At 43.9% G+C, this 52,788-nt stretch carries 36 protein-coding genes, 2 tRNA genes and 1 pseudogene (1 of these 39 cut by a window edge); 20 read left to right on the top strand and 19 right to left on the bottom strand.

What is annotated here, in order from left to right; translation table 11 throughout:
* Positions 1–1,541, bottom strand: a pseudogene (locus C7391_RS08060) (hypothetical protein); the annotation flags it as partial.
* Between the two features lie 627 nt (positions 1,542–2,168).
* On the opposite strand from C7391_RS08060, the gene C7391_RS08055 reads away from it, so the two are divergent.
* On the top strand, positions 2,169–2,609 hold the full coding sequence (locus tag C7391_RS08055; RefSeq protein WP_133518044.1) for a hypothetical protein: 441 nt from the start codon (positions 2,169–2,171) through the stop codon (positions 2,607–2,609).
* Between the two features lie 86 nt (positions 2,610–2,695).
* Here C7391_RS08055 and C7391_RS08050 read toward each other — a convergent pair whose 3' ends face one another.
* Positions 2,696–3,346: a diacylglycerol/polyprenol kinase family protein gene (locus C7391_RS08050; protein WP_133518043.1), complete on the bottom strand. Its 651-nt coding sequence runs from the start codon at positions 3,344–3,346 to the stop codon at positions 2,696–2,698.
* A 353-nt stretch (positions 3,347–3,699) separates the two neighbouring features.
* Here C7391_RS08050 and C7391_RS08045 point away from each other — a divergent pair, with 353 nt between their 5' ends.
* Positions 3,700–5,637: a sodium:solute symporter family protein gene (locus tag C7391_RS08045; protein WP_133518042.1), complete on the top strand. Its 1,938-nt coding sequence runs from the start codon at positions 3,700–3,702 to the stop codon at positions 5,635–5,637.
* Positions 5,638–5,729: 92 nt separating this feature from the next.
* Here the strand turns inward: C7391_RS08045 and C7391_RS08040 are convergent, their stop codons facing one another.
* Together C7391_RS08040 and C7391_RS08035 are read right to left on the bottom strand one after the other, a co-directional pair.
* Entirely contained in the window at positions 5,730–6,209 is a 480-nt protein-coding gene (locus C7391_RS08040; RefSeq protein WP_133518041.1) for a DUF6773 family protein, read from the bottom strand.
* Between the two features lies 1 nt (position 6,210).
* Positions 6,211–6,408 (bottom strand): helix-turn-helix transcriptional regulator, encoded by a 198-nt coding sequence (locus C7391_RS08035; protein ID WP_133518040.1) that lies wholly within the window; start codon positions 6,406–6,408, stop codon positions 6,211–6,213.
* Between the two features lie 192 nt (positions 6,409–6,600).
* On the opposite strand from C7391_RS08035, the gene thiC reads away from it, so the two are divergent.
* The 3 genes from thiC to C7391_RS08020 all read left to right on the top strand — a co-directional run bounded on the left by thiC (position 6,601) and on the right by C7391_RS08020 (position 8,920).
* Positions 6,601–7,902, top strand: coding sequence for a phosphomethylpyrimidine synthase ThiC (gene thiC / locus C7391_RS08030; protein ID WP_133518039.1), 1,302 nt, complete (start codon positions 6,601–6,603; stop codon positions 7,900–7,902).
* A gap of 126 nt (positions 7,903–8,028) precedes the next feature.
* Entirely contained in the window at positions 8,029–8,676 is a 648-nt protein-coding gene (locus tag C7391_RS08025) for an ADP-ribosyltransferase (RefSeq protein WP_166627463.1), read from the top strand.
* Positions 8,677–8,680: 4 nt separating this feature from the next.
* Positions 8,681–8,920, top strand: coding sequence for a hypothetical protein (locus tag C7391_RS08020; protein WP_133518037.1), 240 nt, complete (start codon positions 8,681–8,683; stop codon positions 8,918–8,920).
* A gap of 76 nt (positions 8,921–8,996) precedes the next feature.
* Here the strand turns inward: C7391_RS08020 and C7391_RS08015 are convergent, their stop codons facing one another.
* The gene (locus C7391_RS08015) at positions 8,997–10,634 is read right to left on the bottom strand and encodes a tetratricopeptide repeat protein (RefSeq protein ID WP_133518036.1); all 1,638 of its coding nucleotides are present in this window, start codon (positions 10,632–10,634) and stop codon (positions 8,997–8,999) included.
* 197 nt (positions 10,635–10,831) lie between these two features.
* On the opposite strand from C7391_RS08015, the gene purH reads away from it, so the two are divergent.
* The 3 genes from purH to gpmI all read left to right on the top strand — a co-directional run bounded on the left by purH (position 10,832) and on the right by gpmI (position 15,728).
* Positions 10,832–12,457 carry a bifunctional phosphoribosylaminoimidazolecarboxamide formyltransferase/IMP cyclohydrolase gene (gene purH, locus C7391_RS08010; protein ID WP_133518035.1) on the top strand — a complete coding sequence of 542 codons (1,626 nt, stop codon included), beginning with the start codon at positions 10,832–10,834 and terminating at the stop codon, positions 12,455–12,457.
* Positions 12,458–12,649: 192 nt separating this feature from the next.
* On the top strand, positions 12,650–14,026 hold the full coding sequence (locus tag C7391_RS08005) for an MATE family efflux transporter (protein ID WP_133518034.1): 1,377 nt from the start codon (positions 12,650–12,652) through the stop codon (positions 14,024–14,026).
* A gap of 115 nt (positions 14,027–14,141) precedes the next feature.
* Positions 14,142–15,728, top strand: coding sequence for a 2,3-bisphosphoglycerate-independent phosphoglycerate mutase (gene gpmI, locus C7391_RS08000; RefSeq protein ID WP_208107086.1), 1,587 nt, complete (start codon positions 14,142–14,144; stop codon positions 15,726–15,728).
* Positions 15,729–15,732: 4 nt separating this feature from the next.
* Here the strand turns inward: gpmI and C7391_RS07995 are convergent, their stop codons facing one another.
* The 3 genes from C7391_RS07995 to C7391_RS07985 all read right to left on the bottom strand — a co-directional run bounded on the left by C7391_RS07995 (position 15,733) and on the right by C7391_RS07985 (position 18,171).
* Positions 15,733–16,182, bottom strand: a complete 450-nt coding sequence (locus C7391_RS07995; RefSeq protein ID WP_133518032.1) for a DUF5817 domain-containing protein — start codon at positions 16,180–16,182, stop codon at positions 15,733–15,735.
* A gap of 15 nt (positions 16,183–16,197) precedes the next feature.
* Complete coding sequence (locus C7391_RS07990; protein WP_133518031.1) at positions 16,198–16,878, bottom strand: undecaprenyl diphosphate synthase family protein; 681 nt, start codon at positions 16,876–16,878, stop codon at positions 16,198–16,200.
* Between the two features lie 111 nt (positions 16,879–16,989).
* A complete protein-coding gene (locus tag C7391_RS07985; protein WP_133518030.1) occupies positions 16,990–18,171 on the bottom strand; it encodes a redox-regulated ATPase YchF in 1,182 nt (393 codons plus the stop codon).
* 195 nt (positions 18,172–18,366) lie between these two features.
* Here C7391_RS07985 and C7391_RS07980 point away from each other — a divergent pair, with 195 nt between their 5' ends.
* From C7391_RS07980 to C7391_RS07935, 10 genes are all read left to right on the top strand, one after another.
* Positions 18,367–19,584: an AI-2E family transporter gene (locus C7391_RS07980; protein ID WP_133518029.1), complete on the top strand. Its 1,218-nt coding sequence runs from the start codon at positions 18,367–18,369 to the stop codon at positions 19,582–19,584.
* A 108-nt stretch (positions 19,585–19,692) separates the two neighbouring features.
* Positions 19,693–19,764, top strand: a tRNA-Arg gene (locus C7391_RS07975).
* Between the two features lie 95 nt (positions 19,765–19,859).
* Positions 19,860–19,931: transfer RNA gene (locus C7391_RS07970), tRNA-Arg, on the top strand.
* A 117-nt stretch (positions 19,932–20,048) separates the two neighbouring features.
* Positions 20,049–20,357 carry a hypothetical protein gene (locus C7391_RS07965; protein ID WP_133518028.1) on the top strand — a complete coding sequence of 103 codons (309 nt, stop codon included), beginning with the start codon at positions 20,049–20,051 and terminating at the stop codon, positions 20,355–20,357.
* A gap of 242 nt (positions 20,358–20,599) precedes the next feature.
* Complete coding sequence (gene prf1, locus C7391_RS07960; protein WP_133518027.1) at positions 20,600–21,847, top strand: peptide chain release factor aRF-1; 1,248 nt, start codon at positions 20,600–20,602, stop codon at positions 21,845–21,847.
* A 48-nt stretch (positions 21,848–21,895) separates the two neighbouring features.
* Complete coding sequence (locus C7391_RS07955) at positions 21,896–22,531, top strand: L-threonylcarbamoyladenylate synthase (RefSeq protein WP_166627461.1); 636 nt, start codon at positions 21,896–21,898, stop codon at positions 22,529–22,531.
* Entirely contained in the window at positions 22,532–22,780 is a 249-nt protein-coding gene (locus tag C7391_RS07950; protein ID WP_133518025.1) for a hypothetical protein, read from the top strand.
* A gap of 59 nt (positions 22,781–22,839) precedes the next feature.
* Entirely contained in the window at positions 22,840–26,397 is a 3,558-nt protein-coding gene (locus C7391_RS07945) for a DNA polymerase II large subunit (RefSeq protein ID WP_133518024.1), read from the top strand.
* 88 nt (positions 26,398–26,485) lie between these two features.
* Complete coding sequence (locus tag C7391_RS07940; RefSeq protein ID WP_133518023.1) at positions 26,486–26,671, top strand: hypothetical protein; 186 nt, start codon at positions 26,486–26,488, stop codon at positions 26,669–26,671.
* Between the two features lie 626 nt (positions 26,672–27,297).
* Complete coding sequence (locus C7391_RS07935) at positions 27,298–28,893, top strand: GLUG motif-containing protein (protein ID WP_133518022.1); 1,596 nt, start codon at positions 27,298–27,300, stop codon at positions 28,891–28,893.
* A 149-nt stretch (positions 28,894–29,042) separates the two neighbouring features.
* Here the strand turns inward: C7391_RS07935 and C7391_RS07925 are convergent, their stop codons facing one another.
* The 11 genes from C7391_RS07925 to C7391_RS07875 form a co-directional block, all read right to left on the bottom strand.
* Entirely contained in the window at positions 29,043–30,959 is a 1,917-nt protein-coding gene (locus tag C7391_RS07925) for a methyltransferase cognate corrinoid protein (protein WP_133518020.1), read from the bottom strand.
* A 376-nt stretch (positions 30,960–31,335) separates the two neighbouring features.
* Positions 31,336–33,558, bottom strand: a complete 2,223-nt coding sequence (locus tag C7391_RS08675; protein ID WP_449288501.1) for an InlB B-repeat-containing protein — start codon at positions 33,556–33,558, stop codon at positions 31,336–31,338.
* A gap of 3,128 nt (positions 33,559–36,686) precedes the next feature.
* On the bottom strand, positions 36,687–38,300 hold the full coding sequence (locus C7391_RS07915) for a TCP-1/cpn60 chaperonin family protein (protein ID WP_166627460.1): 1,614 nt from the start codon (positions 38,298–38,300) through the stop codon (positions 36,687–36,689).
* 56 nt (positions 38,301–38,356) lie between these two features.
* Entirely contained in the window at positions 38,357–40,360 is a 2,004-nt protein-coding gene (locus C7391_RS07910; protein WP_133518017.1) for a hydantoinase/oxoprolinase family protein, read from the bottom strand.
* Positions 40,361–40,788: 428 nt separating this feature from the next.
* Positions 40,789–42,705, bottom strand: a complete 1,917-nt coding sequence (locus C7391_RS07905; protein ID WP_133518016.1) for a uroporphyrinogen decarboxylase family protein — start codon at positions 42,703–42,705, stop codon at positions 40,789–40,791.
* Between the two features lie 316 nt (positions 42,706–43,021).
* Positions 43,022–43,810 (bottom strand): helix-turn-helix transcriptional regulator, encoded by a 789-nt coding sequence (locus C7391_RS07900; protein WP_133518015.1) that lies wholly within the window; start codon positions 43,808–43,810, stop codon positions 43,022–43,024.
* Positions 43,807–45,507 (bottom strand): sensor histidine kinase, encoded by a 1,701-nt coding sequence (locus C7391_RS07895; protein ID WP_133518014.1) that lies wholly within the window; start codon positions 45,505–45,507, stop codon positions 43,807–43,809. The genes C7391_RS07900 and C7391_RS07895 overlap by 4 nt, the downstream gene beginning before the upstream one ends.
* 257 nt (positions 45,508–45,764) lie before the next feature.
* Positions 45,765–47,288 (bottom strand): GLUG motif-containing protein, encoded by a 1,524-nt coding sequence (locus tag C7391_RS07890; protein WP_133518013.1) that lies wholly within the window; start codon positions 47,286–47,288, stop codon positions 45,765–45,767.
* 303 nt (positions 47,289–47,591) lie between these two features.
* Positions 47,592–48,218 carry an indolepyruvate oxidoreductase subunit beta gene (locus C7391_RS07885; RefSeq protein ID WP_133518012.1) on the bottom strand — a complete coding sequence of 209 codons (627 nt, stop codon included), beginning with the start codon at positions 48,216–48,218 and terminating at the stop codon, positions 47,592–47,594.
* Positions 48,215–50,050: an indolepyruvate ferredoxin oxidoreductase subunit alpha gene (gene iorA / locus C7391_RS07880; RefSeq protein WP_133518011.1), complete on the bottom strand. Its 1,836-nt coding sequence runs from the start codon at positions 50,048–50,050 to the stop codon at positions 48,215–48,217. Before iorA ends, C7391_RS07885 begins: the two co-directional genes overlap by 4 nt.
* 126 nt (positions 50,051–50,176) lie before the next feature.
* A complete protein-coding gene (locus C7391_RS07875; protein WP_133518010.1) occupies positions 50,177–50,584 on the bottom strand; it encodes a hypothetical protein in 408 nt (135 codons plus the stop codon).
* Between the two features lie 62 nt (positions 50,585–50,646).
* On the opposite strand from C7391_RS07875, the gene C7391_RS07870 reads away from it, so the two are divergent.
* Positions 50,647–52,050: an aspartate kinase gene (locus C7391_RS07870; RefSeq protein WP_133518009.1), complete on the top strand. Its 1,404-nt coding sequence runs from the start codon at positions 50,647–50,649 to the stop codon at positions 52,048–52,050.
* Between the two features lie 40 nt (positions 52,051–52,090).
* A protein-coding gene (gene purM, locus C7391_RS07865) for a phosphoribosylformylglycinamidine cyclo-ligase (protein ID WP_133518008.1) crosses the window boundary here: on the top strand, positions 52,091–52,788 show its 5' portion. The gene runs 304 nt beyond the window's last position; the window shows 698 of its 1,002 coding nt (coding positions 1–698); the start codon lies at positions 52,091–52,093; its stop codon lies beyond the right edge, outside the window.

Raw genomic sequence — 52,788 nt, 5'->3', positions numbered from 1 at the left:
CCGTTATAAACGGGAGTTGTGCCGTAAAGCACAGTATCGACTTTGAGTTCGGTCAGGTCGAAGTTCTGCCAAGTAACTTCGTAAGACCTGCGAATTTCATCATATTGAGCCGTGTAAATCACGTCGCCGGCCACAGCATCAATGGAAGGAGACCAGCCGCGGAAAACATAATTGAATTCGGCATCGGAAGATTTGACAGGGGTTTCGCCGCTATAAGTCGGGAAAGCACCGTAAGCAACAATGTCAGTTTTGAGGACAACGCCGTTGTCATTCTTCCAGGTAACTGTGTATTCAGAAAGTGCAGGAGTCCAAACCGCATAATAGACGACCTTTGAAAGTCCCGTATCATTCGGCAAAATTGAACTGTCTGAAGCAGATTCAGCCCAGCCCGACAAAGTATAACCCGGTTTTGCCACCGAAGGCATTTGTGATGTTGCATCTGACAATGAAGGAGAAGAATCGAGATTAAAACTCCAAAAGAGATTATCATCTGTAAACATACCGCCGTTTGCATTAAAAACAGCGCAATCTCCGGAAATAATATTATTTGTGTTAATAGTACCGTCGACAATTACAGTAACAGTGCCTTGAGTATCACCGTCGTCACCGTTACATCCTGCCGATATCACACCGGTCAGATTAGAAGGATCAACATCAGCAGGAATGAAAAGGACTGCATTTCCGCCAATATTAATAGACCCGCCGCCGCCGGTGCCTTGTGTTTCGCCAAACTTGCCATTGGAGGAGTCGCCGCCATCGCCGCCACCGATTAAATTCCCATATTCGGAACCTATAGTGATTATACCGCCGGAAATGTTAATGTCACCCGAACCACCGTTACCGCCGCCGGCACCGGTCGTTTTGTCACCACCGTGGCCGCCGCCGATGCCATATTTAGTGGCATTTATAATTCCGCCTGAAATTGTAATCGAGTTAACAGAACCGCCATAACCACCGCCATCGCTTTTGCTGTTTTTACGACCCCCGCTGCCACCACCAATATCACGACCGGGCCCAACAGAATCTTTAATAGAACCGGACTCGATATGAGAAACCGTAGAATCGCCACCGATTGCTGTAATATCACCGTTAAAGATAGAAATGTTGCCGACGGGCGCGCCTTCTTTTGTATATTCATTTTCAGGATAACCGCCGCGACCGCCAATACCGGCACCGCTTCCGGAAAAGATATCACCGCCCAGATCGTGACTGCCAATACCGCCTTTGGCAGTTAATTTACCCGTTCCTTGAACATTAACAAAAGAATAAACACCCTCATCCAAAACAATTGAGTCGATAATAAGAGATGAATTTTCGTGAACGGATATGCCTGCTTTTCCTGCTCCCAAAAGTGTATCAGCGTCGTTGCCGAAACCGTTGGAGCCGGTAATATCATTTTCAGACCCGTCGGCCAGATAAATAGTAACGGTGTATCCGTCATCAATAATAAAAGCCCCTGACAAGCTATTGTTTGTTTGATTAATTATTACGTCATTCAAAATAATATTCATGTTGTCAGAAATAGTAACGGTTCCGTTCATTTCTCCTGTCAGCTCTAAATAGTTAGCCCCATCAAGAGTAGCTGTCGAAAAAATATGATCTCCATCTACGAGTGAAATTTGTTTAACAGAGAGATCGGTAGCAAAAGCCAATCCACTCAACATTAGCAAAACAATAATTGTCGCCGTAAGCAACATAAATAAACGATTTTTGTATTTAATAAGAATCACCCTTTGCGGTATTGCGGTTTCTGCCTATATTTCAGGGGATCGGCAATAGTTATCAATCAAATGTTTTTGGTATGACTTTAAAGCGTCAAATCATACCATATTTGGAATATTAAATTATACATTAAATAAAATTTTATTAATAAATAAACATTGTGGTGATTATATAACAATAACACAACAAGAGAGGATTCATTACTAATTAGAAAAGTTTAGAATTTGATGAAGTTATTTAGAAGCCGGACGAGTTGCATCTTCTTTTTCGGTCATAGATTATAATTTGAACACCTGAATTAGTTAGCCCATTTTTATAACCTGTTTTTGGTGTTGCCGAGTAGATTGATGCTGCCTGTCAGATTTGATGCTGCCGATCAGGTTTGCATTACTGCCGGTCAGGTTTGCATTGCTGCCGGTCAGGTTTGATGTTACCGGTCAGGTTTGATGTTACCGGTCAGGTTTGCATTGCTGTCGACAGGATTTGTATTGCAGCCGGTCAGGTTTGCATTGCTGCCGGTCAGGTTTGCATTGCTGCCGGTCAGGTTTGCATTGCTGCCGGTCAGGTTTGCATTGCTGCCGGTCAGGTTTGCATTGCTGCGTGCATCTGCTCTTTTTTATCACATCCGTTCGCTTGCGCGAACGTGGCACTGCTACCTAACCGTTTCCGATTACCACTGCTACCTAACCGTTTCCGATTACCACTGCTACCTAACCGTTTCCGATTACCACTGCTACCTAACCGTTTCCGATTACCACTGCTACCTTGCCGTTTCCGTTTACCACTGCTACCTAACCGTTTCCGTTTGCTGCGGTTACCTTGCCGGTTCCGTTCGCCGCCATCACTGTCGACCCCACTATTTTTCAATAATCACCCCCCGGTTTTAAATTTTCAAAAAAAGATGACAGGTTTTGAAAAATACCAAAATATTGTAGCACTCGCGCGACCATGCTGATTTTCAAAGAGATAAAAATCAAAACAATCCGGTTTTTTCAAAAATGAACATGAGAAGGACCATTAAAAAACCGAAAACGATCGGGATGGTGAGATTGTCGTCAATTTTGATTTGTTTACTGTAAATTTCAACGACGGCGACAATCGGAATGGCGATTGCTGCTGAGAGAAGGAAAACAGAGTCAAGTTTTAAAAGGATGGCAAATGCTGCCAAAAACAGATAGGAGACGACGATAAATCCGAGCGTTCCTTCCAAGGATTTTCCGTTTTTAAATTTGTGTTTTCCGAATTTCATGCCGACGAGTGCAGCGAAAGCGTCGCCGAATATAAGAATGGTAATTGCAAGCATCGCGACGAACTGCGGGAACAGCAAAACCGAGAGGAAACAGCCGAGAAGGAACCAGTTGGAACTGATATAACCATATTTTTCATCGTCTCGCAACAGGAAAGAGAAATATTTGACTTTGAAATCATTGATGATTTTGAAGCGGGTTGAAAGAATGATCGTGTTGCCGATAAAAAGCAGCAGCAAAAGCACCCCGATGACAATGCAGGCGGTTGTTTTGTCAACGAAATAAATGAAAATCACGATTAAGAAAGAGCACATATGCAGAAACTTACGCGCGATTTCATTGCGGTATTTTTTTTGAGAATTGGTTTCTGCCGGCATTTTAAATTCCTTTTTTATTTCAATTGAACTTGTTTTGACTTTCACTGTATCTTTGAATTTAATAGAACATAGGAAAATGAGAATAAAAACTCTCTGACTGAAACGAATTTAATTCAGCTTCAATTTAATTGCAAAAACTCTTTTTTAAAAAAGGCAACACTGAACCGAATAAATCAATTAAAGTTGAATTTAACTCAACTAAAATGAACGAAACATTAAAATGAATATATTCACATTTTCAATTTTATTCACATTCAAAAATGAGGAATTGTGAAATCGGTTGTTTTCTGAGCGGAAATCAAAAAACAGCCAATAAAGGGTTTTAATTTTGATTAATAATACAGGTGATTTTTATGAACATGTTAGCAATGTTTGGTATCTGCCTGGCAATTTACATTTTTGTATTGCTTGCCATCGGTTGGTACTACAGCAAGAAACAAAAGTCGGTTGTTGACTTTTGGCTTGCCGGAAGAAAAATCGGTTACATCCCGATCGGTTTCTCCGCAGCGGCCTCCTGGATTACAGGCGGCGGTATTTTAGCGGTAACAGCATCTTATTTACTTGGCGGCTTGGGTTCAATTTGGACATTCGCGGCACCCAATGTGATTGCACTTTTCGTGATCGGCCTTTTGGTTTCCAAAATCAAAAGCTTGCCGGCGATCACACAGCCCGAACTTTTAGAACAGAGATATGCCGGTTCCATCCGCCTCCCGGTGGCAATTATTGTTGCAATTGTTATGATGTTTTTCGCAGCAGCTGATGTTTCCGGTTTGATGCTTATTTTCAACGTTTTCTTCGGTCTTGATCCGATTTACGCTGCCATTTTAATCGCGGTCGCGGTTTCGGCATACGTTTTGCTCGGCGGATTGTCCGCTGTCGTTTGGACCGACGTGATTCAGTACATCCTTTTGGCAACTGTCACGATCTTCTTGACCATTGCCGTTTTGTTCACGGCATCCGATGTCAGCGCGCTTTCAATCGGTGACTTCGTTTCAACGTCCCAATCAGGCACAGGCTGGTGGAATCCGTTCTCAATCGGTCTTCCGTTGGTCATCATTTTCTGTGTCGCAATCATTCCCGGATGGATTTCCGAACACGATCAATGGCAGAAAGTTTGGGCCGCAAAAGATGAAAAGAACGCCAGAAATGGTTTCTTCCTCGGCTCACTCTTGATTTTCTTGATTTTTGGCGTTGCTTGCTGCCTTTTGGGTCTCGGCCTTCGCTATCTTTTCCCGGAAATTTCAAACATGGGAGAAGCTGAAATTGCGCTTTTGAGCTACACTTTAAACAATTTCTCAACTGTCGGCGTTATCGCAATCGCACTCGGTTTGACCGCTGCCGCAATGTCTTGTATGGACACATTCGCGACATCCGGCGGTTCCACAATCTCCCGTGACATTTACCAGAGATACATCAAACCCGACGCGACAATGAAAGAATTGAAAATTGTCAACAGGGTCGCCGTTTTGATTATTATCATCGGCGCGACTTTGATTGCGTTTACAAACATCAACATCATTGAATACATCCACATCGCAACCTACATTGCCAGTGCGGCATACTTCTTCCCGCTCATGGTCGGTTTGTACTGGAAGCGTGCCACGAAAGAAGGTGCCATCGCCTCGTTGGTTGTCGGCGCAGTCGCGCAGATCGGCATGGTTTTAATTGACCTCATGATGGGAACAAATGCAGACGGCGTTTACTACTTAGAAGCGCTCAGCATGGACCTCACCGGATACGCCATTTTGACCTGCCACGGTGTCATTATCAGTATGGCGCTCAGTGCACTCGCATTGATTGTGGTTTCTTTGAGGACCAAGAGATCTTCCGTCTACAACTTGGCGCCGTTCTTTGAAGACGAAGCCAAAACACTTGAAAGAGACGAAGTTTCCGGCGTTAACAAAGCTTCAACTGACTACAGCGGCTACCGCGACGTTCTCCAGGCAGAAGTCAACGGCGAGCGCGAACACTTGCAGTTGGATTTGAAAGCATCTACGCCTTTGAACTGGGACCGCTTTATCACAGACCTCAGAGCCAAGAATGAAGCTTGGTTTACGTCTTCCGGCAACAACTCGGTTTACCGTCTCACCCACGCTGACCTGCTCTCCTGCCCGATGATTTCACGCGGCAACAATGAACAGGAAATTTGGATTGCAGCAGAACCGCGCGTTGAAAGCACGGAAGTGGCCCAAGTTGAAATCTATTTGGCTTACAAAGAAATCATGGAAACACTTCAGTCCATGGGCATTTTGACCGACTTCATCAAGCCGGAAGAAAAGAAAGCCATTTAATTTCAAAATTAAAAATAATTTAAAAAAAGTTTACAGAACGGATTTTCCGTTCTGTTTTTTTTGATTTGTCTTCTCGTGTTTGTCTTTTTTGATTATTCGTCCGGTTCTTCATCTTCTTCGTTTTTGCTCATGATTTTCTTAACGGCATATGTAATAACGAGTGCTAAAAACGGAAGTGCCAAGAAAAATTGGAACAGATTTTCAGAAAGTATACCATTTTCAATAACAGTGCCGCCGTTTATAATAGAAATAATGAATGCGGCAAGGTTTAAAAGACCGACAAATGTAAAACTGACAATTGTCCAAGTATACGATTTCTGTTGAATTGAGAAATATGCGCCTTTCCAAACAGCCCGAACCGCAAAATAAGTTGTCGGAAGTGAAAGCAGAACCATCATTTCAGTATTATCTGCCGCCCACGGGCCGTAAAAAACTTTAAACATACCGCTGATGAAAATTAAAATAAGCGTCAGCCACATGGTTTCAAAAGAAATTCTGTATCTGCTAATCAATTGTCTTTCATCGTAATGTTTAGAGTAATATGAATCTAATTTTGATTTTGTTTCAGCCATTTTATTCCTCCCAGAATAATTCGTCTAATGTTTTTCCCAAGACTTTGCAGATGGAAATGCACAGATTGAGCGTCGGGTTGTAATCACCCATCTCAATTGCGTTCATTGTTTGCCTCGTCACGCCGACTGCTTCCGCCAAATCTTTTTGTGTCATGTCTTTGGCAGCGCGCGCGGCTTTGATTTTTAAATTTTTTGTCATGTTTTCACATTCCTTCAAAATAGCTTACTGAAAGTTGTGTCACATATATGACAAATTATGTCAAATATATAAGACTTTTTGTTTAATTTAAGCGTCGTTTTGTCAGAGGAATAAAACCGGAATGATAATTAACCAATCGCCCGGCGGCTGTTTCAAATAGTATTTATAAGTCAATGATGTAAGTGAAAGCCTATGACACAGACAACACTCATGAAAGACTGCCGAAACGGCAAAATCGGCGAAACAATAAAAGCCGTTGCGAAAGCCGAAAATATTGATTCTGAAAAACTTTGTTCTTTGGTTGCAAAAGGTTTGGTCACCATCCCGAAAAACGTAAACCGCAATACAAAGCCTGTCGGAATCGGCAAATTCATGAGCACAAAAATCAACGCTAACGTCGGCACTTCCCGCGATTACAAAAATATGGAAGATGAAGTCAACAAAGCCAAAATTGCCGTCAAATACGGCGCCGGCGCAATTATGGATTTATCAACCGGCGGTGATTTGGATAAAATTCGCGAACGGATTTTAGCGGAAGTTGACGTTCCCGTCGGAACGGTTCCGCTCTATGATGCCGCCGCAACCGCGCTGATGGTTGTTGAAATGACAAGCGATGACATGTTTAACGCCGTTCGCCGCCATGCCGAGCAAGGCGTTGATTTCGTAACGGTTCATGCCGGAATTAACAAAAACACCGTTGACAAGCTGATGAAAGCCGGCAGAATCACAGATGTCGTCAGCCGCGGCGGCTCGTTTACAGTCGCTTGGATGAGTCATAACGATGCCGAAAATCCGTTTTACGCTGAATTTGATTATCTGCTTGAAATCGCTCAAGAATTTGACGTGACGCTCAGCCTCGGTGACGGCATGCGCCCCGGCTGTATTCATGATGCTGCCGACGGTCCGATGTTTGAAGAAATTCTCGTCCTTGGCGAACTTGTCAAAAGATCACGCGCCGCCGACGTTCAAACATTTGTCGAAGGCCCGGGGCACGTTCCGCTCGATAAAATTGAAATGAGCGTCAAATTCATGAAAGAAACGTGCTATGACGCGCCTCTTTATTTACTCGGCCCGATTGTCACGGACATCGCCCCCGGATTTGACCACATCACATCAGCGATTGGCGGCTCCATCGCCGGCATGGCAGGAACAGATTTCTTGTGCATGGTCAGCCCGTCCGAGCACCTGGCACTACCGACCGCAGAAGACATCAAAACCGGAATGCAGGTCGCGCAAATTGCAGCGCACGCAACGGATCTTGTCAAAGAAGGCGTTCGGGACAGAGCAAAAGAGCGTGACGATGCGATGGGCTTGGCGCGCAAAAATCTGAACTGGGAGAAACAGTACAGCTTGGCAATTGATCCCGACCACGCCCGCGCCGTTAGAGAAGCGCGCAGTTCCGGATCGGAAGCGTGTTCCATGTGCGGCGATTTATGCGCCATGAAAATCGTTGAGCGAGAACTGGAAAAAGGGAGAAATAAAAACAATATTTAATTTTTTGCATTTTGAAAAAAACGATTTGCTTATGTTCATTTTCATTAAACGGATGGTATGAAGAAAATTTTCATTCCATCTGAAAACGCTGCCGAGTTATTTTCGAACAGAATCGGAAATATTGTTTTGGAAAAACGACCCGAATACGGCAGCAATAACTCTTTTTTGTGTCCGTTTTTAGAACGAGAAGATTTACTCCCGAAAGAGAAAACATCAATCGGGAACTATCAAGATATTCATTTTTGGAACAATCAAAAACAGGATTGGAGTTTTGAAATTCCCGAAAATTGGGTCAATAAATCATGGTGTTTTATGATAAATTCATACTGTCGAGATTTGGAATTTAGAAACAAAATAACAGTAGAAGAAAGAAAAGAAATTGAATTCAATATACAAAATATTGAGAGCGCGATTTCAAAAAGCATAACCGATAAAGAATATACATTGTTTAAAGGTTTAGGCAATACAGACTGGCTTAATGGAATAGAAACAGATAGAACATATATTGAAAAAGCATTCGGAAGTTACAGTTTAGATATAAACCGCGCTTTAAAGTATATAAATACGGAGGACCCGATTCTTTTTCAATTAATATTAAAAGAGAAAAGTCAGGCATTGTATATTGATGATAGTGAAGAAGAAATCCTTCTGCCTCGAAATATAAACTGGAAAATAAAAGAAATGAGAAAACCTGTTTTGCCGATTTCATCAAATATAAATAAAACAACTGATAAAGAAATAACCGTATTTGAAATTGAGATTTTAAAGAAGTGATGTCATGAACTACGAAACTTTCGATGAAGTGTATACATATGTTGGAAAGGCACCAAAAAAAACTCCTGAAGAAATTGAAGAATCAAAAAGGGCATCAAAAAGAATGGATGAAGAGATGAGATTGCAAATTTGGAGAGGACAAAACGGACTGAATTGGGACGGAACAAAACAAAAAACGGAAAAAGAGAAAGAAGAATATGAAAAACGGCTTTATGAAGCTTATTTAAGAATTCCGAGAGAATAAAAAATAAAATTTTATAAAAAACAAAAATTCATAAAAATAAAAATTCATAAAATAACTCTTAGAAATTCATTTTTGATTATAATTTCACTTCATTTTTCAAACAGAAAACGATTTCGCTGACGCTTTCATCTTCGGGCGTCATTGCCTGAAGCTGTTCAAAAACGGCAAGCGCTTCTTCTGACCGATTCAAATTTTGAAGCGCGGTTCCGTAGAAATTTAAAACTTTGGCGTAAGAAATGCCGTTTTCTTCGGCATTCGTTTCATGAACTTGAGAAAGCTCTGCTGCCGCTTCTTCGAAACGTTCTTCTTTCATGAAAATCAGCGCTTTGTTGTAATGCGCTTTCGGGCAGGCCGGATCCAGCATTTCGGCATGTTTTAAACATTTCAGAGCGAATTCGTTATCGCCTTTTTTGGAATAAATAACGCCTGTTAAATTCATAACTTCGTAATTGAACGGATCCTTGATTTGAGCATCAGACAAATAAGAAAGCGCGGTTTCGTAATCACCGCTGTTGAACTTCATTTTTGCCAAATATTCATAAACGGGAACAAAGCCCGGATCAAGACGAAGAACATCTTCAAACGCTTTTTCCGCCTTTTCGATGTCGCCGAGTTTTAAATAGATTCGGCCGGCTTCATAAAGAACGCTTAAATTTTCAGATTCTGTTTTTAAAACGTCTTCCAAAACGGAAAGTGATTTTTGGAACAACTCATCGGCACGCGCAGAGATGCTGCCTGCGTTTCGGGTTTCGGCTTCCGCGGCTTTTGCATAAACCAATCCCAAATTGATGCGGGCTGCTGTAAAATCAGGCTCGGATTCAAGGGAGAGTTCATAAGAAGAAGCCGCTTGTTCATATTTGTCAAGCGCATTTTGAACCAAGCCGAGATAATAATAAACGCGGGATTTTTCGTAATCAAATTCAAGCTCCTTGAGCAAAATTTCTTCCGCCTGGCGGAAAGCCCCGAGCTTCATGTATGAAAAGGAGAGATAGCTGTAAAGATGCCAAATATCTTCTTTTTGAATCACTTCAGATTCCTTGCCGAAGAGTTCGCCGCCGTGATCGACATCTACGGACGGAGCCTGACCGGTAAAATCTTTGAAGCGGTCAATGTAGTCGCTGCAGGAAAAAATCAATTCATCGTAAATGCCGAGCGTCATCAGACATAAGCATTTGTAATCAGCCGCCGCAAAGAAAAACGGATCGATATGAAGCGCTTTATCAAACCAGCCGATGGCGTCATTCAAGCGTTTCTTTCTGTAAAGAACAAAACCTTTGGAATACAAGTATTCCGCGTTCTCCGGTTCGTATTTGAGAGCCTTTTCGATTGATTCAAGCGCGGCGTCAAGCTGCCCGGTTTTTTCTTCCAAAACGGATTTTTGGTAAAGCGCAAAAGCGTCTTTGGGGTAACGAATCAAAACTTCTTCATAACAGCGGACGGCATCTTCGGGACGGCCCGAATTGAGATAAGCAAAAGACAATTTCTCCCATGCCTTTTTGAATTTCGGCATATCCTGTGTCAATGATTCTAAAACCGTAATTGCTTCATCATTTCTGCCTTCGGAAAGAAGGGCTTTTCCTTGTTCATACCGCTTATCTGTGTGATTCATTTTTGCAGACCTTACCGTTGAAACGAATAGATTCACTGCGCGGAAAATATCAGAAAAACGCAAATCTGCGCAGCAAAGAGAATATTCTGATTTAATCAGAGTCATGCAAGATTGATAAGTTTTTTTGTCGATGTCCGTTTTTCCGTCAACCGAATGTTTTTGCTCAAAAAGTATTTATTTTTCGAGCGGATTTTTAACGGGGTTTAATCCAAAAAATAAATTATAAAATAATTCAAATATAAAATACATTTTCAACCCGCTTCGATTCATCTCGAACCGGCTCGAAATTTTAAGGTGATTTTTTGACCAAAAGAGCACTGATCAGTGTTTCAGATAAAACAGGCGTTTCAGAATTTGCAAAAGCACTCATTCAAAACGGCTTTGAAATTATTTCAACAGGCGGAACCTCCGCTTTGCTTAAAAAAGAAGGTATCGAAGTTAAAGACGTTTCAGACATCACGGGTTTCCCCGAAATGATGGATGGACGCGTGAAAACGCTTCACCCGAAAGTTCACGGCGGTTTGCTTTATCTTCGCGATAATCCCGACCACATGAAACAAGCCGAAGCAAACGGCATTACGGCAATTGATATTGTCGCCGTCAACCTTTATCCGTTCAGAGAAACCGTAGCAAAGTCCGACGTGACGCTGGAAGATGCCATTGAGAATATTGACATCGGCGGCCCGACGCTGCTCCGGTCCGCTGCAAAGAATTTCGCATCAGTGACCGTAATTTGTGACCCGGCTGATTACGCCGCGGTTGCCGACGAACTCACCAAAACCGGCGATATTTCTTACGATTTGAAAAAGAAGCTGGCAGTAAAAGCATTCCGTCACACGGCAGACTATGACAGCGCGGTTGACACTTACCTCAGCAAAGCGATTTTGGGCGAAAAGGTCAAGCGTCTTTCCTATACCGGCGGCGAAAAACTCCGCTACGGCGAAAACTGGCATCAAGAAGCAACTTATTACAAAGAATTGACGGGAACGGGACCGAATCTCTCAAACGCCAAGCAGCTCCACGGCAAAGAATTGTCTTACAATAATTATATTGACATGGACAATGCGCTTCTGACGCTGAAAGATTTAAACAGCAAAGACCCGGCCGTCGTTATTGTCAAACACAACAATCCGTGCGGTTTGGCAACCGGAAAAACGCTTAAAGAAGCATTCCTCGCCGCGTGGGACGGAGATCCGATTTCCGCGTTCGGCAGTATTGTTTGTGTGAACCGTCCGTTCGACGTTGAAACCGCCAAACTGTTGGATAAAAAATTCATTGAAATTATCATTGCGCCGGCTTTTGAGCCCGAAGCGCTTGAAATGCTTAAAAACAAAAGCGAAACGCTTCGCCTTTTGGAACTTGTCGGATTTGACAAGCCGTTTGACAATGAATATGTTTACAAACATGTCACCGGCGGCCTTTTGGAACAAACCCGTGACATCGGTCTTTTCGAAAAATGGGATGTTGTAACGAAAGCGCAATTCCCGGATTCCAAGAAAGGTCTCTCTGAATTCGCGATGAGTGCCTGCAAATGCATCAAATCCAATTCCATTTCAATCGCTTACGAATATGAACCGGGCTGTTACATGCTGCTCGGCATGGGCGCGGGCCAGCCCAACCGTGTCGACTCTATCGGCAAATTGGCAGCGCCTAAAGCGAGAAACAATTTAAAAGAAATGTATGACAGAAACGAAGAACTTCAAAAAGCGATGACATACGAAGACTATGTCAAACAAGTCTTTTCCGAGTGCGTTATGGCATCCGATGCGTTCTTCCCGTTCGATGACAGTGTTATTTACGCAAACGAATTCGGCCTTCGCTACATTTTATCACCGGGCGGCTCCATCCGTGACGCGGAAGTCATTGCGACGGCTGACCGGTTGGGCGTTTCTCTTGTTTTCACAGGCATGAGACATTTCCTGCACTGAGCCGTAAATTGAAAAATAAATTTATTGTGAAAGCGGAGAAAAATTCCGCTTTCATATCATGTTCTTTTTGAACAATGCCGCCGGGCAGCCACAGGCAAATCAGGCATCAGTAATAACAAAAATTAAAATCCGTACGGTTCATAACGGTATATTCTTTGAATATTCCGGAACAGGGGACAGTGAATATATTTTATGGTTGACAAACATGTCTTGATGGGCAGCGGCAGTATCAATAAAGCTTTGGCTTGGCTGGCCGCGCCTGCAATTATCGGTCTTGTGATTCAAACACTTTACGGCTTAGTCGATTCTGTTTTTGTCGGGCGCGGACTCGGCGAAGAAGGCGTCTTGGGACTCGCAGCGCTTGCTGTCGCGTTTCCGGTCGCGCATTTGCTGCTCTCAGCCGCAGCCGGCGTCGGTGTCGGCGGCTCGTCATACATATCCCGCGGATTCGGCGCATCCGACTCCGGGCGCGTTAAAAAAGGCGTCGGGAACATGATTATCATGGCTTTTGTCGTTGGTATTATTTGTACGATTATCGGCCTGGTCTTTTTAAAACCGATTTTATTCGTCTTCGGCGCTACCGAAACAACGCTTCCTTTTGCTTATAATTACATGTTTTGGATTATTTTGGGATGTACTTTCCAAATTTTAACGGTCACAATCAACGCGATTGTCATGGCGGAAGGAAATTCCCTATATTCAATGAGCATGTACGCGGTTTCAAGCGTGACGAATATCATTTTAGATTACATTTTCATCTTTGAATTCGGCTGGGGCATTCAAGGCGCCGCGATTGCAACAATCATGTCGCAGATGCTCAGCGTTCTTCTTCTCATCTTTTATCTTTACAAAATCAGCAAATTGAAATTCAGTCTGAAATGGCTGAAATTTGATAAAACGGCCTTTTGGGGCATCGGAAAAGTCGGTTTCTCCGAATTCCTTCGGGAAGGCTCGCTTGCGATTATGTTCATTATCGTCATTTGGAATGTTAATATGTACGGCGATGACTCATCCGTTGCGATTTACGGCTTAATCAACCGCATTTTCGGTTTTGTGATCATTCCCGCAATGGGCGTTGTTCAAGGAATGATTCCGTTAACCGGTTTCAATTACGGCGCGAAAAAATACGACCGCGTACGAAAAATATTAAAGACGGCATCCCTTTGGGCGATTTTGATTTCATTCGTTCTCGGCGCGATGACTTATATTTTCACGGCGGAGCTGTTTTCTTTATTCATCACGGATACGGCTCTGATTGATGAAGCCGTGATTGCGTATTGGATTGCCGACCTCAGCATCCCGATTGTCGCGTTCCAGATTGTCGGCTCCGCTTTCATGCAGGCACTCGGTCAAGCCCGCGCTTCTTTGATTTTGGCACTCATTAGGCAGTTTTCAATCATTCCGGTTTTAGCTGTCATCCCCTATTTCCTGGGATTAATGGGCGTTTGGGTCGCGTTTCCGATAGCTGATTTGCTTGCAACGGCGATTACGCTTTGGTTCGTATTAAGGCAACTGAAATCACTGAAAAAGGAAGAAAAACTTCACACGATGTATGAAATGTCGGCTTAATGCCGACTTTCATTTTAAAGCCATTTTCGTATTTAGGAGTCGTTACCGTTTTTCAAACCCGCTCTCATATTTCAGAGTCGGAATGATTATATTCTTTATTTTCTTTTTTTGAATCATGACTAAACCTCTTCTTTTAATGATTTTAGACGGTTGGGGATACAATCCCGATGAGAAAGGCAATGCCGTCGCCGCCGCCGCCACGCCGAACCTGGACAAACTGGAAGAAAAATATCCGACCGCGCTTGGCATCACTTCAGGCACGGACGTCGGCCTCCCCGACGGTCAGATGGGCAATTCCGAAGTCGGTCACTTGAATATGGGCGCAGGTCGAATTGTTTACCAGGATTTGACTTTAATCAACAAAGAAATTGAAGAGGGCGTTTTTAATCAAAATCCGATTCTTCTCAAAGCGATTCATGAAGCAAAGGAAAAAGAAAAAGCCCTTCATTTGATGGGATTAGTCTCTTACGGCGGCGTTCACAGCCACATTGATCATTTAAAAGCACTTTTGAAATTGGCGAAAAAAGAAGGGCTGAGCCGTGTTTACATTCACGCTTTTTTAGACGGGCGCGATGTTTTACCGAAATCAGCCATGAAAGATTTGGAAGAGCTTCAAAAATTCACAAAAGACGAACAAATCGGACAGATTTCAACCGTCATCGGCCGCTATTATGCGATGGATCGCGACAAACGCTGGGACCGAACAGAAATTGCGTATGATGCGCTGACATTGGAAACGCCGGCGGATGAGGACATTATTTTGACAGCCGATTGGAAAGACGCGCTTCAAAAATCTTTTGAAAACGGCGAAACCGATGAATTTGTCAAACCGATTGTTGTAACGAATGACTCCGGCAAAAGAATTGCAGCGGTTGAAGACGGCGATTCCATCATTTTCTTTAACTTCCGCCCGGACCGCGCCCGCCAGCTGACATACGCTTTCACCGAACCGGACGCAAAAATCGGATTCATGAGAAAAGTTTTCCCGAAAACATATTTCATCGGCATGACGCAATACGACGAAGAACTAACAATTCCGATTGCGTATCCCCCGAAAGATTTGAAAAATACGCTCGGCGAATACTTAGCGGCAAAAGGAAAGACTCAGCTTCGAATTGCTGAGACCGAAAAATACGCGCATGTGACATTCTTTTTCAACGGCGGCGTTGAAGAGCCGAACAAAAACGAAGACCGTGTTTTGATTCCGTCCCCGAAAGTTGCAACTTATGATTTGAAACCTGAAATGAGCGCGTTTGAAGTGACTGATGCGCTGATTGAAAAAATAGATGAAGACAAATACGATTTTATCGTTCTTAATTTCGCCAACATGGACATGGTCGGCCATACCGGCAAGATGGACGCGGCAAAAGCAGCTGTCGAAGCGGTAGATACTTGTGTCGGGAAATTGACAGAAAAAATACTTGAGAAAGGCGGCGCAGTGTTTATTACCGCCGATCACGGCAACGCCGAATGCATGGAAGAGATAACCGGTGATTCATGCACGGCACACACGACAAATCCGGTTAAAATGATTTATGCGGATGATAAAAACATTGATCCGATGACAAAAAAGCCGAAAATGATTTTAAGAGACGGCGGCAGGCTTTGCGATATTGCGCCGACATTGCTTGAAATTATGGAAATGGAAATTCCGAAAGAAATGACAGGTGAAACATTGCTTGTCAAAAACAATCAAAAATGAATGATTAAGGAACGAGCGCAATCAATCCCTTATCCGGCCGGTAAACTTCGCCGGCCTCAATTAATTTTGTCAGAATTTTTTGAAAAGTTTCGTTGTCAACGCCGCGTTCAAAACAATAATATTCACAATCGCCGACAATCATTGTTCCTTTTTCTTTCAAAACATCAAGAATAATCTGCTGCGGTTTTTTGGCTTTGGGAGGCTTCATTTGAACTTCTTTTTCGGCAGGAACGGAGAGTCCCTGTTGCGAAAACGAGCCGGGCAGTTGGCTGAGTTCGGCCTGAACCGCTGACCGCTTTTCAACCGCTTCGGCATGTGTTTCAAACGGCCCGAAAACACGAAGGCTGTTTGTTTGAATTTTTGCGTTGCAGCTTTGGCAGCCGACTGTTTTGGCACCGGGCTGCCACAATTGCGCATGCTTCTGACACGACGGGCAAACAAAAACGTAATACATATTAATCACCTGAAATCAAGCGCCGTAACGCCGATCTCTTTTATAAAAACTGTCAAAGGCTTTTCTGAAATCCGAATCGGTGACTTTTCCGACATCTTTTTCAAAGAAATAATATTCGGAATAAACCGTTTGCCAAATCATAAAATCCGTCAGCGTGTGTTTGGCGTGAGAAATGATTAAATCCGGCTCAAACGGCAGTTTTAATGAGTCTGAAATATAATCCGATGTCATCTCCGATGTTTGCGTTTGAAAATCTTCATTTCGACAGCGAGTAATAAAGTCCGATAAAATTTGTTTCAATTCATCTCGGCCGCCGAGACCGAAAACAAAGCAAACCGACATCCCGGGCGATTTGGTTTGAACCGCTTCCGGAAGAGCAACCGTTGACGGAATGACCGTTGACGGAGTGACCGTTGACGGAGTTTCATAATCTTCAATAATATCAACAGAAAAAGAAGGAAATTCAAGAGCAAACCCATGAATCCGTTCTTTGAAAATATGAACAAGAGCTTTTTTGCTTTCGGCATTAATTGTTTTTAAGAAATCAACATAAACAATCAAATTCTCGACACCTTCTTTTTCAACACCGGGAAAACAGGAAAACAAATTTTTGATATTCGCCTCATCCAGCAAATCGCTTTCATTTAAGATGAGTAAAAGCGTTTTTAATTTGTTCTCTTCGTTTTCCAAAGTCATAGTCCGCCGCCGAAAATATTGAAGCTCTGATTTTTAATTTTGTCTTATTTTTACTTTATTTTGATTTAACTTTATTTTGATTTATTTTACCCTGTTTTGCTTTATTTAATCTTATTTTGCCGTTGAAACAATTTTAATGACATCGCCGTTTTGAAGCTCATGTTTTTCGGCAAGGCGCATTTTGGTTCGGGCATCCACCGCATACAAGAAGTGATCACCGATATCTGTGTGAATTCTGTAAGCCATATCTTTGCAGGTTGATCCGCGTTTCATTAAGTAAGCGTCGGGAAGCATGTCGCCGGTTTTGTTTGTCCATTTTCCTTCATCTTCGACCGGATAAACGACAATCATGTCCAAAAGCTCAAAAACCGCGCGGTTAATGCATTCTTGAACACCGGTACTGCCATGCGTTTCAAGCAAATGCTGAACGGCATTTAATCCTTTTTCCTGCGCCGGATTCAATTCGGTAGCAACTTCAAAACTGCCGGCACCGGGCGTGTAGCGGATAATGCCTGTTTTTGCGGCGGATTTTAAAGCCAATTCAGCGGCGGCGCTTGTCGGGATGATGGTTTTTTCATCGGATTGGACAAGCGAAATTCCCAATCCGTCAAGCACATCAAATTTGTTGGCGGCAATTATCATCGGTTTGCTTTCCTTTCGAATACTTCGGCAAAGTTTAATCATATCATCTTCAGACCATTTCGTCGGCTCAACCGAATACAAATCGGAATCGTGGAGCGCATAATTGGCATGCTCGATTGTCACGCCTGCACCGCTGAGCTGGTCGGCAACCGCTTCTTCGATTTTAATGCCTTCCGCTTTAATTTTGCGGGAAAGTTTTGACCAATTGCGATTGAGGATTTCAAACATCCACATTTCAAGCTCGTAATCCAAGAACTCGATGTCGGCGGCAGGATTTCCGGACCCGGGATCAATCGGATTTCCTTCGGCGTCTGTTGAAGCTGACGCGTCGACGACGTGAATGATGGCTTGCGCTTGCCTCAGATCATCTAAAAAGGCATTCCCAAGACCCTTTCCTTTGTGCGCGTCCGGAACGAGACCGGCAACGTCAATAATATCGATTGGCACATAACGGATACCGTCTTTGCATTTGCCGCAGCGGTTATCTCTTTCCATGCACGAGCAGGGTGTTTGAATGTAAGCGACACCGTGATTGGCGTGAATCGTTGTAAAAGGATAATTTGCAATCTCAACATCCGCCATTGTAACGGATTTAAAAAAAGTGGATTTACCGGCGTTCGGTTTTCCCGCAAGCCCTAAAGTCATTGACATAAGAGATGAATAGGGTCTGCAATGATTTAAAGTTTTTACGGGAATTAATAACAATATAATTATAACAACAATTAAAATTTAAATGATTCCGGAAATTTGTATCATATGAAAACTATAAAAGGCAAAACAACCTAATCAATTTGAAAACTTTTAAAAAAACATAAAACGGAATAACAGTCAGGTTTGAGATACAAAATGGGATTGTCAATTAACAAAAAAGTATGGCAGTACATATTGATTGTAGCTGCGCTTCTATTCGTTGTGATCGCATTTCTTTTTTACATCAAACCGGTGTTTATTGCCCTTGTGTTGGGTGTTTTGGCAACAGTTTTGCTGAACAAAATCATTGAAATATTCAATAAAGCGACCGAAAGCTGTTCGTCAATGAAACGAAAAGCCATTGCGCTTGTCAGTTCTGTTTCGGTTGTTCTTGTGATATCGATTTTGGTTTTTGCAGGTGCCATGAACTTAATGGCGAATTTCAATACGGTTCTGGATTCATTGAACGATTTCACGGACCAGTATAATGAAACTGCCGAAAATATGGCAGAAGACATTACAAATATAACAATTGAAGAACGCCAGATTGTGATTCCCGGCGAGGTTCCGGAGGCAGATTCTGAAAACGGGTCATATAAGATGACGTCAGACCCGCCGCCCGCTTCAAATACACCACTCGGCATACATTTGTTAAGTTACGAATTAAGCACAACAAATGTCATCAAATCAGTTTTAACATCCGGCGGCGGAATTATGTCGTCGACGACTGAAACGATTTCGTTCATCGGAACAACCGTGTTTGCTTCTTGTTTGATAATTCCGATTATGGCCGGCTATTATTTTAAAGAAAAAGGAAATGTGCGCAACGGCTTCATTTCTATGATTCCGGACAAATATAAGGACGCTGTCATCACAACCATTCGGGATATTACCAATGACATGGGCGCTTACACACTCATGAAAATATTGGAAGCGTTTGTCATTATGTTCCTTTATTGCGCAGGATTTTATGTTGTCGGAATTCCGCATTGGCTTTTTGCCGGAATTTTGATGGGGTTATTCAACATCGCCCCTTACATTGGTTTTATTCTGCCGGCAATCCCCGTCACCGTTTACGCGTACACGCTCGGAACGGAAGTGATGCTTGCCGTCGTCGGAATTGTTGTTGTCATCCAACTCTTTGACTTCTTCTTCATTTTGCCGGACATGGTGATGAAAACAGTCAAGGTCAGCTCTTTTACCGCCGTGATTCTCACGCTTGCCGGTCTTAAGATTGCCGGTGTTTTCGGATTGGTATTTGCGGTGCCTCTATACATATTCTGTAAAATTATATTGCATGCCTGCTACAAGATGCTGGTTTCAATGTATCCGGACCCGACAGATCCGAATGAAGTTTATTTGGATGAAGGTTAATATTGAAAATTTGCGAGATTGTTTCAGAAAACGCTTTCATGTCATCTCGCCTCATCATTCCGATAATAAGGTTTATATTCTATATCAGCTATTCATGATTCTCGGCGTGTCCTGGTAGGGTAGTGGATATCCTGGAAGCCTGCGGAGCTTTCGACTTGAGTTCGAGTCTCAGCCGGGACGCTTAAATAAATAAAATCAGGCGGTCGTTTTAATAAAAAATGACCGCCTTTTTTGTTTTATTCATCATTCCATTCATCATTTCATTTTAACTGACAGCCCCGATAGGGTAGCGGATATCCTGAGAGCCTCCGGAGCTTTCGACCTGAGTTCGAATCTCAGTCGGGGCGTTTTTTTCAATATTTGAGTTAATTCTCAAACACCGTTTTTGACAAATCATGTGAACTTCGGGTACGACCGCTAATTCCGAATTTCGACCTGAGCAAAGCGAAGAGCGAAATCGGAATTTGCGGCTGCTCAAAGAAGAAGATGCAAACAAAAAACGCATCTTGTCGATGCTTGCATTGTCACTTGCGTTTGCTTTGCTGTGTACATCTGCTCATTTTTATCACACCCGTTCGCTTGCGCGAACGGTAGCGGTGTTACCTTATGGTTTGCGTTACTACTGTTACCTTACGGTTAGCGTTACTGCTGCTACCTTGTCGTTTGCGTTGCCGCTGCTACCTTACCGCTCCCGCTTCCCGGCGCGCGCGAACGGCTCGGGTTTTAAACAAATGAAAAAGGATCCCATATTTTTAATAAAGAAACCAAAATGAAAAATGAACCCAAAAAAAGAAACAAAACGCTGTTCTCTCAGATTAGTTTATAATTTATGAGTTCTTTTAAGTCTCAAATTCAAATCAACAAATTGATCTTATTATGACATATATGACATACAAAATTTACAGAAACGGTTGACAGATTCAAGGCGGCTGAAAGGAAAAAGCTGCCATAGGAAACTGAATCGAATTGAAGCTGTTTATGACTATTATTTAATGATTATCGGAGTGCATTTATTATGGCAGAAACGTCAGCACATGACAAATATGAATTCAAAAAAACGCTTGAGATCCTCCGCGACAAAAAAGGAAGAAGCACGGAATTGGTCTCACTCTATATCCCCGGAGATAAACAAATATCAGACGTGACCGCGGATTTGCGTGAAGAACACAGCCAAGCGTCAAACATCAAATCCAAATTGACGAAAACGAATGTTCAGGGCGCAATTGATTCGCTTTTGGCAAGACTCAGATATTTGGATAAAGTGCCCGAAAACGGCATCGTATATTTTACCGGCGCGGTGGACATCGGCGCGAACAAAACAAGCATGGAAAGTTACGTCATCAATCCGCCGGAACCGATTGTGACTTACAAATATCACTGCAACTCTGAATTTTTCCTTGAGCCGCTGGAATATATGCTCAAAGAAAAAGGAACGTTCGGCCTCCTTGTGATGGACAGAAGAGAAGCTACCATCGGAACGCTTGTCGGCAAAAAAATTGAAGCGCACCGCCGACTGACATCGACTGTCCCCGGAAAGCAGCGCAAAGGCGGTCAGAGTGCCCAGCGTTTCCAGAGTTTAAGATTGATTGCAATTCATGATTTCTACAAGAGAATCGGTGACGCGGCCAGTGAAATTTTCCTGACGGTCGAGCCCAAAGAATTCAAAGGCATTCTCATCGGCGGCCCGTCCCCGACAAAAGAAGAGTTTCAAGATGGCGAATTTTTCCATCACGAACTTTTGAAAAAAGTCATCGGTCTCTTCGACATTGCTTATACCGATGAATCCGGTCTTCATGAACTTGTGAACGCTGCGGCTGACAAGCTCACGGATTTAGAGCTAATGGAGCAGAAAAACATCATGAAGCAGTTCTTCAAAGAATTGATTGCCGAATCCGGACGCGCTTCTTACGGTGAAAAAAGCGTCCGCTCCAATTTGGAAATCAACGCCGTTGAAATGCTGATTCTCTCCGAAGATTTAAGAGCGGAAAGAATGACGGCAACCTGTCAAAGCTGCGGTGAGCTGAACCAGAAAACACGCACCTGGCGTCCGGGAGAACATATTCCCGACATCGGCAACTGTTCCAAATGCGGCGCGGAATTATCAGATATTGAAATCAGAGACGTTGTTGACGAGCTTTCGGAATTGGCTGATAAATCCAATTCAATCGTTCACTTTATTTCAACAGACTTTGATGAAGGCAACCAGCTGATGTCCGCTTTCGGCGGCATTGTCGCTGTTTTAAGATACAACACCGGCCAGTAATCAGGCCGGCTTAATCCCTTTTGATAAAACCTAAGCGGGATGATTGAAATGCCGAAAACAGAAATTTATGCGTTGGAGGATTTTGAAACCGCTGTTCAGGCAGCAGCTGATGCTCTCATTACTGGAAAAATCGCGGCATTCCCGACGGAAACGGTTTACGGACTCGGCGCGTGCATTTCAAATGAAAACGCTGTTTTAAAAATTTATCAAGCCAAAGGGCGGATTCCCGAAAAACCGCTCAGCGTTTTAATATCGTCTGCGGAAGACATGAAATTAATTGCAGAAGAAATCCCAAAAGAAGCGCAAAAACTCGCGGAAGCCTTTTGGCCGGGACCGATGACGATTATATTAAAGAAAAAAGCGAATATTTCGGACAAAATCACGGCGGGAAGAGAAACAGTCGGTCTTCGTGTGCCGGCGCATCCTGCCGCGATTGAGATTGTGCGCCGTGCCGGTCCGCTTGCGTGTCCGAGCGCAAACAAATCCGACGGCAAAGAGCCGAAATCCGCAGCGGATGTTTTAGCGGATTTGGACGGGAAAATTGATTTACTCATTGACGGCGGAGAAACTGAAATTCAAAAACCGTCGACAATTATTGACTTAACGGTAACGCCGCCGAAAATTTTAAGAAAAGGCGGGCTGGATATACCGGAAATTGTAAAATGTATCGGGGAGGTCTTATGAGTGAACGCAGAAAAGAAAGCAAAAATCAGAAGCAAATCGCAGGGAAAACAAATCACTGAAACCGTCAAAACCATCAATATCATCAACTTGGTGATTATTGTCGGCGGTTTTTTCTTAATGATTTTAAACCTCAGCCCGCTGATGACAAGAATCGGCCAGGGATTGATTTTTGCCGGCGCATTTATTATCGTGCTGACAATTATTTTCCAGCTGATGATGGCAAACAAAATAAGAAGCGGAAAACTTTAATTCCGTTTCGGCTCTTTTTAGATTATTGCTTTTTTTAACACATTTTGACAGGCAAAACTATGGAGAAAAAACCGGCGCAAAGCGAAGCCATGCAGAAATATTTCGATTCGTTGGAAGCGAAATTATTCACAGAGATGGAAATAGCGAACGCCGCCCGCTCCAAAGGAGAAGATCCGCATCCTTATGTTGAAATTCCGCTGGCAAAAGACCTCGCCGACCGTGTTGAAAATTTAATCGGCGTCAAAGGTGTCGCGAAACGTCTTCGTGAAATCGAAGAAGAAGGGAAAAACCGTGAAGAATCAGCCCTCTTAATCGCAAAGGAAATTGCGGAAGGAAAAGTCGGCGGATTTACGACAAGAGAACAGTCGGTTGACGCTGCAATTCGCGTGTCGATGGCGGTCATCACAGAAGGCGTCGTCGCCGCGCCGATTGAAGGCATTGCCGAAGTCAAGATTGATAAAAACAGTGACGGCACTGAATTTTTAAGAATTTATTATTCCGGCCCGATTCGCAGTGCCGGCGGAACTGCGCAAGCGCTTTCTGTTTTGGTCGGCGATTATGTGCGCCGCAGTCTCGGTCTGGACCGTTTTAAACCGCGCAAAGAATTGGTGGAACGCTACGCCGAGGAAATTCGAATTTACAAAAGAACGGCGTCGCTTCAATATTCCCCGACAGATGATGAGATTCGCCTCATTGTTGAAAATTGTCCGGTTTGCGTTGACGGCGACGCAACGGAAGAAGCGGAAGTTGAAGGCTATCGAAATATGCCCGAAATCCCCGGAAACCGTCTTCGCGGCGGCATGGCACTTGTGATTGCCGAAGGCATGATTTTAAAAGCGCCGAAAGTGAAGAAGCACGTCGATAATTTGAGCATGGATGGCTGGGAATTTTTAGATAAACTCATCGCCGGAACGAAAACGGAAGATAAAAAAGGCGACGATACGCCTGCAGCATCCGGCAAACCCGGAGCCGTCACGCTGAAAATCAAGCCCAAAACAAAGTATATTCAGGATTTAATCGCCGGCCGCCCTCTTTTTTCGCATCCGTCCCGTGAAGGCGGTTTTCGTTTAAGATACGGTCGCTCCAGAAATACATCGTTTGCCGCGGCCGGAATCAGCCCCGCCGGCATGTTCATTTTAGATGATTTTATTACAAACGGAACGCAGCTGAAAGTGGAGCGTCCCGGAAAAGCGGCCGGAATGGCAGCCGTTGACTCGATTGAAGGCCCGACGGTTCGTCTGAAAAACGGCGACGTTGTTCGCGCCGATGACGGAAAAACGGCTCTTCAAATCAAGCCTGATATTGAATTCATTATTGACATCGGCGAGATTTTATTCAATTACGGGGACTTTTTAGAGAATAATCATCAGCTGATGCCGTCGCCGTATTGTTTTGAGTGGTGGCTTTACGATTATGAAAACGGATATAACCGTTTAAAAGAGGAAAAAAAGGTCGACATTTCCCGTTTCCCGAATCCCGACGATGTTGAAAAATTAAAACACGTTTCGGAAGAAGAAGCTCTTTTATTTGCCGATGCCGGGATTCCGCTTCACCCTGATTATAACTATTTATGGCATGATTTGTACTTGGAAGAATTGGAAAAAATAGCGGATTTCATTGCCGAAAACGGTAAATTGGAGGATTATGAATACGAAACGGAAAGTGTTTCGTGTTTGTCACTCCCCTACGAAAAATCAGTCGATGACGGCATCAAACCGCTTTTGGAAAACATTTTAATTTTACATAAAGTCAGAGAAATCGACGGTGAAAAACGGATTTTGATTGCACCGCCGACACACGTTTTAAGATGTCTCAGCGTGACGGTTGAAAAAGATAAATCGTTTAAAAAAGCATGGACAAGTGAAGAAATCAAATCAGCCGGCATTGAACTAACCATTGACGCCGTCAGCAAAATTTCAAATATGACGGTCAAAGCCCGTGCCCCATCCAGAATCGGCGCGCGTATGGGACGACCGGAAAAATCGGCGCTTCGTAAGATGTCACCGGCAGCGCAGGTTCTTTTCCCGATCGGCGAACACGGCGGGAAAACAAGAAACCTCGTCAACGCTTCCGAATACCGCGAAGATATGAACGCGACGACCGGTAAATTTGAAATTAAGATCGGGATGCGTGTCTGTCCGCGCTGCGGTCGGGAAACACACAAATGGCGATGCGGCTGCGGTGAATTTACAATCGAGCGACTGTTTTGTCCGCGCTGCGGGATTGAAACATCGGATTCGAAATGCCCGAAATGCGAAAAGCCGACAATGGGCGGTCGCAAAAAAGCAATTGAATTCCGCCCGATATATAAAGAAGCCATCGAGCGTCTCGGTGTTCGCGATAATTTTGATTTAATCAAAGGTGTCAAGGAATTAATGAGCCGGGCAAAAACCCCGGAACCGCTTGAAAAAGGAATTTTGCGCGCGCTTCATGATGTTTATATTTTCAAAGACGGAACCGCCCGTTATGATATGTCCGACATTCCGTTAACGCACATTCGCGCCGACGAGCTCGGCATTACCGCTGAAGATTTGAAAAAACTCGGATATGAAAAGGACATTTACGGCAAGGATTTGGAATTAGATGACCAAGTTGTCTGCCTTTTTGTTCAGGATTTGATTATTTCCGTTGATTGTGCCGAATATTTATTGAAAACAACGCAGTACATTGATGATTTGCTGAAAAAATACTATGGTGTCGACCCGTATTACAACTGTAAAACCATTAAGGATCTGCTCGGCGTGATGGTCATCGGATTGGCGCCGCACACATCGGCCGGCGTTTTGGGCCGCTTGGCAGGCTTTACAAAAGCATCTGTCGGATTCGCGCACCCGTATTTCCACGCTTCCAAACGCCGGAACTGTGACGGTGACGAAGATTGTGTCATGCTGCTGCTTGACGGTATGCTCAACTTTTCACGCGAATATTTGCCGGACAAACGCGGCGGTCAAATGGATGCCCCGCTGGTTTTAACAATTCGCATTGACCCGAATGAAATTGATAAAGAAGCGCATAATATCGACATGTGCGCTCGGTATCCGCACGCTTTTTATTTAGCAACGGAAGAATACAAAAATCCGGCCGAAATTTCAAAAATAATGGATTTGGTCAGCAGCCGCCTGAAAACGCCGGATCAGTATGAGAATTTCATGTTCACGCACGGCACGACAAACATCGCAAGCGGCCCGGCGTTCTCCGCATACAAAACATTGGAAACGATGACGGATAAAATGGAAGCGCAGCTTCAGCTGGCTGAAAAAATCCGCGCGGTGGATGAATCTAATGTTGCCGAACTTGTTTTAAAATCACATTTCCTCCCGGATATTATGGGAAACCTCCGCGCGTTTTCAAAACAGACTTTCCGCTGCATCAAATGTGAAGCGAAATACCGACGCCCGCCTTTGACGGGAACATGTCCGAAATGCGGCGGCGGAAACATTATTTTAACTGTTCATGAGGGCGCAGTTCGAAAATATGTGGAAGTTTCAAAAGAAGTCGCAATCAAGTACCACGTTTCTGAATACACGCTTGAGCGGATTGAACTCTTAGAACAGGATATCATTCAGACATTTGAAAATCATAAAATAAAGAAGACTTCTTTGACTGATTTTATGTAAAAAAATTTTGTTCGGCTTCGCCTCACAAAATTTCAAGGCGGGGGGAGGGCGGTGTTTGTGAAACGCTGCGCGTTTTAGGGCTACGCCTATGGTTGGAGGAGAGTGTTTGTTGAAAACGCTGCGCGTTTTGCGGCTTCGCCTCACAAAATTTCAAGGTGGGGGGAAGGCGGTGTTTGCAGAAATCGCTTTGCGATTTTTTGGCTTCGCCGTCGATTGGAGGGCGGTGTTTGTGAAAAATCGCTTCGCGATTTTTAGCGGCTCACGCCGCGCGTGACTCGCTCCATTTTCAAAAAAGTTTGCAAAAAAACATGTCCGTTTTTCAAAAATAAATCAATTCACGACGCCTTTTCGTATCCCGATAGATTTACAAAAAAATTGCTCGCTTCACTCACAATTTTTCATAAGCGAGAGTGGGCGGCGTTTGTTGAAAACGCTGCGATTTTTGCGGCTTCGCCATTGGTTTCGGGTGTTTATCGGGAAGCAGGGTGTTTAAAAATTGTTTATTTCATTTACAATTTTGAGAGATGTTTTGCGTTTTTCAAAGTTGCTGCGACGGAATTGAAATTTTTTTTAGAAAACTTTTATAACTTTGAAGGGAAGATAAAAACATATTTTTTAGGCAAATAATTACATTTGAAAAATTATATATAGAATGGTTTTTGTTTTTTTATTTGACGGTGTAGGTCAATAGATTTTAAAGCTTGTTTTTTGATTTGTATTGATTATAAAAATGGCAACCGTTGCAGACATTTTTAAAAAATGGAAATTATATGAATCTGAAAAATATGACAACTTATGTTTCAGATTTATAAGATAACAAAAATATCGCCGGCGAGAATGTATTCGGCGAGATTTAAAAACAAAAACGACAACTTTGCCCATTTCAGGAGTGAAGGACATATGTATTTAAAAACAGAAAAAACGAAAACAATATTAATTTCATGTATAGTTGCTTTAGCAATCGGTTTTTGTCTTTGCGGAACAGCATCCGCCGCATTTGCAGGTGGCGACGGTTCACCGGAAGACCCGTTTCAGATTGAAAATGTAAACCAATTAAAAGAAGTATCAGAAAACTTGGATGCCGGTTTTAGATTAACAAAAGATATTCAAATTACAGACAGCGAATGGCATCCGATCGGCACATCTTGGGAACCGTTTACCGGAACATTTGACGGCCAAGGCCATTCAATCACATTTACAAAAGCAACAACATTTATTGATGCAGAAGATCCCGGGTCTACGGAAAATTACGGATTATTCGGCACAATTAGAAAAGGTGATGACGTAACCGAAATAATTGACGGGGAGGAAGTTGTTACAAAAGAAGCAATTGATCCCTTCGTTCGCGATTTAAAAATTATTATGAACGGTGATTTCTTAGTTATGGGCGGACCGTTCGGTTCACTTGTCGGAAAAACAGAATATGCTTTGATTGAAAACTGTTCCGTTAAAGGAAATTACGTCATTCGCGCTGCCGAAAATGCCGATGAAGATTTCATTAGAAAAGTCGGCGGTCTCGTGGGAGAGGCAAGATATTCGGAAATCAAATATTGTTCCGCAACTCCCGATATCAAAGTCGGTTCCGAGAGAGGAGGTCTCATCTCTTACGCATGGGACTCCACTGTTTCCGTAAGCTTTGCAACCGGCGACATTTACAGCGACTCCTATGATACATATGGTTCCTTACTTGGCGGCTTAATCGGAAGTGTAAACTCCTCTTGTATTATTGAGAATTGTTATTCATCCGGAAACATAAGCGGTGCCGGAGAAGATATCGTCGGCGGTTTAATTGGAAAACCCGACACATCAACAATCAGAAATTGTTATTCCTCAGGATTCATTTCAAAAAGTAAATTTGTCGGCGGCTTAGGTTTCCCGGACAGATATGTCAACAAATCTTTCCCCCAATTATGCACATTCGAAAACTCATATTACGACATTGAGAATTTATTTTTCGGAGAAGACTTATACGAATATTATCACACTGACGTTTTGGTAATTCCGGAACTGGAAGACGAAGAACTTGGCAGAACAACTGAAGAAATGAAATCATTCATGACTTTCGCGGACTCCGGCTGGGATATTTCAGACAATCCTGAAGGAAATACAATCTGGTATATCAATGAAGGCGTTACATACCCGTTATTCGAATATAAAGATAAAGAAGACAGAGATGATGACAAAAACAGCACAGGTGGAAACGGTGGCGGCAGCGGAACGGGAAGCGCAACCGTCGTTGAAAATAACGAACCGCAGAAGGATATAACGGAAATGAAACCGCCCGGAACCTACGTTCCTGCCGCGGCAGGTAATGAAGCCGGCAGTGCAGCAGGCAGTGCGACAGGCGGCGCAACCGTTCAAGGCGGCGCACAGAACACTGAAGCAGACGGGCCCAAAGACGGCAACGCAGGAAACGCATGGGCGATTTTCATCCCGCTGTTTGTGGTCATTTGTATCTGTGTCTTGTATTTCGGATATAAACATTCAAAAAGATGAAAAATTGCCGCTTCAGCAAAATCTCATCCATCCTCAAATATTCAGCACCACCGGTGCCGATCACAACATACAAATTGCGAAGCGGCAGTATTGCATTATTGAGTGCAACATCTGCCGTTTCTTCTATTTTTTCGGGACCGTATATGAGGTCAGCCGATAATTTGTTTGTATCTGTCTTCACCGACTTCTTTGACGGTTTCAACCATGGTTCGAACAGCCATCAAAGAGCCTTCCGGCGGCACTTCACAACCGGTTGACAAGACATATTTGGATTGGCGGCCGTTGTCTTTGAGTGTTGTCAAAACACCATCCATCAAGTTGACTGTGTCGTTTCTGATATTTTGGAAAGTTTGCTCGTCGTTGTTCATGAACTGAATCGGCTCAACTTCACCGAACATACAGCAGATGTCGGAATATTCCGGAATCAAATCGGCATAGTTCTTGGATCCTTTGTCTCTGTTCTTCTCGTAGTAAGCGTAGCTGTACATGGAAGTTCCGAACTTGCGGATCTGGATGTCGAAGTGAACGGCGTCAGCGCAGTTGTGAATGACATACGGCGCGTCATATTTCTTGAAAATGGGCAGCTGTCGGTCATAAACATATTTGCCGTCAAATTCCCAATACTGGTCGGCACTCATGATCACATTGTTGGACCAAAGGTTGTCGACACAAATCGCATCGGCTGCGCCTTGATCGAAGAATTCGGTTGACACTTCGCAAACGAAATCCGTGATTTTATCGAGTGCTTTATGAACGTCTCCCGGATTTGTTTTCATGTCATACAAAACGCGATCTGCGCCCATTGCCTGTGTTAATGTGAGCAACGGACCTTCATGGAAAGCAACAAATGGCGCGCTTGTTTCTTCGCGGTGCATTTTTTCTTTCGCGTCTTTGCCGGCCATAATGTGGTTGTAGATTCTGGTTCCTTTCTTAACTTCAGGGATTTCGATGTCTTCGTAATCCTTGAGGTGGGTTGTAATAGAAGCTGTGTCCTCTTCAGGGATTGTGACACCGGCACCGATATCGTTTGCCATGATGGACAAATCCGTTAAACCGACAAATGTGTCCATATCAAGATATTTGGCAGCGGCATAAGTCACATCACCGAATTTCTCGGGAACCGTTGCGTATTCTTTGTAGGAACACGGCACGAGTTTTCTGACAACACTACACGCCAGCGGCGAAACCGGAAGACGGTCAACTTTCTTGTCATCAAGCGCCGAGAAAACACGATCCATGTGAGTCATCTTAGCTGCTTTGATAGTGCCGACTTTATTGTATTCTTCTAAGACTTTCTTTGCGGATTCGGCACCGATGTTTCCGACAGCACCTGCAGCCGCTTTCTTTTTGAGAACCGCGTCTTTGTATTTTGTCTTTGTAACGCTTAACTTTGAGTCGCTCCAGCGTTCTTCTGCCGGGCCGAGTTTGGAAGTGGCTTCTTTTGCAAACAAAACTGCGCCGGCTGCATCTTTTGCGGTGCCGTCAGCGCCGACGGTTTGGGCGTATTGCGGAGAAACCGGCGCGCCGCCGACCATGAAAACAAGGGAGTCGCGGTAACCGTTTTCAAGAAGCATTTCCGAAATTTTGTCCATGCCGGTCATGGTTGTGGTCATGAGCGCGCTGACAGAAATCAAATCGGCTTTGTTTTCTTTCGCTGCTGCGATAAAGTTTTCCAACGGAACATCGTTGCCGAGATCAATCATTGAAAAACCGGCGGCAGCCATCATTGTTTTAACAAGATTTTTACCGATGTCATGAACATCTCCCTCAATTGTTCCGATGATACCGGTAACGGCGCGATTTGCACTGTTCACTTTAATATGAGGCGTTAAGACATCCATTCCTTCATACAAAGCAGACGAAGCAATCATTAAATGGGGAACGAAAACTTCTCCGCGTTCGTATTTGTCTCCCATGACAGCCATCCCTTTGGCCAATCCGTCAACAATCGCTTCTTGCGGGTCAATTCCTGCATCCAATGCTTTTTGAGCAAATTCAACAGCTGCATCATCGTCGCCGGAAATTACGGCGTCAGCTAATGCTTTTAAAATTTCTTCTTTTGACATTTCTATCACCATATTTGTAAAACTGTGTTCAAAAAACACAAAAACACACACGTTTTTATTTTAAATTTAAAATAAAAACTAAAACGTTTTTCGTCGACACGATTTTGTGTCAAAATAAAGACGAGCCGTAGATATATAATATAAACTTTATGTGAAAATCAATAACAGAATTTAGATTCATCCAAAAAACAGAATTAATGACAGAAATAAAAATAACGATGTTAAAATATATAGAAAGACAGGAATAAAACGTGGTCACAAAAAATCTTGTTAAACAGGATTTTGAAAATTATATAAATAGAGAAATGAGAAAGCATCAGCCAAAAATTAAAAAATTTGAGAAAAAGATTTTACATTTTAACAAAATCTTTTCCTCTCAATTTTGGTCTCTTCTAACGTAAATGAATAGGTAGATAGCGATTGCTGTAAAGAAGAGAAGAGATGCAATCGGATCTGCTGATTCTGTCGGCGGTTCGGGCGGTTCGGGCGGCTCGGGCGGAATCGGCGGTTTCGGGGGAACCGGCATCGGATCAATAACTTCACCGCTGCCTGTGCCGTTACCATTGCCGTTGCCACCAGATTTATACCACTGAGCATAAAGTACCGTATTTTCAGTGATCCTAAAAGTGTCTCCTGTTTTGTAAAGATCGCCTGATCCTGCCTGATCTTTTGCCCACCCTTTGAAGATGTAGCCGCTGTAATCCATTGAATGGGATTGAACGGTAACGTTTTCATTATACTGATAACCGATTCCGTCTATCGGAATACCGGTTCCTGTGTAGCCGTTACCGTTGTAAGTGACAGTAAAGCTGTCAGATGTTCTGTCAGTCCAATTTGCTTTTAGAACGACGTCTGAAGCAGGCATATAGAAGAGCTCGGTGCCGTCACCATTAAAGTGATCAAAATTCGCATTGGGCGGATTGTTTTCAGGAACTTCAACAGGGGGAGTGACGTCCCAGCCATTGAATTCATAGCCAATCCGAATCAAATGTGTTCCGTCTTCAACCGGCACACGGTCATTTTCATTATATCTGACTTCTGCAGGCAGGTTTCCGATGACGTCACCGGATGCATCTGTTGTATATGTGACTTTGTAAACACCTTCAAACCAAACAGCATACAGGTCCGTAAATGTGCCTTCAGCGGTCATATTCTTTGTTTCGTCTTGTATATAATCAATATTTTGTGATTGATCTTCGTTCCAGCCACCCAAGACATGACCTGCTTTTGTAAATCCTGTATCAGTCGCATTTGCAATTTTTACTACTTCTTTGTCATCGTAATAAATTGTGACAGGAGTGTTTGCATTATCAGCACCGTTCGGATGATAATTGATACTGTATGTGTAAACTGTAGAGTCGCCCCAAACGGCATACAGGTTTACATTTTTAGCGGGCATTGTGAAAAGGCTGCCAATGTAGTAGTCGATGTCGGTTGGTGTCGGGTTTGCGGTTTCGGACCAGCCTATGAGAGTGTAACCTGTATTTGCGAAGTTGACTTCGGTTTCGTTATAGAGTTGTACGTTATCGTTTGCTTGTAAATCAGGGATTATGACTTCGGTTGTGTTGATTCCGTCTAATCCTCCGTTCGGGTGATAGGTGAGAGTTCGAAGACCTGTGTCAAGAGTCCATTTAGCGTAGAAGGTTTGAGCGCCGGTACTGCCTTGAGTGATGGCAGGAACGGAAACGGGAGATTGAAGACCGGAATCAGTGTACCAACCTTCGAAAATGTAACCTTCTTTTGTCGGTGCTTTCAGTGTAATGTCGGGACTGCTCACGTTGTAAGTAGACGGGTTATCGGCATGGTTGGTACCGCCGTTTAACTCGTAATTGATTGTGTATTGCGTAAAGTTAACAGTGTCCCAAACAGCTTCAAAGGATCTGTCACCGGTACTGNNNNTGTCGGCATGGTTGGTACCGCCGTTTAACTCGTAATTGATTGTGTATTGCGTAAAGTTAACAGTGTCCCAAACAGCTTCAAAGGATCTGTCACCGGTACTGCCGGAAGAAATCGTGCCGACCGGATCCCAGGAAACGAAAATGTAACCTTCTTTTGTCGGTGCTTTCAGTGTAATGTCGGGACTGCTCACGTTGTAAGTAGACGGGTTATCGGCATGGTTGGTACCGCCGTTTAACTCGTAATTGATTGTGTATTGCGTAAAGTTAACAGTGTCCCAAACAGCTTCAAAGGATCTGTCACCGGTACTGCCGGAAGAAATCGTGCCGACCGGATCCCAGGAAACGAAAATGTAACCTTCTTTTGTCGGTGCTTTCAGTGTAATGTCGGGACTGCTCACGTTGTAAGTAGACGGGTTATCGGCATGGTTGGTACCGCCGTTTAACTCGTAATTGATTCCATACTCAATCACATTCCACTTTGCATAAAGTGTAATATCCCCAACAACTTTCGAAACCTCGAGATCCCACTCATCCCCGCCGTTAGGCTCAGTATACCACCCGCCAAACGCATATCCGACCCTTTCGGGAATATTTTGAACTCCGACTGAACTGTTATAAGGAACACCTGTCACCGGGTTGGGAGAAGGCATATTTGTAACAGTATCTGTCCCCGCGTTCTTATCAAAAGTAACATTATACATCATGGTAGTTTTGTTTTTAATAAGCCAATCATCTTCACCGGATGCATTTAATTCTGCAGCTCCCCAAGCGTATAATTTATTCGGAGTAACTGTTGTATTGAATACGGATGTAGAATTGTTTGTTACTGTTTTAAATTTAGTGAGAGTGCCTGGATTATTAGGATCATCACTCATCGCGATAAACAAATCCCAGTTCCTTGAGCCGGAATAATTGTAAGAGTAATTAAGTTCTTCATGGTCAAGAATGACACTGATATTTCTTTGAGTTCCGATTTTTTCCTTTTGTTCAACTTTAATATCTGTCAGATAAAGCAAATGAGAAGCATCTGCGTTCGGGTCTGCTGTTTGCCAAGCCAAAATAGGAAGTTTATATTTGTCAGGAGTAGAGGAATAATCGGTTTTCCAAACAGTTGTTTCATTTGTGAAAGTGTCGGGCCAAGAACTGTTAGTTGTATTAGAATACTTGTTCCAGAGATTGTAAGATTTAACAAAAGTAACTTTGCCGCCAAGTTTGTTTGAAATTTGACCGGTTCCGTTTTTTATACCATTCCATGCAAAAAAATTTGAGCTGTTGCTGGAAAAAGTACCTGTAGCAAAAACATCTGACGTGTTACTTCCATTAACATACGCGTTAAGAGCAAGAGAATTGGTAACTGGAGCGTAATTGGCACTAAGACCGATCAAACCTGCCGCATCTTTTCCCGTAACATTACCCGTTGCATAACAAGAATGAACCTCAACCCATTGGATTCGACCAACCAACCCGCCTGCATAACCGGAAGTTCCCGTAACATTACCGGTAGCATAAGAATTATAAAGACTACCATTTCCGAAAAAGCCTCCCAATCCGCCAACATTGTTTGTTCCGGTTACATCACCTGTAGAGAAAACTTGCTTATGGACAGCCCTATGATTCAGACCAAGATAACCACCGACATTTTCATTTCCTGAAACGGTTCCGGTTGCAGAATTGTTTTGATTACCGCCCCCTTCTTCAGAAAAACCGACAAATCCTCCGACATTGTTTCCTGTTGCAATTACATTTCCTGTAGCAGAAGAGTCGGTCGTTGATGTTTTAAACATATGACCGGCGAGCCCGCCAACATTATCCTTACCGCTGACAGCCCCTGTTGCTGAAAAATGGTGTGCATTACCTGCAGAAGCAATATATCCAAATAAACCGCCGACATTATCTCCGGTTGCAGTCACAGTTCCGGAAGCAGAAAGATAATTACGGTTACCCGTTGAACTAGATCCGATTCCGCCACCGACAGAATTTCCACCTGAAACAGAACCGGTTGCTTTGGAATTATATAAATTACCGCCTGTATAAAGACCAAAAAGACCGCCGACATTATCTCCGGTACTACTGACGGTTGCGCTGGAATTGGCACGTTCCGCATTCCCGGTCATACTACCGGCAATACCGCCGACATTGTTCCCGGTTGCATGAACAATTCCGGAAGAAGAAGCATTGTCAAACTGAATACCTATCCCTGCCAACCCGCCGACATGGTTCACGCCGGTAACATCTACTGAGACATGTGTGTCATTAATACTGCCGCCAGACATACTTCCGATAAGACCGCCGACATTATCAGCAGTGCCTACGACTGTTATATCACTGGCTGCTGTACCTAAAATCGAAGTGCCCGATGTTGCACCAAAAAAACCCCCGACATTGTTTCTTCCGTCAATAGTTCCGCTAACAGCACAATTAGTAAAGCTGCCGTAACCGAACGAGCCTGCAATACCGCCGATATTATCAGTACCGCTAACAATGCCATTAAAATTACAATTAGAAATAAGTGCACTGTTGGTGGGAATAATATGTGAACCGATGATACCGCCGACATTATTCACTCCATCAATATTACCATTGGTAACAATACATCCTGTCACACTGCCGTAACTGAAAGTTCCGACAATGCCACCGACATTGTTTCCGGTACCGGCAATATTACCGCTGAAATCACAGTTAGAGATTTTACCTCCTAAATTTCCGATAAGACCGCCAACGGATGCACCATTAACAGAGTATGGTTCCTCTACGACAACATGACAATTATCAAGAATCAGCGCATTACTGCTGCTTAAACTGGAACCGACAAGAATACCGAAAGATGAAGATTCAGTAGCAGTAGAACTATTAAGAGAGACATTAGAAGAAACAACAACAGTTAAATTAGAAATAACAGCAATGTCGTTCGAATAATTGGTGTTATGATAAACATCCCCAAAGATACCATAAGAACCAATGCCATCGGCTGAGAAAACAACACCGTCAGGGGATGAAGTTTTTATAGTGATTGTATGACCGGCACCATCAAAAGTACCTGAAAATTTTCCTGCCGACCCGTCGGATTGGTCACCGATGGAGAGCCAACCCCCATTATTACCAATTTCGATATTGTTTCCTAATTTATAATGGAGAAAAGGGGAACCATGCAAAGATATAAAGTCCACATCATTTTGAATTATGAGAGGATTGTCAATTGAACCATACGCGGGACCACCGGGGTTTGGATTTGGAGCAAAAGCAGTAGCAACCCCGGACATTAATAATATAATCAATAAAGCGAAGAATATCAAACGAAACGATTTGACTCTCATAATATAACACCATTAAAACGTTTTATCAAATATCCAATGAAATAAAATTTAAATGACAATGCAAAGATAATTTAATAGAATAATACCATAGAGACATTATAAACCTTTTTATGTTATTTACGCTCACCGAGGCTACGCCATTATATGCCCCGATAAAAAAGTATAATCCCGATTAAACCAAACCAATAACTATCGACTGAGTAGAGATAGAATATAAAAGAAATGATATAAAAAATAACCCCTTAAAATGATATAAAAAAACAACCCTATATAATGATATAAAAATATCGGTAAAAATGAAAACAATATAAAATAATAGAGATTGTTATTTAACAGATTTAATCAAAAAAGAGAAAAGATGAGAGGATTTCCCCGACAAAATACTGAAAAGTCGCTTCACGATTTATAGCGGATGCCGCCACCGACACCCGCCGCACGCGAACAGCACAAATTTTTCAAAAAAAAGAAATCCGTTCTGACATTTATCAAAAAAATAATAAAAAAGTGAGGAGATTTTACCTTTTCAGCAAAATCTCATCCACTCTCAAAATATTCATCGCCGTCTCAGTCGCTGCAACCAATGCGTATTTCTTAACAGTAGCGCAATCATAAACGGCAGGCGAATTGCCGACAACATGACGACACACATCTAATCGGGCGTCAATGCCGTCTTCCTGCTGAGCGGATAAATCAATCATAGCATCCGTGACATCCATTCCGATGTTGGAAGCGAGCGTTTTTGCCAAACTTTCGACCGCGTCTGCAAATGCATTGACGGCCAGTTGCTCTTTGCCGGTCAAAGTGTTGGCATAAATTCGAAGCGAGCGGGAGAGGAAATATTCCGTTCCGCCGGCACCGGTAACGACATACGGGTTTTTAATCAGCAAGGCGGCGTTGTTGAGCGCGTCGTCTGCGGCTTCTTCGATTTTTCCGAGACCGTATTTCATCGGCTCGTGAATTAAAACGGTTGTTACCGGCTGATAATCGACTTTGAGATAAGCGAATGTTTCATAACGCTTTTTAATGACTTTAATTTCATCCGCGTAACCGAGAGAGCGGTTCATGTCTTCAACGCTGTCATGAATTTTCATAAAGTCGGCACCGGTTGCTGCTGAAACGTATTCCATGTCTTTCATTTTCAAGCGTTTGTAAACAAGAATCTTTTTTCGTGCCAATGCTTCCTCGATATGGAAATCGACTTCGCCTTCGCAGAAAATGAGGTTAGCGCCGCTTTCAATGATTTTTTCGGCATATACGTAAGCGGCTGCTTTTCGGGCATCTTTGAATTCAAATGCGGTTTCGGGTTTATCAATGCGAACAAAATGCTGCGGATTGACATAACCGCTTTCCGGCTTAATGTCGTTTCTCAAAAGCAAAATCGCCGGATTTTGAAGATGTTTCGGCATATCATCGCGCGCCGGCGTTTCATCTAAGATTACGCCTGAAAATGAAAGCACATCGGGAGAGCCGACCTTTTTCAAAACTTTGACATTCTTTTCCAAATCCAAAAACGATCCGCCGGTTTGACGATCCAGTTCCCGAACCGTTTGAAGCATGGCTTCCGCCAATCTGTCAGCCTGATCTTCCAAAATTCCTTTGCCGAACGCAGCGGATTTGACGGCAGAAAGCATCATTGCGTCATCCGCATCCTCTGCGACGTATTCCATCATTTCATACGCTTTGCCCATTGCCATTTCATACCCGCGGGCAATCACGGCAGGATGAACGTTTTTGCGAAGCAGCGGCAACGCATTCTTCAACAAACTGCACGCCAGCAAAAGCGCGGTTTTCGTTCCGTCACCGCAGGATTTGTCCATGGACTGACCCAGGCGTTTCAAAGAAACAGCAACCGGATGAAGAACATCAATTTCTTTGATAATGGTTTTGCCGTCGCTTGTCATATAAACATCGCCGGCCGGACCGTAGACGAGTTTATTCATGCCGCAGGGACCGAAAGATGAGGCCAACATCTCACGAATATCCGTGACCATCGTTTCAATATGAAACAGGAGCTGATCATCTTCGACAGGACCGTCGACCGCGACGCGTTCCCTGATTTGGCGGACAAGTTCATCCGTCACCTCAGGCATTTGATTTCTGCCCGACATCGGGCGTGTAATTGCAGACACATTCATAACCTCCATACATCTGTCATTTCAGTAATACAACCCGTTTTTGTTAGGAATTATAAGTTCAATGATTCGGCCGAGGCCGTTAACTCGGGACGTTTTTGGGAGTCGGAATCGATTTTACGGGGTGTTCCGACACCGATTCCGAATAATTTAATTTCAAGCGGATGTTCGGTTGAAAAACCGGCCTGAATATCTTCGCGCTTGATTTCGATTTTAACGGAAGACGCATGCAAACCGTATTTTTCCATATGCGCGTAAATCAATTCGCGGATTTTGTCTTCGCTTTTTGAAACGGCTTCTTCGTCGGATTCGTATTCACGGCGACCGGTTTCATCAAATGCGATATATGTTAAACTGCCCAAAGATTTCGGACGGATGAGAACATTTGTTCTGAAAATCACGTCGCCGACAAGCGCGCCGACAGCGTTTCCAACATCATAGAAATCCGGCAGAATGACTTCGGCATCTAAAAGGTTGCCGAAATCTTCAGAATAAGCGCGAACGGGAGCGCCGATAAGAATAACCGGAGTTGTGATTTTGAATTTGGCGAACGGGGATTTCAAGACCAAATTACTCACATCCTCCGGCTTTAAGTACGGCGCGAAGAAAGAAATGAGGTCCGTTGCCATCTTTTCGGAAACAGATAATTGTACGCGCCGACTGAACTCTTCGGGGGAAAGAGTCAGATAATCAGCAAGAATTTTTGCGCCGAGACGAGCCGCTTCCGTATCCCATTTGACATACTTGTCAAGAACATGAAGCGCGTCTGTCGGGGTAAATCCGATTTGAGAAACACATCTTTTCAAAACCAATGAATCCAAAACTTTTGTAAACATCAGCGGATGATCCCCCAACCGGTTAGAAATTTCATAAACGGTAGATGGGGTTTCGTGAACATCGCTGACGGCATCCAAAACTTTTTGCTCGTACGGCGACAATGAAATATCAGACAAACGGGAGGAGACAGGCAGTTTTGAAAAGAAAGCGGTTCCTTGAATCACTTGATCCAAAACACGCTCGGACGGAAGATCCATTGTCTTCATTTTGTCAACCAAACCGGGATATTCAACGGCTGCCAGCGAGAGCGGAATCACACGGCGCGGCCCGACTTGAAGTCCCTGACAAGCCCAAACGTGACTGTCGCCGCCAAGCGCGGATGTGTTCATTTGAATCGCGCGAACCATCGTCTTCCAGCCACCGACAGTGGCGCCTGTGTCGCTGATATTCGGAATGCCGTCAATAATCATTGAAATGTCTGTACTGGTGCCGCCGACATCAATTGTCACGCATGTTTTGTCGCCGGTCAAGTGTGACGCGCCGACCAAACTGGCAGCGGGGCCGGAGAAAATAGATTCAACCGGACGCAAAAGAGCTTCTTCGATATTCACCAAAGAGCCGTCGCATTTCATAATCATCAAATCGGAATCAATGTTTTTGTCTTCCATCACGGAAAGAACGGAGCGGACAAACTGATTGGTGACCGGAATCAGCTGCGCGTTTAAAACCGCCGTCAGCGTTCGCTCGTAAACCCCGAGCGCGCGGGAAAGTTCGTGACCGCACACAATCGGCAAATCCGTCATCTCGGCGATTTTTTCTTTGATTAAAAATTCGTGTTCCGGATTCCGAACACTGAAAAAGGATGAAACAGCGTAAGAAGCAACCGAATTTTGAGTGCTTTCAATAAATTCCTGAAGCACTTCCAAATCTTTCATCGGGTCGTCCAGCTCATTGCCGTCAGCGTCGTGGCCGCCGCGAATTTCAAGAACATCGGAAACAGGCAAATCGCCCGAAATCGAGTAGCCGACCAAGATCAAACCGCAAGGATACCCTTTTCCTTCAAGCGTCGTGTTGGTTGCAAGCGTTGTTGAAACGGATGTGAATTTAATTTCTTTAAAATAAGCTTCAGATAATCCTTCAATGGATTTTGTAATTCCGACCACCAAGTCAGAATGCGTTGTCAGCGATTTGCTTTTTTCAATAATCGCGCCGGTTTCAAGGTCCATCAAAACCGCGTCTGTGTATGTGCCGCCTGTATCAATGCCTAATCCGAGTTTCATTGCTTTCCCCTTCTGATTTTATTCTGTCTTTGTCTGTTTCTCAATCTGTCTCTCAGCCGGTCTGTTTTCTCAGCCCGTCTGTCTCTCAGCCTGTCTGTCCCTTTGTTTGTCTCTCTGAGATTCCCCGAAAATTTCCCCGAAAATTTCCCCGAAATGAATCATAATTTTTAAAGTTCGGCCGAAAAGTGTCAGACTTAATTCTTTTCGGCACGAAACGGAGGTAAAAAGGAATTAAAGATGATTCGGAAAGCCGGTATCGGAAACGAAAGCTGCTCCCGACAAGATCTCGGGGGATGCAGATAGACAGGATGCTTGAGATCATTGTCGGGCAGCTTATTGTTTGTTGTATTCTACAGATGTTTCCGGTGTGTCCGGCGTTTTTGAGAGTGGTTTAATTCCTCTTTTGTTTTTGATTATACCGGCTTAAATCAGCCGATAATTTTTGCATATCTGTCTTCACCGACTTCTTTGACGGTGTCAACCATTGCCTTCACAGCCAACAAGGAACCTTCCGGCGGCACTTCACAGCCGGTCGACATCACGTAGTTGGAGTTGCGGCCGCTGTCTTTGAGTGTCTGCAGGACGCCGTCCATTAATTTGGAGGTGTCATTGCGGATGTTCTGGAATGTTGCCTCGTCATTGTTCATGAACTGAATCGGGTCAACTTCTCCCATCATACAGCAGATGTCAGAGTATTCCGGAATCAAGTCAGCGTAGTTCTTGGATCCTTTGTCTCTGTTCTTCTCGTAGTAAGCGTAGCTGTACATGGCCGTTCCGAACTTGCGGATCTGGATGTCAAAGTGGACAGCGTCGGCACAGTTGTGGATGACGTACGGTGCGTTGTATTTTTTAAAGACAGGGAGATGTCTGTCATACACGTATTTGCCGTCAAATTCCCAGTACTGGTCAGCGCTCATGATCACGTTGTTGGACCAGAGGTTGTCAACACAAATTGCGTCTGCTGCGCCTTCATCGAAGAACGCTGTGGAGATTTCGTCAACGAAATCCGTGATTGCGTCAAGCGCTTTGTGAACGTCGCCCGGATTTGTGTTCATGTCGTGAAGAACGCGGTCAGCGCCCATAGCTTGTGTCAAAGTTAACAACGGACCTTCGTGGAAAGCAACGAACGGCGCGTTGATTTCGTCTTTGTGGAGTTTTTCCATTGTTAATTTGGCTGCCTGGATGTGGTTGTAGATACGTGTTCCTTTCTTGACTTCGGGGATCTGGATGTCTTCGTAGTCTTTGAGGTGTCCTGTTGCTGAAGGGGTATCTTCTTCAGGCATTGTGACACCGGCACCGACATCGGTAGAAGTGATTGAAAGGTCCGTTAAACCGACAAACGTGTCAACATCTAAATATTTGACAGCGGCTTCAGCGGAAGCGGCGAATTTCTCGGGGACGGTGGCGTATTCCTTGTATGTGCAGGGAACGAACTTTCTGGCAACACCGCAAGCGAGCGGGTAAACCGGGAGTCTGTCTAATTTCTTGTCGCCGAGCGCGCCGAAAATACGTTCAGAGTGAGACATTTTTGAAACGCCTTTTGTACCGACACTGTTGTATTCTTCGATAACTTTCTTGGCGGTTTCTAATGTAATGTTGCCGGATGAAGAGGCTGCTGCCTTCTTTTTAAGAACGGCGTCTTTGTATTTTGTCTTGGTAACGCTCAACTTGGCATCGCTCCAGCGTTCTTCTGCCGGACCGAGTTTCGCTGTGCTTTCTCTGGCGAATGCAACTGCGCCTGCGGCGTCTTTTGCAGTACCGTCAGCACCGACAGTTTGGGCGTATTGCGGGGAAACCGGTGCGCCGCCGACCATGAAAACAAGAGAGTCGCGGTAACCGTTTTCAAGAAGCATTTCTGAGATTTTGTCCATGCCGGTCATGGTTGTTGTCATGAGCGCGCTGACGGATAAAAGATCGGCTTTGTTTTCCTTTGCGGCTGAAATGAATTGTTCGAGCGGAACGTCGTGACCGAGGTCAATCATTGTAAAGCCGGCTGCGGCCATCATTGTTTTGACAAGGTTTTTACCGATGTCGTGAACGTCGCCTTCGATTGTACCGATAACGCCGGTAACCGGGCGGCTGGCTGCATCTGTTTTGATATGCGGCGTTAAAACGTCCATTCCTTCATAAAGTGCGGAAGAGGCAATCATTAAGTGCGGAACGAAAACTTCGCCGCGCTCATATTTGTCGCCCATAATTGCCATACCCTTTGCAAGACCGTCAACAATGGCTTCCTGGGGGTCAATTCCTTCTGCAAGAGCCTTTTGCGCATATTCGACGGCTTCGTCATCATCACCTGCGATAACGGCGTCTGCAAGTGCTTTTAAAATTTCTTCTTTTGCCATAATAATATCACCATACATGTAAAATTACACACGCGGTCTCGGGGGGAAAATAAAAGAGACCGTAATAACCCCCAACCATCAGTTCGTTTGACACGTCATATCGTGTACAAAATTTAGAAGGAGTCGTGAATATATAACATAAACTTGATGACGAAATCAATATCAATAACCTTATTTTTCGACCGAATTTTATCAAATCAATTGATTCAATTCATGGCGTTGATATATACAACGGCGTTGTAATATATAGAAAAAGACAAAAGTCAGAAATCGAGGGCGAGATCAGAAAATGAAAAGAAAAAAGAGAACTGATGACTTAAAAATCATCAGCCTTGATTTGAACGGATTTTTCCAAGTAGTAATTGAAAAGAGATTCTCCCCAAAGAAGAGAAGACGGCTCAAAGCTCATCAAACAATGGTTGTGATAGATGCCGTTATTGTTGAACAGTGAGACAGAGAAGAAATTATTTGTGATGACGGCGGACGCGATTTCAATCGGTTCTTCATACACATAAATTCGGAAATTCGGGCTTGAGATGTATTCCCCGAGCAATTCTTCGTAATCCGTTTTGAATCTTTCAAATGCGGACGGCGGCAAAATTAAATCGATTTCAACGCCGTTTCGAATCAGATCGGTGTAAGTGGATTGGTAAACGGGGCTGAAGAAGGAAGAAATTTCGCGAATCTTTTCGGATTTCAACAGGTTTTCTTCGAATTTCAAGGGCAGCTCATAGAGGCGGCTCAGCTCGGGTTCGACCAAAACACAGTTTTGAAGCTCGCCGATTCGGGAGAGAAGTGCCGGCGGGAAAGCCGGTTTATGCTCCATCCAATATTTTTGATTTGAAGAATACATTTCCAAGGTTGCCAAAAGCGGAATCATTTTTTGAGAAATGGCTTCACCGAGGATGGTTAATGAGTAAACGTTGTTGTCAAAAACCACGAGTCCCTGGTCCATCAAAATTTTAATTTGCGTCATGATTGCGCTGGTTGTGACGTTGAGTTCTGTTTTGATTTCCTCAATTGTCATGGGCCCGGCCAGCAAATAAATCATCAGATTTTTGCGTTTTTCCGAGAGGAAAAGCGTGCCGATTAATTCGGTGGTCATTTTTCCCACTCCTTGGTCTTTTGTTTTTCAGGCTGATTCAGAATCGGCATTTTCACAACAAAAACAGAACCGCCTTCGGGGTTTCTTTCGCCCCAAACATCGCCGCCGTGTTTGTGGATGATGATTTTGGCAACATACAAACCGGACTCGGCACCTTCTAATCTGTTGGCGTGGAAATGACCGGAGCCGACAAAGGTAATGCTTTGGAATAAGTAGGGGAGAGAGGCTTCGTCTAAATCCGGGCCGGAATCAGAAATTCGAACTTCGAAGAAGTCGCCTTTGATTTCGCCGGTTAAACTGATTTTTCCGCCGGCGGGTGAATTCAGGCAGGCATTTTCAATAAGTGTTGTGAAAACGACTTCCAAGCTTTCATATTCTCCTAAAACACTCGGGAATTCATCAGGCATTTCAATATGAGAAACGACATTTTTGTTTCTCAGGAGAAGAATCGTGTTCAATGAAACGTGTTCAATCAGGCTGTTAAAATCGATTTTCGTGAAGTTTTCATATCGAACATTGCCTCCGCCCATGCTTAAAAAGAACATGGAATCGGTCAAATGTTTGATTCGGTTTGCAAGCAGCAGACCTTCTTCAATTGCTGATTGCTGCCGTTCGTAAGACATGAGAAAAACTTCGTCTTCCATGACGCGCAGATAATGATCGGAAGACTTGCCGGCAGAGTCGCCGTCGTTTTCGATATCTTTCAAAAAGTCTTGCGGGATCATGGAAATGGAACGCAGTTTCGCGTAATGATCGGCGAGTTCGGCGGAGCGTTCTTTTAAGGATTCTTCCAATCTCTTTTTCTGAATGACTTCCCAAAGTCCCTGCATTAAAAGCATGAGATTGAAAATGTCGTTGGCATCGTATTCGTCTTCTTTGTTGCCGACGCCGATGACAATTACGATTCGGCCGCCGTCGAAAATCGGAACGTGCATGTAACTGGACAATGTCACGTGGCCTCTCGGGAATCCTTTTTTCAAGGACGACGGGGATTGATAATTGTTGATGATAAGCGGTTTGCGCTGGCGGATGGCTTCACCCCAAAGACCGGTACGGTGGACGGGATAAACAAGCGGTCGGCTTTGTTCGTCGATGGAACATTCGCGAATGGAACTTTTAGACCACGAATGCATGATTAAAGTGGTTTCATCGGGTGTCGGAAAAGCGATATAGCCGACTTTGCTTTTTGTTAAAAGAACAGCTTCTTCGCGTGCGTAGTCGATGATTTCCTGGAAATTGTATCCGCCCATGCGTTTGAGTTTCAGCAAAACTTCCTGGCGCGCGAGGTTCAGCGCGGTTTCTTCTTCGGCTTTTTTGCGGTCGGTAATGTCAAAAAGAAGGCCTTGATAGTGGGAAACATTTCCTTCGTCGTTGCGGATGATGAATGTTCTTTGTTCGACCCAGCGGATGGACCCGAATTTGGTATAAAGCCGGTAAGTCAATGTAAATCCGAACGCATCGGGTTTTGAAGAATAATCTGTATATTCGGCTTGAATTTTTTCCAAATCATCACGATAGATGATATTTTCAAATTCGTAATTGTAATCGCTGAATTCTTCGGGCGGATAACCGAACTGGATAATATTATTAGAAACGTATTCAACCGGAAGACCCGGGCGCGCGCCGAATTTAAAAACGACGACCGGACTCATGTTGACAATAAATTCCAACTCTTTTCGAGTATCTGACCACTTCATTCAACACACCTCACACATATATTTAACACACTCAATGTATAGGGCGATTTACACATTTAAAAATTTATGTGTTCCGATAAAATAAATTCGTTTGAAAAAGAATGAAAACAAGATCGGAAGAAAAATAGAGAAAGGAAACAAAACAAAAATAAAAACAAAACAAAAATAAAAACAAAGCAAAAATAAAAACAAACGAAAAACAAAAAAAAGGAAAAACAAGCGTGAAAATCACGCTCATTTCATTTTAGATTTCAGCCTCAAGCACCGTTTCTCTTATTCAGGAAATAAGCGACGCCGCTGATAACAACAATCAAACCGATTCCGATAATCAAATACAACTTCCAATCCGGACCGGTATTGTCTTCGACGTCATAACCGCTTTTTGAAACATCGTCATCCTCTTCAGAAAGGGACGGAATTTCAGAAGAATCGTGAATCGTATTATCCGTTAAATCCGGAATTTCATCTGTTGAATTAATAACAACCGCTTGACCTGTGCCGGATCCGCCGTTTGAAGGCGCTTTATATTGCCAGCTGAGTTTCGGGTAATCACGACCTTCAAGAATGAACCAGGTTTTTTCGGGATCGTAAGATGAAGAAATTGACCAGCCGTCGCCTTCAATGAACCCGTCATCTTCTTTTTTAACAGTAAATGCGTCAATAGATTTCAGCTGCTCAATGGAAACAGCATTTCCCAAATCATTGAAATCACCCTCTTCGGGTTCTTCTGACAAATAGAAACTGTCATCAATATACCAACCGGATTCAGAAATTTTACCGACAAGACCGCCTTTTTTCAACCCTATGACTGTTCCTGTTGCGTAACAATTTGTCACTTTCATATCAGTACGAACATTATTAACGACCTGACCGATTAAACCGCCGGAAAAACCAATATTTGCAGTAACATTTCCGGTCGCATAACAATTATTTACAGATCCTGCCCAGAGTTCACCGATTAAACCGCCGGAAGTGCCGCCATCGGCTTTGCTTTCTGTTGTAACGGAAGCATAACAATTTTCAATCTTAATTTGATCGGAGTTAATTTGATCAGAGACTACTTTAACAATTCCGATTAAACCGCCGGCACCGTATTTATCGGTTGCCACCGAACCAAATGCAGAACAATTTTGAACCAACACATTACCGTCAGAAAGATTCATAAAACCGATTAAACCGCCGGCAGCACTGTTTGTTGTTTCAATATCACCAACAACAACACAATTCTCAACAGTTCCCCTGTCAAACCTGCCGATAAGACCGCCTACGTTACGATTTCCCTTCATAAAACACTCTTCGTCGAGATTTAATGAACATTTTGAAATGGTAATTTGGCCGGAATTGGCACAATATCCGACTAAAACTCCAAAATTATCATTCCCCTCTTCATCTTCAATTGTCAAATTTCCTTCAACGATCAGTGAAATATTTTCAAGTTTTGCGTTGCCACTGGTTTTTGCAAATAACCCGTAACCTCCCGAATCAGAATTAAACACGACATCTTCTGTAAAAGTAATTGTTTTTCCATTACCATTGAAAGAACCTTTAAAAGGATGACTTTGATTTCCAATCGAATTCCAAATTCCGTCACTGATTGAGATATTTTTCATAAGAATATAATTTGCATCCATTGTCCATTCATCTTTGTAATCTGTGTTACCAATATTTTTGAGATCATTCAAATCATAAATTTTATTAACAGGAGTAGCCGCCGCCGCCCCGGTTAAAAGCAAAAGTAAAGTTAAAATCATTATAAGTAAACAAATCGGCTTGTAATTCATTCTATAAAAACCACCTTTATTCAATCAATATATTAAATCAAAAATTGCATAGTTGAACTGAAAAATAAGCAATTTTATTGATTTCTATATAATAAAATGATAATTATAGAATATAATTGTTTGGTAAAATTGTTTACATTTTTTACATTTTATATCAAGTGAAATAAAAATGAAAAATATCGCTTCACGCAAGCAACAGTATTTTAAAAATTTTCGAGATGGGACTGCGTTTTTAAAAAACAAAAAAGAGACAAAAAAAGAAAAGTAAAAGAAAAAAAGTAAAAGAAAAGAAAAAAGCATTCATCACTGAACGCTTTCTTTACCCAATTCAAAAGCTTTCAAGTTAACATCCAAAAACTTGGGTGGAACAAGAGCCTTAATACAATCAATAAAAGTCTGTTCCTGAAGCGGAATAAAGTGAGAAGCAGCACCGATCATAACGACATTTGCCGCCTGCTTGTTGCCGGCTTCTTTTGCAACAGCACTTGCGTTAAACGCTTTGACGTCAAAAGTTTCGGAAAGGGCTTCAAGCATTTGATTGACATCGGGATATTCGGCTTTGCCGGTTGTCACGGTGAACGGAAAAACGGGTTCGACGTTGACGATAATGACGGCGCCATCTTTCATTAAATGGGCGTAACGAACGGCTTCCGCGGGTTCGAGGGCGATCATTAAATCGGCGCCTCGTTTCGGGATGAGTGAGCCGTAAGCACTGCCGATTCGGACGTGATTTTCAACGGATCCGCCGCGCTGCGCCATGCCGTGTGTTTCTGCGGCTTGAACGGCGCGGTCTTCGGCAACAGCGGCGCGGCCGAGAATGTCAGACGCCAAAATTGCGCCCTGACCGCCGACACCGCAGATGACGACATCGTACTTCACATCGGTTTTGCCTGCGTTTGGGACGCTGCCGAAACATTTGTTTTCGCTCATTTTTTCACCTCTTCAATTGCGTCAAACGGACATATTTGAGCGCAAACCCCGCAGCCGATACATTGAGAATTAATCAGCGCAACGGCGGTTTCTTTATCAAATTCAATCGCCGGGCAACCGAAATTAACGCATTTGCGGCAGCCTTTGCATTTGTCGGGAATGACGGCAAACGGATTCATGCGAACGCCTGCTTTTCTTGCGACAATTGCGCAGGCCTGCTGAACAATGACGACAGACACGCCGTCAAAACTTTTCGCATCGCGGAAAGCCGTTGTTAAAGCATCATAATCGTAAGCGTTCACCGTTCTGATGAACTGCGTTCCGGCAGCGGCGCAAACCGCTTCCAATGAAACCGGGAGAGATTCGACACCGACAGCAGTTGATCCTGTGTTCGGGTTCGGCTGGTGGCCGGTCATTGCCGTAATGCGATTATCCAAAATGGCAACCGTGATATTCGCGTTGTTGTAAACGGCATTCATTAACGAATTCATGCCGGAGTGCAGGAAAGTCGAGTCGCCGATGGTACAGCAGACCGGTTTCTTCTCGCCGGAATGCGCAATGCCGGAAGCCATACTGATACTTGCGCCCATACAAATCGTCGTGTCAACCGCGCCGCTGTGAATACCGAGCGTGTAACAGCCGATATCGCTTGGGAAAATCGCGTTCTTGCCAAACACTTCTTTAATGACTTGGAAAGCGGAGCGGTGAGAACAGCCGACGCAAAGCGCGGGCGGTCTCGGCGGCAAAACGATGTCCGTGATTGCCGACGGCAGCGCGGGAACGTTGCCGGCTTCGGCGAAAGCGGTCGATGAAGAGTCAGCATATTCTTTGAAAACGGCAACCATAACATCGCGGCAGATTTCGAAATTGAGTTCATTGACACGCGGAACCGGATTCTTACCGATGATTTCGGTTGTGATTTGGTTCTGCTGCGCCAAAATACGAACACGGTCTTCGACGATGGGTTCCAATTCTTCGACAATCAAAACTTTATCGCAGTGATTGAGCATTTCAAGAATCATGTTGTCCGGCATCGGATAAGCTGTAATTTTGAGGAAAGACGCGTTAATTCCGAGTGCGTGAAGCGCTTCTTTCGCGTAAACAGAAGCAATGCCTGAAGAAATAACACCGATTTTTGAGCCGTCACACATTTCCAAAACATTCCACGGGGATTTTTCAAGCGCGTCTGCCATCGGCTTTTGACGTTCAATAGAAGCGACATGGCGCGGACGGGCAAAATTCGGCATCATGACCATACGGCTCGGGTCTTTGACGAAATCGACTTTGTTTGTGTTCGGTTTGATTTCGCCGAGCTCGACACTGGATTTGCCGTGACTGAGCCGGGTTGTCGGCCTGAAAATAACCGGCGTTTCAAACTGTTCTGAAAAATCGAACGCGTAAGCAATCATATCTTTCGCGTCTTGAAGCGTTGCCGGATCAAAGCACGGAATTTGCGCGAATTGCGCATAGCGGCGCGTGTCCTGTTCATTTTGAGATGAATGGAAAGACGGGTCGTCAGCTGCCAATATAATAAGACCGCCTTTGGTTCCGGCAAAGCAGACCGTCATCAGCGGGTCAGCCGCGACGTTTAAGCCGACATGTTTCATGGTCACGATAGAGCGGGCACCGGCAAAAGCCGCGCCGATTGCAACCTCAACCGCCACTTTTTCATTCACCGACCATTCCAAATAATAATCGCGGTCCTTTTGAGCGCGTAAAATATCAACGATTTCGGAAGACGGCGTTCCCGGGTAACCTGAAACCACGCCGACCCCGGCTTCTCTGACGCCGCGAGCAATCGCAGCGTTTCCGAGCATATATTCTTTAGTCATAGAAAACTCCGAATGTTTTTGAAAGTGAGTCATGATTAAAAATGAATGATTAAAAAAGGTTTTGATGAAATCCGTTTTAGTTTTCGGAAGAATGACAAATAGATTGAAAAAGTGACCCTTTGTTTTTCAAAAAAATGAAAAAGTGACCATTCGCGCGCGGCCGGCGAAGCCGCCAAAAATGACGAGCGAAGCGAGGCATTTTTCATAAACACCACACTCCCACTGCCATGAAAAATCGTGAGCGAAGCGAGCGATTTTTGTTTTGACGAAATCCGTTTTAGTTTTCGGAAGAATGACAAATAAAATAAAAAATAAACCCCGACCAAGATTTTCAAAAAAAATGAAAACGTGCCCGTTCGCGCACGCAGGCGAAGCCACAAAAATGACGAGCGAAGCGAGGCATTTTTCATAAACACCACCCTCCCACCGTAGGCGAAGCCATAAAAATGCCGAGCGGAGCGAGGCATTTTCTGCAAACACCGCCCCCCCAATGCCCCTGAAAAATTCCGAGCGAAGCGAGGAATTTTTTGTCACAAAATATTTAACCATATATTACATTGAAAAAGAATCAAGATTATGCAACGGAACAGAGAATTATGAAGATTGTGATGAAATTCGGCGGAACCTCCGTCGGTGACGGAAAAAAAATACGCCACGTGGCTGAATTGGCGAAGAGTTACTTTGATCAGGGAAATCAAGTCGTCTTGGTGACATCCGCTCTTGCCGGCGTAACCGACCGGCTTTTGGATGTTGCGACTGCCGGCTGTGAAAACGGAAAGGTAACCGTTGTGACAGAATTCATCACCGCTTTGAAACAGCAGCATTTTACCGCCGTCAATGAAGCGATTGACGACGAAAATCTCAGACCGGAAGTCATTGAATTCTTAACAAACCAAATTGATGAGCTTGAAAAAGCACTTATCGGCATCTGTTATTTGGGCGAGCTGACGGTTCGCTCCCGCGACAACATTTCATCTTACGGCGAACGCTTGGCCGCGCCGATTGTTTCAGGCGCACTTCGTTCGATGGGCATCGCTTCTAAAAATTACACCGGCGGCGAAGCCGGCATCATTACAACCGATGTTTTCGGCGGCGCAAAACCGCTCCCGAAATCTTATGCGTTAATTCACGAGAGATTGACGCCGGGATTGAAAAATTCAATTCAAGTTGTGACAGGCTTTATCGGTGAAAACGAAGAAGGAACCATTACAACACTCGGCCGCAGCGGCTCGGATTATACGGCATCCATTGTCGGCGTCGGCATCAAAGCGGATGAAATCTGGCTTTGGAAAGAAGTTGACGGTATCATGACCGCAAACCCGAAAATCGTTTCAAACGCACGCACAATTCACTTTATTTCATATCAGGAAGCCATGGAGCTCTCTTCCCTCGGCGCAGAAGTCCTGCACCCGCGCGCGATTGAGCCGTCCATGATGCACAACATCCCGGTTCGCGTGAAAAGCACGTTCAAGCCGGACTTTGAAGGAACGCTTGTTGTCACCGAGAACAAAAAGTCCAAAAATGTTGTCAAAGCGGTCAGCATGATTAAAAAGGTGTCTTTGATCAATGTCTCGAGCTCGGAAATGGTCGACTCCGTCGGAAAGCTGGCGGTCATTTTTTCGATTTTAGCGAACAAAAAAGTCGGCGTCCGCTTAATCAGTCAAGGCTCTGAATCCAGCATTTCATTTATTGTCAATGACGCAGACCGCGTTAAGACGGTCAAATCTCTGAAAGCGGAACTCGGAGACGCTTACACTGTGGATTTCCGCTCTGATGTTTCTGTTGTGGCAGTCGTCGGTGCCGGTATGGCCGGAACGCCGGGTGTTGCAAGACGTGTGTTTACCGCGCTCGGCAAGGAAAACATCAGCATTATTATGATCAGCCAGGGTTCTTCCGAATACAACATTTCTTGTGTTGTCAGCAGCGCAGAAGTCAACAAAGCGGTTGCTGCGCTCCACGCTGAATTCGAATTAGACAAACCGGAAAACGGAAAAGAATAAGAACGAGATTCAATTTATTAAATCAAATTTGAGGCTTACTATGACGGGAAAAGAATCTACTTACGCGACTTCCGGCGTTGATATTCATCAGGAAGAAGATACCATTAAATCATTGACAAAAACCATGACCTACAAAAGAGAAGGGTTCGGCGCGCCGTTAACGGATATCGGCCACTACGCCGGTTTGATGGATTTTGGTGAATTCGCAATCGCCATGACAACGGACGGTGTCGGCTCGAAAGTGCTTATTGCCAACGAAATGGGCAAATGGGATACAATCGGCATTGACTGTGTCGCAATGAATGTCAATGACTTGCTCGCAATCGGTGCAGAACCCATCGGTTTTGTCGATTACCTTGCGCTTGAAAAACACAAACCGGGATTTGCCGCTGAAGTCGGCATCGGTTTGGCAAAAGGCGCGGAAATTTCCAAGATGTCAATCGTCGGCGGTGAAACGGCAACGCTTCCCGACATCATTAAAGGATTTGACTTGGCCGGCACCTGTATCGGCGCAGTCAAAAAAGAAGATGTTTTAACCGGGGAAAAAATCAAAGTCGGCGACGTGATTATCGGTCTTAAAAGCAGCGGCATTCACAGCAACGGCTACTCTTTGGTTCGAAAAATCATCAAGGAATCGCCTTATGATTATCAGGATTATTGTCCCTACAACCCCAAAACAACAATCGGCGATGAACTTCTCGTTCCGACGAAAATTTACATGGAAGTTTTAGACGTTCT

The sequence above is a fragment of the Methanimicrococcus blatticola genome (assembly GCF_004363215.1).
Lineage (GTDB): Archaea > Halobacteriota > Methanosarcinia > Methanosarcinales > Methanosarcinaceae > Methanimicrococcus > Methanimicrococcus blatticola.
The sequence above is the reverse complement of the archived record's forward strand: the minus strand, read 5'-3'. Positions and strand labels throughout refer to the sequence as shown.

What these genes read in the sequence shown, in the direction of transcription:
- C7391_RS08055 (WP_133518044.1), top strand. Translation starts at nt 2,169, where the DNA reads ATGTTACCGGTCAGGTTTGCATTGCTGTCGACAGGATTTGTATTGCAG.
- C7391_RS08050 (WP_133518043.1), bottom strand. Translation starts at nt 3,346, where the DNA reads ATGCCGGCAGAAACCAATTCTCAAAAAAAATACCGCAATGAAATCGCG.
- C7391_RS08045 (WP_133518042.1), top strand. Translation starts at nt 3,700, where the DNA reads ATGAACATGTTAGCAATGTTTGGTATCTGCCTGGCAATTTACATTTTT.
- C7391_RS08040 (WP_133518041.1), bottom strand. Translation starts at nt 6,209, where the DNA reads ATGGCTGAAACAAAATCAAAATTAGATTCATATTACTCTAAACATTAC.
- C7391_RS08035 (WP_133518040.1), bottom strand. Translation starts at nt 6,408, where the DNA reads ATGACAAAAAATTTAAAAATCAAAGCCGCGCGCGCTGCCAAAGACATG.
- thiC (WP_133518039.1), top strand. Translation starts at nt 6,601, where the DNA reads ATGACACAGACAACACTCATGAAAGACTGCCGAAACGGCAAAATCGGC.
- C7391_RS08020 (WP_133518037.1), top strand. Translation starts at nt 8,681, where the DNA reads ATGAACTACGAAACTTTCGATGAAGTGTATACATATGTTGGAAAGGCA.
- C7391_RS08015 (WP_133518036.1), bottom strand. Translation starts at nt 10,634, where the DNA reads ATGACTCTGATTAAATCAGAATATTCTCTTTGCTGCGCAGATTTGCGT.
- C7391_RS08005 (WP_133518034.1), top strand. Translation starts at nt 12,650, where the DNA reads ATGGTTGACAAACATGTCTTGATGGGCAGCGGCAGTATCAATAAAGCT.
- gpmI (WP_208107086.1), top strand. Translation starts at nt 14,142, where the DNA reads ATGACTAAACCTCTTCTTTTAATGATTTTAGACGGTTGGGGATACAAT.
- C7391_RS07995 (WP_133518032.1), bottom strand. Translation starts at nt 16,182, where the DNA reads ATGTATTACGTTTTTGTTTGCCCGTCGTGTCAGAAGCATGCGCAATTG.
- C7391_RS07990 (WP_133518031.1), bottom strand. Translation starts at nt 16,878, where the DNA reads ATGACTTTGGAAAACGAAGAGAACAAATTAAAAACGCTTTTACTCATC.
- C7391_RS07985 (WP_133518030.1), bottom strand. Translation starts at nt 18,171, where the DNA reads ATGTCAATGACTTTAGGGCTTGCGGGAAAACCGAACGCCGGTAAATCC.
- C7391_RS07980 (WP_133518029.1), top strand. Translation starts at nt 18,367, where the DNA reads ATGGGATTGTCAATTAACAAAAAAGTATGGCAGTACATATTGATTGTA.
- prf1 (WP_133518027.1), top strand. Translation starts at nt 20,600, where the DNA reads ATGGCAGAAACGTCAGCACATGACAAATATGAATTCAAAAAAACGCTT.
- C7391_RS07955 (WP_166627461.1), top strand. Translation starts at nt 21,896, where the DNA reads ATGCCGAAAACAGAAATTTATGCGTTGGAGGATTTTGAAACCGCTGTT.
- C7391_RS07945 (WP_133518024.1), top strand. Translation starts at nt 22,840, where the DNA reads ATGGAGAAAAAACCGGCGCAAAGCGAAGCCATGCAGAAATATTTCGAT.
- C7391_RS07940 (WP_133518023.1), top strand. Translation starts at nt 26,486, where the DNA reads ATGGTTGGAGGAGAGTGTTTGTTGAAAACGCTGCGCGTTTTGCGGCTT.
- C7391_RS07935 (WP_133518022.1), top strand. Translation starts at nt 27,298, where the DNA reads ATGTATTTAAAAACAGAAAAAACGAAAACAATATTAATTTCATGTATA.
- C7391_RS07925 (WP_133518020.1), bottom strand. Translation starts at nt 30,959, where the DNA reads ATGTCAAAAGAAGAAATTTTAAAAGCATTAGCTGACGCCGTAATTTCC.
- C7391_RS07910 (WP_133518017.1), bottom strand. Translation starts at nt 40,360, where the DNA reads ATGAAACTCGGATTAGGCATTGATACAGGCGGCACATACACAGACGCG.
- C7391_RS07905 (WP_133518016.1), bottom strand. Translation starts at nt 42,705, where the DNA reads ATGGCAAAAGAAGAAATTTTAAAAGCACTTGCAGACGCCGTTATCGCA.
- C7391_RS07900 (WP_133518015.1), bottom strand. Translation starts at nt 43,810, where the DNA reads ATGACCACCGAATTAATCGGCACGCTTTTCCTCTCGGAAAAACGCAAA.
- C7391_RS07895 (WP_133518014.1), bottom strand. Translation starts at nt 45,507, where the DNA reads ATGAAGTGGTCAGATACTCGAAAAGAGTTGGAATTTATTGTCAACATG.
- C7391_RS07890 (WP_133518013.1), bottom strand. Translation starts at nt 47,288, where the DNA reads ATGAATTACAAGCCGATTTGTTTACTTATAATGATTTTAACTTTACTT.
- C7391_RS07885 (WP_133518012.1), bottom strand. Translation starts at nt 48,218, where the DNA reads ATGAGCGAAAACAAATGTTTCGGCAGCGTCCCAAACGCAGGCAAAACC.
- iorA (WP_133518011.1), bottom strand. Translation starts at nt 50,050, where the DNA reads ATGACTAAAGAATATATGCTCGGAAACGCTGCGATTGCTCGCGGCGTC.
- C7391_RS07870 (WP_133518009.1), top strand. Translation starts at nt 50,647, where the DNA reads ATGAAGATTGTGATGAAATTCGGCGGAACCTCCGTCGGTGACGGAAAA.